Raw genomic sequence first — 57,229 nt, 5'->3', positions numbered from 1 at the left:
TCGCCGCGCCCGCGGCGCAGGTCGAGGACGACGACGAGGACGACGAGCAGACGTCCACCGACGACGCGACCACGGCCGAGGCGACCACGGCGCCCGAGCAGGACCAGGACGAGTCCGGCGAGGGCGGGGGAGGCGGCTCGAAGCGCCGTCGCCGCAGCCGTGGCGGACGCCGCCGGAACAAGAGCGACGAGCCGCGCGAGAGCCAGGGCCAGGACGGCACCGCCGCCGAGTCCCAGACCGACGACTCCGATGACCAGGCCGCTGCCGACTCCGACGACCAGGAGGGTGAGGGCCAGGGCGGCACCACGCGCCGTCGCCGTCGCCGTGCACGCGCCGGTGACAAGCCGTCCGCGTCGCCCGACGACCCCGAGAACACCGTCGTGCGGGTCCGTGAGGGCCGCAACCCCGAGGACGAGATCGCCGGTGTGTCCGGCTCGACCCGTCTGGAGGCCAAGAAGCAGCGCCGTCGCGAGGGTCGCGAGGCCGGTCGTCGTCGTGCGCCGATCGTCTCCGAGGCCGAGTTCCTGGCCCGCCGCGAGGCCGTCGACCGCCAGATGGTGGTGCGTCAGCACCGCGCGACCAGCCACGGCTCCACCGACAACTACACCCAGATCGCCGTCCTCGAGGACTCCGTGCTCGTCGAGCACTACGTGGCCCGCGAGAGCCAGACGTCGCTCATCGGCAACGTCTACCTCGGCAAGGTCCAGAACGTGCTGCCGAGCATGGAGGCCGCGTTCGTCGACATCGGCGCCGGTCGCAACGCCGTCATCTACGCCGGCGAGGTCGACTGGAGCGGCGTGCAGAACGGCAAGGCGCGCAAGATCGAGGAGGCGCTGAGCCCCGGCCAGCAGATCCTCGTGCAGGTCACGAAGGACCCCATCGGCCAGAAGGGCGCCCGGCTCACGAGCCAGATCAGCCTGCCCGGTCGCTTCCTCGTCTACGTGCCCGGCGGACAGTCCAACGGCATCTCCCGCAAGCTGCCCGACACCGAGCGCTCGCGGCTCAAGGCCCTCCTCAAGGAGGTGCTGCCCGAGGACGCCGGCGTCATCGTGCGCACGGCCGCCGAGGGGGCCACGGAGGACCAGCTCACCCGCGACGTCACGGCGCTGACGGCCCGCTGGGAGGACATCAAGGTCAAGGCCGGGCTCGACGACGACGCCTCGCCGAAGGCGAAGGCCCCGCAGCTGCTGTACGCCGAGCCCGACCTCGTCATCAAGGTCGTGCGCGACCTGTTCAACGAGGACTTCGCGTCGCTCGTGGTCGAGGGCTCCGACGCCTGGGACAACATCTCCGGCTACATCCGCCACGTCGCGCCCGACCTGGCGGAGCGGCTGCAGGAGTGGTCGCCCGCCGACCACGACGGCCGCGACTCCTTCGACGTGCTGCGCATCGACGAGCAGATCCAGAAGGCGCTGCAGCGCAAGGTCTGGCTACCGTCCGGCGGCTCGCTCGTCATCGACCGCACCGAGGCGATGACGGTCGTCGACGTCAACACCGGCAAGTTCACCGGCTCCGGGGGCAACCTCGAGGAGACGGTGACCAAGAACAACCTCGAGGCCGCCGAGGAGATCGTGCGCCAGCTGCGGCTGCGCGACATCGGCGGCATCATCGTCGTCGACTTCATCGACATGGTGCTCGAGAGCAACCGCGACCTGGTGCTGCGCCGCCTCGTGGAGTGCCTCGGTCGCGACCGCACCCGCCACCAGGTGGCCGAGGTGACGTCGCTCGGCCTGGTGCAGATGACCCGCAAGCGGATCGGCACGGGCTTGCTCGAGTCGTTCAGCACCGAGTGCGAGCACTGCGACGGTCGCGGCGTGGTCGTGACCGCCGAGCCGGTCGAGCCCAAGAAGGAGGAGCCGCGCGGCCGCTCCCGTCGTGGGCGTGGCAACGGTGGCAACGGCAACGGCAACGGCGGGAACGGCAACGGCGGGAACGGCAACGGCAACGGCAACCGCCGGGGCCGCGACGACGAGGCCGCCGCCGACACGACCACCGACGAGACGACGGCGGACGAGACGCCCGGTGCGGACACGAGCACCTCGAACGGCACCTCCGGCGGCTCGACCTCCGGGTCGTCGCGCGGTGGGCGCTCGCGTCGCGGCTCGTCGCGCGCGAAGGCCGACGCTGCCGCGAGCGAGTCCGCGACGAGCGACGACGCGTCCACGGGCACGTCGGAGGAGGCGCTGACGGAGTCGCCCGCCCCTGCGGTCGACGCCGTCCTCGAGCCGACGCCGACCGACGAGGCCCCGGCCGCGAGCCCGGCGGACGAGGCTGAGAGCCCCGCGAAGGAGGCCGCTGCCGACGCGGAGGAGGCCGCCCAGCCCGTCCCGTCCGACGTCCCCGAGCCGATCGTCGCCTCGGCGCCGCAGCCGGTGCAGGACGCCCTGCCGACGCCCGAGGCCGAGCAGGTCCCCGCGACCGTCGAGCCGGAGCCGAAGCTCGAGTCGGCGCCGGACGCCGGTGACGAGGGTGACGAGCCGACCGGCGAGACCCCCGCTTTGACCGAGCCGGGGGAGGGTCCGTAGTATGGATCCTCGGCGCGCCGTGCGCGCCGATCGTCCTGTCCGGGTGTGAGCCCGGCACCGGCCCGGTCCAGCGCAGCCGCTGAGCCCAGGCCCCGTCGGACCCGGACGCCCCCGGCCCCCGGCACACACAGCTTCCAGCAAGAACCGAGTGAGGAATCCCGTGGTCTACGCAATCGTGCGCAGTGGCGGCACGCAGCAGAAGGTCGCCGTCGGCGACGTCATCGAGATCGACCAGCTCGGCCTGGCCGAGGGCGAGTCCGTCTCGCTGCCGGCCGTCCTGTACGTCGACGGCGACGCCGTGACGGCCGACGCCGACAGCCTCTCGACGGTCTCCGTGACCGCCGAGGCGATCGGCGCGACCAAGGGTCCGAAGATCATCATCCAGAAGTACAAGAACAAGACCGGCTACAAGAAGCGCCAGGGTCACCGTCAGAAGTACACCCAGGTCAAGATCACCGGCATCGCGAAGTAGAGGACTGAACTCATGGCACACAAGAAGGGCGCAGCCTCCACCAAGAACGGCCGCGACTCCAACGCACAGCGCCTCGGCGTCAAGCGCTTCGGCGGCCAGCTCGTCAACGCCGGCGAGATCATCGTCCGCCAGCGCGGCACCCACTTCCACCCCGGCACCAACGTCGGCCGTGGCGGCGACGACACGCTCTTCGCGCTGTCGGCCGGCTCGGTCGAGTTCGGGACGCGTCGCGGCCGCAAGGTCGTGAACATCGTTCCGGGCGAGTAACCGGCAGAACATCCGTCGAAGGGGTGGTCCGCGCATGCGGGCCACCCCTTCGACGTCCCCACACCACCCCAGGAGCACCTGACATGGCCGTCCCCACCTTCGTCGACCGCGTGACCCTCCAGGTCGTCGCCGGCAACGGCGGCCACGGCGTCGCGTCGGTGCACCGCGAGAAGTTCAAGCCGCTCGGCGGCCCCGACGGCGGCAACGGCGGGCACGGCGGCGACGTCGTGCTCCGCGTGGCGGCCGACGTGACGACGCTCGTCGACTACCACCACGAGCCGCGCCGCAAGGCCGGCAACGGTGCGCCCGGCGGCGGCAGCAACAAGAGCGGCGCCCACGGCGAGGACCTCGTGCTCAAGGTGCCCGACGGCACGGTGGTGCGCTCGGGCGGCCCGCACGGCACCGGCGAGGTCCTGGCCGACCTCGTGGGCGTCGGAACGGAGGTCGTGATCGCCGCGGGCGGCCGCGGTGGCCTCGGCAACGCCGCGCTCGCGTCGAGCAAGCGCAAGGCCCCCGGCTTCGCGCTGAAGGGCGAGCCCGGCCAGGAGCGCACGATCGTGCTCGAGCTGAAGGTCGTGGCCGACATCGGTCTCGTCGGGTTCCCGAGCGCCGGCAAGTCGAGCCTCATCGCCGCGCTGTCGCGTGCCCGCCCGAAGATCGCCGACTACCCGTTCACCACCCTCGTGCCCAACCTCGGTGTCGTCACCGCGGGGTCCACGACCTTCACGGTCGCCGACGTGCCCGGTCTCATCGAGGGTGCGAGCGAGGGTCGGGGTCTCGGTCACGACTTCCTGCGCCACGTCGAGCGGTGCGCCGCGCTCGTGCACGTCGTCGACTGCGCGACGGTCGAGCCCGGGCGCGACCCGCTGACCGACCTCGACGTCATCGAGGCCGAGCTGCGCGCGTACGCCGAGGCGTTGCCCGAGGGTGCGACCGGAAAGGACCTGCTCGAGCGGCCGCGCCTGGTGGCCCTGAACAAGACCGACGTGCCCGACGCCGCGCAGATCGCCGAGTTCGTGCGGAGTGACCTCGAGGAGCGCGGCTACGACGTGTACGACGTGTCGGCGGCGAGCCACCAGGGACTGCGCGAGCTGTCCTTCGCCATGGCGCAGATCGTCGCGCGGCGTCGCGCGGAGACGCCCACGCAGGAGATCACCCGCATCGTGCTGCGTCCGCAGGCCGCGGCAGGGGTCGGCGCGGAGTTCACGGTCGACCAGCGTCGGGGCCCCGACGGCCAGCGCCAGTGGATCGTGCGCGGCGCGAAGCTCACCCGCTGGGTCGGCCAGACCGACTTCAGCAACGACGAGGCCGTCGGCTTCCTCGCCGACCGGCTCGCGCGGCTCGGCGTCGAGGAGGCGCTCGCCAAGCAGGGTGCCGAGCCGGGCGACGACGTCGTCATCGGTGGCACCGCCGACCAGGGCTGGGAGGACGCGGTCGTCTTCGACTTCGACCCGACCATCCAGGCCGGTGCCGAGATGCTCGGCCGTCGTGGCGAGGACCAGCGCCTCGACCGCGACGACCGTCGCACCAACGTCGAGCGACGCGAGCAGCTCGCGGCCAAGCGGGCCTACGAGGCCGAGGCGCGCGAGGCGCGTGCGCGGGGCGAGGAGCCCAGCGCGGCGCCCGACTGGACCTTCGAGGACGACGACGACCTGCTCGACCTCGACGACGGGCCGGAGTCCGGCGAGGACAGCCCCGCCGACGTCACGGCGGACGACCGGTCGTGAGTGCGCGGCGCGTCGTCGTCAAGGTCGGCTCGTCGTCGCTGACCTCGGCGGCGGGGCACCTCGACCCGGAGAAGGTCGGCCACGTCGTCGACGCCCTCGCCGCGGCACGCCGCCGTGGCGACGAGGTCGTGCTGGTGAGCTCGGGTGCGATCGCCGCGGGACTGGGCCCGCTCGGTCTGACGACGCGCCCGCGTGACCTGCCGACCCAGCAGGCGGCCGCCAGCGTCGGCCAGGGCGCGCTCGTGGCGCACTACTCCGAGCGGTTCGCGGCGCACGGGATCACCGTCGGGCAGGTGCTGCTGACCGTCGAGGACGTCACGCGGCGCAGCCACTACCGCAACGCGCACCAGACGTTCGCGCGCCTGCACGAGCTCGGCGTGCTGCCCGTCGTCAACGAGAACGACACCGTGGCCACGAGCGAGATCCGCTTCGGCGACAACGACCGGCTGGCCGCGCTCGTCGCCCACCTGGTGCACGCCGACCTGCTGGTGCTGCTGTCCGACGTCGACGGGCTCTACACGGGGCACCCGTCGCTGCCGGAGTCGCGGCCGATCACCGACGTGCACGGCCCGGACGACCTCGACGACGTCGACGTCGCGCGCGTGGGCTCGAAGGTGGGCACCGGCGGCATGGTGACGAAGGTCGAGGCGGCACGGATCGCGACGGGCGCCGGGATCCCCGTGGTGCTCGCCCGCGCCGACCACGCGCGCGCCGCCGTGCTGGGCGAGCAGGTGGGCACGCGGTTCCACCCGACCGGCCGGCGTCGGCCGACCCGTCTGCTGTGGCTCGAGCACGCCAGTGAGACCAAGGGCCGGCTGCTCGTCGACGACGGCGCGGTCCGGGCGCTCACCGTGCGCAAGGCGTCGCTCCTCGCGGCGGGCATCGTCGGCGTGGAGGGTGAGTTCGGAGCGGGGGAGCCGGTCGACGTCGTGGCGCCCGACGGCACCGTGGTCGCGCGCGGCCTCGTCACCTACGACAGTGCCGAGCTCCCGACGCTCCTCGGGCGCAGCACACCCGACCTCGCGGCCGACCTCGGCGCCGACTACGAGCGCGAGGTCGTCCACCGCGACGACCTCGTCGTCCTGCACCCCCACTGACCGCCCCCCACCCCGCTGAGTGTGACGTTCGCGGGGCTCAGCGGGCTCTTCCGGCCCGCAAACGTCACACTCAGCGGGGAGGGTGGCGCAGGTCGACCCAGACGAGCCGGTGGTCGGAGGCCGGGAACGGGTAGGTGCCGGTGAGGCGCGAGAGCGGATCGGCCTGCACCGGCCAGAAGACCCGCGCGTCGCGGATGTCCAGGTCGGCGCTCGGGAGCACGTAGTCGGCGCGGATGTTGCCCGGCGGCTCGGAGAAGTCGGCGGTGTCGAACTGCGGGTCGCCCCGGTGGGAGAGGTTGGCGCCGCCCTGCAGACGCGCCGCCTCTACCGCACCGTCGCTCGACGGGGTCAGCGACGTGTTCACCCGGCGCAGGTCGAGGAGCTGGTGGGTGGCACCCGGCAGCGAGTCGCCGTCGACGGGGTCGGAGTTCAGGTCGCCCGCGATCACGAACGACGCACCGCGCTGCAGTCCGCCGGGACGGCCGCGGTCGTCCCTGATCCACCGAGCCTCCCGGGCGGGGCCGGTGTAGTCGGCCCAGAAGCGGATCTCGTCGGCGTTGCGGCGACCGTTGCGGTCCTCGGGCCCGTCGAAGACCGGCGGGGTCGGGTGGCTGACGAGGAGGTGGACGGAGCGTCGCCCGACCTTCACGGGCACGTCCCAGTGCGACTTGCTCGAGAGGCGCAGGACGTCGACCGCCTCGGGGGAGTAGTAGCCCTCCGGCATGCGGTTGCCGGGCATGTCCTTCCACAGCAGCTTCTGGAAGGTGCGGACGTGCTTCTCGTCGATCGGGTAACGGCTGAGCACCGCCATGCCGTACTGGCCGGGGAACGCGCCGAAGCCGTAGGCGTCGTCGGGACCGTCGGTGCGACCGTCGCCGTTGAGGTCGAGGCCGGTGGGCACGCCCGTGTTGACCGGTGCCGTGAACGTGTACCGGTAGCGGATCGGGTCGGCGCCCTGCTGCCCGCGCTCGAGGTAGTTCCGCTGGAAGAGGCGCAGCGCCTCCGGGTCGTGATCGAGCTCCTGCAGCACGAGCACGTCGGGGCGGGTGCGCTGGACGATCTCCGCGACGGCGCGCGCCTGCGCGTTCGACGGTGTCGACAGGTCGCGGCGCAGGTCGCCCGCAGCCGGCCGGTTCAGCGACGCGTTGAACGTCGCGAACCGGACGGTCGGCTCCACGCGACCGCGCTCGTCGCGCGCGTCGGCGGGCGAGGAGGTGGTGGGCACGGCCAGGACCGTACCGACCAGGACGAGTGCGAGCGCGGCGACGAGCCGATTCCCCCGAATCATGGGATCAGTGTGCACGTTCCCGGTGAACGCCAGGTGACCCCCGAACCCCGCTGAGCGTGACTTTAGCGGGCTCCTTCCCGTAGAGACGGCCCGCGAACGTCACGCTCAGCGGGAGGGTGGGAGAGCACGCACTAGGCTTCAGCCGTGAAGGATCAGGTGCACGAGCTCGCCCGCCGGGCCCGCACGGCGGCACGGTCGCTGGCGCTGGCGTCGCGGGCGCAGAAGGATGCGGCCCTGCTGGCCACGGCCGACGCCCTGGAGGCGGCGACCGAGCGCGTCGTCGCGGCCAACGCGCTCGACGTCGAGGCCGCGCGTGCCGAGGGCACGCCCGAGAACGTCGTCGACCGGCTGCTGCTCGACCCCGACCGCGTGGCCGCGTTCGCCCAGGGCGTGCGCGACGTCGCCGCACTGCCCGACCCGGTCGGCGAGGTCGTCCGCGGCTCGACGCTGCCCAACGGCCTGCGCCTGGAGCAGGTCCGCGTGCCCATGGGCGTCATCGGCATGATCTACGAGGGGCGGCCCAACGTCACCGCCGACGCCGCCGCCATCTGCCTGAAGGCCGGGAGCGCGTCGCTGCTGCGCGGGTCGCGCTCGGCGGCGCGGTCCAACGCGGCCATCGTCGACGTCATGCGCGAGGCCATCGCCGCCGCCGGGCTCCCCGCCGACGTCGTGCAGGCCGTGCCCGCCGACGACCGCAGCAGCGCGACGCACCTGATGCAGGCTCGTGGTCTCGTCGACCTCGTGATCCCGCGCGGCGGCGAGGGCCTCATCCGCACGGTCGTGGAGCAGTCGACCGTGCCCGTCATCGAGACCGGCACGGGCAACGTGCACGTCTACGTCGACGCCGACGCCGACCTCGACATGGCGCTCGACGTCGTCCTCAACGCCAAGACCCACCGCACGAGCGTGTGCAACGCGGCGGAGTCGCTGCTCGTGCACCGCGACGTCGCCGAGGACTTCCTGCCGCGGGTGACGAAGGCGCTGCAGGCGGCCGGGGTCACGATCCACGGCGACGCCTCCTTCGCCGCGGTCGCCCCCGGCGTGCTCGAGGCCTCCGACCACGACTGGGCCACCGAGTACCTCTCGCTCGACATCGCCGCGAAGGTGGTGGACTCCCTCGAGGACGCCGTCGAGCACATCCGCACCTGGTCCTCGGGCCACACCGAGGCGATCGTCACCCGCTCGATCGACGCGGCGCGACGGTTCACGCTCGGCGTCGACTCGGCGGCCGTCATGGTGAACGCGTCGACGCGCTTCACCGACGGTGGGGAGTTCGGGTTCGGTGCGGAGATCGGCATCTCCACGCAGAAGCTGCACGCGCGCGGACCGATGGGGCTGCCGGAGATGACCACGACGACGTACGTGGTCACGGGCGACGGGCACGTGCGCTGACGCACGCCGGATCGTCGGGCTCGCGGGCACGCTGGTAGATTGCGGCCATGCTCGAGATCCTGGCCGCCATGGAGGAGTCCGGAGAAGAAGGAAGCTTCCTCTTCACGGCGATGCTCATCGGAGGTACCGCCCTGGGCATCCTCCTGGTCCTGCTCATCGCGCTGCTGGCCTTCGGCAAGGGCCGCGAGCACTCCTGAGCACGACCCACGGGCCCCAGGTCGTCGACGTGGCCCCCGAGCACGCACCGATCCGCCGACGTCGCGTCGGCGTCATGGGTGGCACGTTCGACCCCATCCACCACGGGCACCTCGTCGCCGCGAGCGAGGTGCAGTCGTGGTTCGACCTCGACGAGGTCGTCTTCGTCCCCACCGGGCGCCCGTGGCAGAAGGCCGACCGTGAGGTCTCGCCGGCCGAGCACCGCTACCTGATGACGGTGATCGCGACGGCGGCGAACCCGCGCTTCGAGGTGAGCCGGGTCGACATCGACCGCGACGGACTCACCTACACGATCGACACGCTGCGCGAGCTGGCCGCGGCCATGCCCGACGCCGACCTGTACTTCATCACCGGTGCCGACGCGATGGCCGCGATCCTGACGTGGCGCGACCACGACGAGCTGTTCGAGCTCGCCCACTTCGTCGGCTGTACGCGTCCCGGGCACGAGATGGACGAGCAGACGCTCGCCGGTCTGCCGGCCGAGCGGATCACGCTGGTCGAGATCCCGGCCCTCGCGATCTCCTCGACCGACTGCCGTGGACGCGTCGCGTCGGGTGAGCCGGTCTGGTACCTCGTCCCCGACGGCGTCGTGCAGTACATCGCGAAGCACCGTCTCTACTCCGCCTCCGACTCCGAGGACCCCTCATGACCGCAACCGACCGTGCCGTCGAGCTGACCCGGGTGGCTGCCGCTGCCGCGGACGAGAAGCTGGCGACGGAGATCATCGCCTTCGACGTCTCCGAGCAGCTGTTCATCACCGACGTGTTCCTGCTGTGCAGCGCCGCGAACCAGCCGCAGGCCCGTGCCATCAAGGACGCGGTCGAGGAGAAGCTGCTGGAGCAGGGCGCGAAGCCGGTGCGCCGCGAGGGCGACCGCGAGGGTCGTTGGATCCTGCTCGACTTCACCGACGTCGTGGTGCACGTGCAGCACACCGAGGAGCGCGCGTTCTACGCCCTCGAGCGGCTGTGGAGCGACTGCCCGACGATCGACCTCGAGCTCGCGTGACCCGCCGGGTCGTCCTGTGGCGCCACGGGCGCACGGAGTGGAACGTCGCCGGTCGGGTGCAGGGCCAGACGGACACGGCGCTCGACGAGGTCGGAGTCCGGCAGGCCGCGGCTGCGGCTGCACGCCTCGCGTCGCTGCGGCCGGTGCGGATCCTCAGCTCGGACCTGCAGCGTGCTCGGCACACGGCCGAGGAGCTGTCGCGGCTGACTGGGGTGCCGGTGGAGCTCGACGAGCGGCTGCGCGAGATGAACTTCGGCGAGCGCGAGGGCCTGACGTGGAAGGAGTCGTGGGAGCGCTTCCCCGACCTGATGAAGGCCATGCTGGAGGACCGCGAGGAGCGGTTCCCGGGCGCGGAGCTGCACGCGGAGGCGGGCGCCCGCCTGTCGGCCGCCGTGACGGAGGCGCTGGAGACGCTCGAGGACGAGCAGACGCTGGTGGTCGTGGCGCACGGCGCCGTGCTGCGCGTGGGCGTGTGCACGTTCCTGGGGTTCCCGGAGGCCACCTGGCGCACGTTCGCGGGATTGTCGAACTGCTCGTGGATCGCGTTGGAGCAGATCTCGCCGGAGCATGACACCCGGTGGCGGCTCACCGAGTGGAACGCGGGCACGCTGCCCGAGCCGGTGATGTCGGACGACGGGTGACCCCCGGTGTTTACCCGCCCAGGGGGAGGGTCTAGAGTTCTTACTCGGTGATCGACGAGTGCGAGAACCACCCGCGAGGGGCATTGGCGCAGTTGGTAGCGCGCTTCCATGGCATGGAAGAGGTCAGGAGTTCGAATCTCCTATGCTCCACTCGGACCAAGAAGAGCCCCCAGTCCATGAGACTGGGGGCCTTTCTCGTGGTGTCGGGAGCTTCCTCCGTCGGCGGTAGGTGAGACGCGCGATCTCGGCCCGGTGGGGCGGCTGACCTACCGCTGACCCAGGTTCCGCGCCGCACCTACCGCCCAGTCAGCGCACGCGGAACCCCACCGGCCGGCTCGTCGCCGTCGTGAACGAGGCGGGGTCGCGGGGGGTGAAGGTGGCACGGACGGCGTAGCCGCGGCGGGCGAGGCCCGCCGGGAGGCGGACCGTGGCGCGGCCGCCGCTGGTGCGTGCGGTCGCGACCTTGCGGCTGCCGAGCCGGACGGTGACGGTGCCGACGGGTGTCGTCCCGTTGGACGCGGTGAGCCGCACGCGGACCAGCGCCCGCCTCGACGCGGGGGCTCTCGACGTCTGCGACGCGCGCGAGAGCGACACATGCGCCGCCGTCCGGGCCGGAGCCACGTCGAGCCGGACGGCCCGGGAGACGACCGTGCCGCTCGCGTTGGCGACCCGTACCCGGAAGGTCGCACGCCGGTCGGCGGTGACCACGCGGTCGAGCGTGAGCGTCGGTCCGTCCGCGTCTGCGACGGCCAGCCAGCTCGAGCCGACCTTGCGCTGCCACTGGTACGACAGGTCCTCGCCCGATGCCGTCACCGCGAACCGGGCTTGACGGCCCACCGTGGCGGTCATGGGGCTCGGCTGGGTCAGGATCGTCGGCGGCTCCGCGACCGGCTCGGTGCCGTCGACCTCGAACGCGCCGACGGTGATCGGGGCGGGGGGCTTGTCCGGGTCGGCCGCGCCTCCCGAGCTGTACCAGTACGACGTCAGGCCGGTGCGGGCGTGGAAGTCGACGAACGGCTGGGGCCAGGAGCCCCACGCGTCACCCGTCCGCAGCTGCGCACTCGCACCCGCGGGGACGTCCACCTCGACGCCCGCGTAGTCGGGCTCGACCACGAAGCCGTCCGGGTCGACCTCGACGTCGCGGTAGGTGGCGACGACGACGTCCTCGACGGGCGCGATCGGGGTCTTCTCGCCGGGGTTCTCCTGGGAGGACCCGTAGCCCGAGAGGTCGGCGGTGAGGCGGCCGACGCCCTCGTCGTCGACGGTGAGCACCGGGTCGCTGAGGGTGAACGGCACGAGCCCGCCGTAGAAGTTCACGGTCCAGGCGCCCGACCACGCGATCGTCGCCGACCCGTCCTGCTCCACGCGCCCCCGGCCGTCGTCCAGCGTCACGACCTGACGGGTTCCGGGGTCGGCGTCGACGTGCGCCGCGCGCGTGGCCCAGGAAGCAGGGATGCGCTCCTCGCCGTCGAGCTGCAGCACCGACACGCTGCCGGCCTCGGCCTGGTAGGTGCCCTCGCTGCCGTCGGAGACACCGGCCGAGAAGTAGGACGACCCGCCGAACGGCGGTGCCTTCTGCAGCTCCTGCGAGCCCGACCACTCGAGCCTCGCGCCGCTCACCGTGCCTGCCTGCGACGCGGGCGCCTCGACGGTCAGCGTCGCGGTGCGGGAGTACGTCGTGCCCAGGCTGCTGGTGACCTTGAGCCGGAACTGCGACCCGGTCTGGTCGGCGCTGGTCTCGCGGACCGTGAGGGACGTGTCGCCGACGACGAGGTCGTCGTCGTCCGTGCCCACGGTCGTCCAGAACCCGTCCACGCGACGCTGCCAGGTGCTCGACGTGACCTCGGGGGAGGCGAGCACCTCGGCATCGAGGTTCGCGACGGTGCCCGGACGGGTGCGGACGTCCCGGGGCTGCACGGCGAACCGAGGCGGGTAGGTGACGGTCAGCTGCGCCTCGTCGGAGACGACCGTGCCGGCGTCGTTGACGACCGTGAGGCGGTAGGTGCTCCCGGCGGTGGTGGGTGACGCCGCCACCGTCAGCGAGGAGCCCGCGGCGCCCTCGACGTCGGTGAAGCGGGAGGCGCCGACGGCTCGTCGCTGCCACTGCACGCTCGAGGCGCCGGATACCTCGGCGCGGAAGGTGACGTCACGCGCGGTCTCGTCGGCGCCGAGCCGGACCGACACGTCCTGCGGCTGCGCGTCGACCGTCGGGGTGATTCCGCCGAACGCGAGCCGTGCGTAGCCGAAGCCGTCCTTCTTGAGCGGAACGTAGAGCGAGCCGTCGGGACCCACCTTGAGGAGGGCGCGTCCGAAGGAGTAGGTCGCGTAGTCGGGCACGCGGTAGCCCACGGTCGACCCGTCGCGACGCACGAGCTGGACGGCCTCGCCGTCGGTGTCGGCGTTGTCCGTCGCCCAGAGCAGGTCGCGGCCGGCGTCGTAGACCATCGATGCCGCGAACACCGAGTAGCCGTAGTCCGGGTAGACGTCGGGGCCGCGGAAGGGCTCGCGGGCCGTGGCGACGCCGTCGACGAGGTCGACGCGCACGTAGTCCTCGATCGACTGGCCCGACCCGTGCAGCAGCACCGAGCCGTCCGGGCCGGGCGTGGCCGACGTGTAGCCGTAGTAGGTGCCGAACACCGTGCTCGTGTGGCGCGTCCCCGGGACGGGCGTGACCGCGACGGTGTCGCCGGAGGGGCGCAGGTGCAGGGCCGGCAGGTAGCGGACCTCGTCGTCGACGTACCCGTACCCGGTCCCGGTGGCCAGCACGTAGGAGCCGTCGCCCAGCGCCGCGAGATCGGGGTCGGTGTCCATCTCGCCGCTCGTGAACGGTCCCGCGTACTCGATGGCGCCCGCGTACTCGCCGGTCGTGGGCAACGTCATCGTGCCCGCGGACCGGGTCCAGCCGTCGCCCGCACGGCTGAAGCGGAAGAGGGTGACCTTGCCGGCCAGGTCGGTCGCCTCCGGGTCGTCGGAGAGGACGGCGAGCTCCTGGGCCACCGGGTTCCACGCCAGCGAGCCGACGCCGGGGACCTGGGTGTTCCCCTCGTCGTCCGTGCGGCCGTCGTGCAGACGGCCGACGACGGCGGACGTGAACGTGCCGGTCCCGCGGTCGAACGTGAGGGACCGCACGGTCGTCCGGACGGCAGGGTCGCCGTCGCGGCTCGTCACGTAGAACAGCGTGTCGGTGGCGGGGTCGATCGCGGTGCGCAGGTAGCGACCCGTGTAGACCTCCTCCGGGGCGACGGGCTGCTCGAACGGCCGGCCCACCGGCGTCATCGTCTGGGCGTCGAGCGCACGGACGACGAGCGTGTCGCCGATCTCGGGCGCGATCTCGGCGACGTAGACGACGTCGCCGCGCGGGGAGACCTCCAAGGCCCGGCTGGCGGAGCCGAGGCCGGACGTCGTGCTCACCGACATCCAGCGGCCGTCCTCGCGCAGCGCCGGAACGCCGGGACGGTCGAAGCGCTCGGTGAGGTCGGGCTTGCCGCCGTCGCCGGCGTACTCGATCGAGACGGGGTCGAGGGTCGTGCCCTGGCCGTAGATGGAGAAGCCCGGGCCGGCGACGGCGGGGACGTCGGTCCAGGTGGTGGTGCCGGACGCGGTGGTCGGGGCGACGTCGGTCACGTCGAGCTGGGCCAGGACGACGTCGACGTCGTGGTGCAGCTCGCCCCCGGGGTCGTCGCGCGTGTAGCCGGTGTGGGTGCCGCGGATCTCCTGGACCGTGGGACTGATCGTCACGGTGAGATCGGAGTACGTCGTGTCGAGGGCCCACTTGCCCGGCTGGACCTGGCCGTACCAGCTGCGGAAGTGGACCGACCCGGCGAGGTCGAGCGTGGTGGTGCGGGTCTCGGGGTCGTAGCTGCCGGACTCGACCGGGAACCGGAAGGCGACGGGCGTGGTGCCCTTCCACGCGGTGACGGTCGCGCCGTCCCCGGCCTCGGACCCGTCGCCGATGTAGGAGCGCCAGGAGTCCTTCAGGCCCCAGACGACGGAGCCGGAGGTGATCGTGCTGGACGACCCCGCCGCGGCCGCGGGGGCCGTGGTCGGCAGCGCGACGAGCAGCCCGGCGAGGAGCGCCGTCAGGGCGACGTGGGGGAGGAGGCGGACGGGAGCCATGACGGTCCTTCGAGAGGGGGAGGGGGAGGGGGAGGGGAGGAGGGGCGAGCGCGACGGGGACGCGGACGTCGGTCCGCGCCCCCGTCCGGGGCTCACTGGAAGGTGATGTTGGCCTGCGCCTCGACGGTCGAGGACGTGCCGTTGTGCGAGGTGATCGTCACGGCGCACTGGTCGTTGGCCGCGCTGCCCTTGCAGGTGAACGACGCGGGCTGTCCCGCGCCGGCCACCGGGATGCCGTAGTGGGCGTTGGAGTTGACCTTCTTCGCGGTGTAGCTGACGGAGATGTTGCCGTTCGCGTCGGCCGTCGTCTCCACGCCGGACGAGCACGCGGGGACGCCGAGGATCCCGTACGACTTCGTCGAGCAGGTGCCGACCTTGTAGGTCCCGTTGGCGGTGTAGCCGGAGCCGGTGACGGTGACGACGGAGCCGCTGGCGCTCGACGACAGGCCCGTGCTCGGCGTGACGGAGATGGTGCCGGCCGCGTGCGCCACGGTCGGCGCGGCGAGGGTCACCGCCGCAGCGGCGAGACCCAGGGCGAGGGGGAGGCGGCGGGGGAGGGAGGTGCTCATCGTGCTCCTTCGGTAAGGTTAGGCTGTCCTAACGGCTCGTACCGTAGAGGCGTCGGGGCCGAGTGCGCAAGACCTGGTCCCTCGGCACCAGGGGGCGGCGATGCCGAGGTGGCGGTCGTCGGCCGAACGCGTGTCCCACGTCGCACCGCTGAGTGTTTCATAAAATTTGAACATCAACTAAGGTCCACCTGAGTGATCAGTGGCGCGTCGTGCCGCCCGTCGACCAGGAGGTCCCATGTCGTCCGTCCGTCCCGTGCTCACGAGCGTCGTGGGAGCGCTGTGCGCCGCCCTGCTGCTGTCCGCCTGCGGAGGGTCGTCCACGGCCGAGGACTCCGCCTCGAGCGACTTCGAGACCGTCCGGATCACGCACGCGCTGGGCACGGCCGAGATCACCGAGAAGCCGGAGCGGGTCGTCACCCTCGGCCAGGGGTCGGCCGAGACGGCCATCGCGCTCGGCGTCACCCCGGTCGGCATCGAGTCCTACCCCTGGGGTGCCGACGACACCGGCTACCTGCCGTGGATCCACGAGGCCGTCACCGAGCGCGGCGACGAGCTGCCGCAGCAGTTCACCGGAGGCACCGAGCTCGACATCGAGGCGATCCTCGAGCTCGAGCCCGACCTCATCCTGGCCCCGTGGTCGGGCGTGACGCAGGAGCAGTACGACCTGCTCAGCGACATCGCCCCCACCGTCGCCTACGAGAAGGAGCCGTGGGTCATCACCTGGGAGGACCAGATCGCGACGATCGGCCGCTCGCTGGGCGAGGAGAAGGCCGCCGCCGGACTCGTCGACGACATCGAGGAGCAGTTCGCCTCCGCCGCCGACCCGAGGTACGAGGGCCGCACGTTCTCCTTCATCTACACGAACGGACCGGGCACGCTCGGCGTGTTCTACCCCGGCGAGCAGCGGGTGACGTTCGTCTCGGCGCTCGGCCTCGAGCCCGCGCTGAGCGAGAAGGAGCTGAAGGACTGGGAGGAGCCGGGCACCGACTCCGCGCTCATCGGCCTCGAGAACGCCGACATGCTCGACGACTCCGACCTAGTCTTCACCTTCTACGCCGACGAGAAGAGCCGCAAGGAGACCGAGTCCCAGCCGCTGTACGCCGGGATCCCCGCGGTGGAGAAGGGTGCGCTCGTCGCGCCCACGGACCAGTCCTTCGTGACGGCGTCCTCGATCATCACGCCGCTGACCGTGCCCTGGGCGCTCGAGCGCTACCGGCCGATCATCGACCGAGCCCTGGCGCGGGCCGACGCGTGATGCGTCGAGGGGCTCTGCTCCTCGGCCTGGTCGTCGTCCTCGCGTGCACCGCGGCGCTCAGCGTCGTGCTCGGGGTGCGCGCCAACGAGGTGTCGGACGTCTGGGACGTGCTCACCGGTCGCGGCGACGAGTACCTGGGCCGGATCGTCGGGGCCCGGGTGCCGCGGACCGTGGTCGGCGCGGTGGTGGGAGCCGCGCTGGCCACGGCCGGGCTGCTGATCCAGGCGGTGACCCGCAACCCGCTCGCCGAGCCGGGACTGCTCGGCGTCAGCATGGGCGCGTCGGCCGCCATCGTGACCGCCACGGCGTTCCTCGGGCTCGGCACCGGCACGGCGATGGTGTGGGTCGCGATCCCGGGTGCCCTCCTCGCCGTGGCCGTCGTCTACGCCCTGGGGCGGCGTGCCGGCGGTGAGTCGGTCGTCCCGCTGATCCTCGCCGGCGCGGTCGTCAGCGCGGTGCTCGGCGCCTACGTGCAGGCGATGATCCTCACCCGGCCCGACGCGTTCGACTCCTACCGCTTCTGGGTGGTCGGGTCCCTCGCTGGGGTGCGGTGGGAGACGCTGGCCATGGTCGCCCCCGTCATGCTCGTCGGTCTGCTGCTGACGGTGCTGGTCGCGCCCGGCCTGAACACCGTGCAGCTCGGCGACGCCGTCGCGACCTCGCTCGGCGTGCGGGTCGCCTGGGTGCGGCTCGGGGCCCTCGCCGCGGCCACGCTGCTCGCGGCGGCGGCCACGGCGGCGGCCGGGCCGATCGTCTTCGTCGGCCTGGCGGTCCCGCACGTCGTGCGGGCGCTCGTCGCCTCCGACCTGCGGTGGCAGGTGCCCGTGGCCCTGCTGCTGGGGGCCACGCTGCTCGTGGGCTCCGACGTGCTGGCCAGGGTCGTGGCGCGACCCACCGAGCTCATGGTCGGTGTCGTCACCGCGTTCCTCGGCGCGCCGTTCCTGCTCGCGGCCGTGCGACGGACGAGGGTCGCCGCGTGAGCGCGACCGTGCGGCGGGTGGTCGTGCCCGTGCGTCGCCGCACCCTGACCGTCTGCCTGGGCATCGTGGCGGTGAGCGTGGTGCTCTCGCTGCTGACGCTGTCGCTCGGCCGGCTGGGCCTGTCCGTGGCGGACCTGCGCGACGCCGTCACCGGCGACCTCGACGCGAGGTCGCGGTTCGTGCTCGAGCGGCTGCGGGGTCCGCGTCTGCTGGTCGCGGTCGGGGTGGGGGTCGCCCTCGGTGTCGCGGGCGCGCTGTTCCAGACGGTGACCCGCAACCCGCTGGGCAGCCCCGACGTCATCGGCCTCGCCGCCGGCGCGGGGGCGGGCGTGGCCGTGACGGTGGTGCTCGGCTCCACCGTGCCCGCCCCTGTCGGAGCGGTGCTGGGAGCCGGCGCGGCGATCGGCGTCGTGTACCTGGCGAACGGCTCGGGCTTCGCGTCGCCGGCGCGGGTCATCGTCACCGGCATCGGCGTGGCAGCCATGTGCACCGCGGTGACGCAGTACGTGGTGGCCGTCGAGATGCGCGACAGCGCGCACGCCCTGGCCGCCTACACGGTCGGTTCGCTGTCGGCCCGCGACCTCGGGCACGCCGCGACCATCGCGGGGGGCCTGCTCCTGCTGCTGCCGTGCGTCGCCGCCCTGCACCACCGGCTGCTCGTCATGGACATGGGCGACGAGCTCTGCGACGCGCTCGGTGCCCGCGCGTCGGCGACCCGGACCTGGGCCATCGTGCTGTCGGTGCTGCTGGCCGCCGTCGCCGTCTCGGTGTCCGGGCCCATCTCGTTCGTCGCGCTGACCGCGCCGCACGTCGCCCGACGCCTCACCGGCGCCGTGGGCCCCAACCTCGTGGCCTCGGCGCTCGTCGGCGTGCTGATCGTGCTCTCCGCCGACGTGGTCGCCCAGCACGTCCCCGCCGCGGAGGGACTGCCCGTCGGGGTCGTCACGATCGGGGTCGGCGGCGCCTACCTCGGCTACCTGCTGCTCGTCCACTGGAGGAACGTCACGACATGAACGAGTCATCCCTGCGTGCCGACGGGATCACCGTGGGCTACGGCGGCGCCCCGGTGCTGCGCGACCTCGACTTCACGGTGAGCCGCGGCCACTTCACGGCCGTCATCGGGCCCAACGGCTGCGGCAAGTCGACGCTGGTCAAGACCCTCGCCCGGACGCTGCGGCCGACCGCGGGCCAGGTCGTGCTCGACGGCGTGCCCCTCGAGCGGCACCGCTCCAAGCACGTCGCCCGACGCATCGGCCTGCTGCCGCAGGAGCCCGTGGTGCCCGACGGCATCACCGTCGAGGAGCTGGTCGCGCGGGGCAGGCACCCGTACCACGCGCCGCTGCGGCAGTGGAGCGAGGGCGACGACGAGGCGATCGCCTCGGCACTGACGGCCACGGGCGTCGAGGCGCTGGCAGGTCGCCGGGTGGCGGACCTCTCAGGAGGGCAGCGCCAGCGCGCCTGGATCGCCATGGTCCTCGCGCAGCAGACCGAGTTCGTCCTGCTCGACGAGCCGACGTCGTTCCTCGACCTCGCGCACCAGCTCGACGTGCTGCACCTGTGCCAGGAGATCCGGGCCGCCGGACGCACCGTCGTGGCGGTGCTGCACGACCTGAACCAGGCGGCCCGCTACGCCGACCGCGTCGTGCTCATGCGCGACGGCGACGTCGTGGCCGAGGGGACGGCGCGCGAGGTCGTGACGAGCGCCCAGGTCGAGGAGGTCTTCGGGGTCCGATGCCGCCTGGTCGAGGACCCCGAGTCGGCTACTCCGCTGATGATCCCGCTGCAGGATCAGCGCGCCCGGCCTTGACCTCCTGCCAACGCTCGTCGAGGCGGACGTCGTCGAGCAGCCACGCCATGTAGTGGTGCATGTGGGTGAGCCGCTCGTGGGCGGGGCTGCCCTCGGGGACGTCGGGCAGCGCGCGGGCGGCGAGGTCGCGCTGGGCCTGCAGGTAGGGCCGCTCGTGCTGCAGGAAGCGGCCCCACACGTCGCGCGCCATGAAGTGGCGGGTCGCGCGCTCGCCGGGACGTCGCTCGTGGTGGAGGAAGCCGGCGTCGGCGAGGCTGCGCGTGGCGTTGGAGACCGACCCCGTGCTCACGTCGAGGTCGGCGGCGATCTGGGCGGCCGTGACGCCGTCGGACTCGTCGAGGAGCAGGTACGCGGCGATCCGTCCCTCGGTGCGCGAGGCGCCCCGCGACGTCCACGCGCGGGCGAAGGACTCGATGAACTCGGCTCGACGAGCGCCGCTGATCGTCATCGGACCAGGGTAGGTGCAGGCGGGGGCGTCGGCTCGTCCGCGCGGGCGAGGAACGGGGACGCGGGCAGCAGGTGAACACCGCGTGTCCTTTCTTGACTCGTTCAAGAAAGCCGGTAGAGTCGAGGTCATGCCGCACCTCGACGTCGCCGAGCTCCTCCGCGGGGTCGGTCTGCGTGTCACCCGTCCACGGGTGGCCGTGCTGGAGGCGCTCGAGCGGCTGCCGCACGCCGACACCGGCGACGTCATCGACGCCGCGCGGCGAGACGTCCCCGACGTCTCGCACCAGGCGGTCTACGACTCGCTGGCCGCGCTCACCGAGGCCGGTCTCGTGCGTCGTATCCAGCCGCACGGCCACACGGCCCGGTACGAGCGGCGCGTCGGCGACAACCACCACCACGTCGTGTGCCGCACCTGCGGCACCATCGCCGACGTCGACTGCGCGACGGGGGAGGCGCCCTGCCTCGTCCCGTCGCAGGACCACGGCTTCGTCATCGACGAGGCCGAGGTCATCTTCTGGGGCACCTGCCCCGCCTGTGCGCGCGCCGGGTCGGCCGAGACCCCGCGCGACCCCCAGACTCCCGCGCCCGCCTGAGGGCAGCGGTCCGCACCGTCCACCCACCTGAGAGGAACATCGTGAGCGAGCACGACAAGCCGAACGCCGAAGTCGGCGAGATGAACGACCCCCTGGAGGCCAAGGGTGCGCCGGAGGGCCAGTGCCCCGTCGCGCACGACAGCCTGCCGTACCCGACGCGCCAGGACGCCAACAAGGTGTGGTGGCCCGAGGGCCTGAACCTCAAGATCCTCGCGAAGAACCCGTCGGTCGCCAACCCGCTCGGCGACGACTTCGACTACGCCGCGGCGTTCGAGTCGCTCGACCTCGCCGAGGTCAAGCGCGACATCGAGCAGGTCCTCACGACCTCGCAGGACTGGTGGCCCGCCGACTTCGGGCACTACGGCGGTCTCATGATCCGCATGGCGTGGCACAGCGCCGGCACCTACCGCGTGCACGACGGCCGCGGCGGCGCGGGCGCCGGTCAGCAGCGCTTCGCCCCGCTGAACAGCTGGCCCGACAACGGCAACCTCGACAAGGCCCGCCGTCTGCTCTGGCCGGTCAAGAAGAAGTACGGCAAGAACCTCTCCTGGGCCGACCTCATCGTGCTCACCGGCAACGTGGCGCTGGAGTCCATGGGCTTTGAGACCTTCGGCTTCGCCGGCGGTCGTGAGGACGTGTGGGAGCCGGACGCCGACGTGTACTGGGGCCCGGAGACCGAGTGGCTCGGCGACGAGCGCTACTCCGGCGACCGTGAGCTCGAGCGCCCCCTCGCCGCCGTCCAGATGGGCCTCATCTACGTCAACCCCGAGGGCCCCAACGGCGAGCCCGACCCGCTGGCCGCGGCCCGCGACATCCGCGAGACGTTCGGCCGCATGGCCATGAACGACGAGGAGACCGTCGCCCTCATCGCCGGCGGCCACACGCTCGGCAAGACCCACGGTGCGGCCGACCCCGAGAAGTACGTCGGCGCCGAGCCCGAGGGCGCGTCGCTGGAGGAGCAGGGCCTGGGCTGGAAGAACTCCTTCGGCGCCGGCCACGGCAACGACACGATCACGTCGGGCCTGGAGGTCACCTGGACGCGCACGCCCGTCCAGTGGTCCAACGACTACTTCGAGCTGCTCTTCGGCTACGAGTGGGAGCTGACCAAGAGCCCCGCCGGCGCCTGGCAGTTCGAGGCCAAGGACGCCGAGGCGATCATCCCCGACGCCCACGGCGGCCCGAACCGCAAGCCGCGCATGCTCGTCACCGACGTGGCGCTGCGCGTCGACCCGGCCTACGAGCAGATCTCGCGCCGCTACAAGGACGACCCGGCCGCGTTCGCCGACGCGTTCGCGCGGGCCTGGTTCAAGCTCACGCACCGCGACATCGGCCCGAAGGACCGCTACCTCGGCCCCGAGGTCCCGGCGGAGACGCTGATCTGGCAGGACCCGCTGCCCGAGGCGACGGGCGCCCCGCTCGACGCCGCGGCGATCGCGGACCTCAAGCAGCGTGTCGCCGACTCCGGCCTGAGCGTGACCGACCTGGTCGGCACCGCGTGGGCGTCGGCCTCGACGTTCCGCAGCAGCGACAAGCGCGGTGGCGCCAACGGTGCACGGGTGCGCCTCGAGCCGCAGGTCGGCTGGGAGGTCAACAACCCGGGCGAGCTGCGTCGTGTCCTCGGCGTGCTCGAGGGCATCCAGGCGGAGTCGGGGACCGACGTCTCCCTCGCCGACCTCATCGTCCTCGCGGGCGGTGTCGGCATCGAGCTGGCCGCGAAGGCGGCCGGTCGCGAGCTGGAGGTGCCGTTCACGCCGGGCCGTGTCGACGCGACCCTCGAGCACACCGACGTCGAGTCCTTCGAGTGGCTCGAGCCGCGGGCCGACGGGTTCCGCAACTACCTCGGCAAGGGCAACCGGCTGCCGGCGGAGCACCTGCTGCTGGACCGCGCGAACCTGCTCGGGGTCAGCGCCCCGCAGCTGACCGCGCTGGTCGGCGGTCTGCGGGTGCTGGGCGCCACGTACGACCGGTCGACGCTCGGTGTCCTCACCGACGCCCCGGGCACGCTCACGAACGACTTCTTCGTGAACCTGCTCGACATGGACGTCACGTGGACCTCGGTCGACCCGGAGGCGGGGATCTACGAGGGCCGCGACGCCGCCGGCGCCGTCCGCTGGACGGGCAGCCGCGCCGACCTGGTCTTCGGCTCGAACTCCGAGCTGCGGGCCGTGGCCGAGGTGTACGCGAGCGACGACGGCGCCGACGCGTTCGTCGAGGAGTTCGTGGGCGCCTGGGTCCAGGTCATGGAGGCCGACCGCTTCGACCTGCACCGCTGACGCACCCTGCACGCACAGGAGGGCCCGGACCGCGACGGTCCGGGCCCTCCTGCGTCGTCAGTCGGAGGCGGAGCGGCGCAGCAGCGGGGAGAGGACGAGGGTGACCGCGAGCGACGCCGTCGCGAACACCGAGATCGCAGCCCCCGGGCCGACCAGCTCGGCCAGTGCTCCGGCAGCCAGGGCGCAGACGCCCTGGCCGGCCGTCCGCCCGGACGCCTCCAGGCCCTGGACCTGGCCGGCTCGCTCGTCGGGCGTGGCCTCGACCAGGCGTTCCTGCAGGTGGAGCGACGCCGAGAAGCCGAGGCTGGCGACGAAGGCCAGGACGGTCGCGAGCTGCCACGGGAGGACGAGCACGAAGAAGAGGTAGGGAACGGCGAGGAGCAGTCGTTGGGCGACGTTGATCCGACCCCGCCCGCGACGGGAGACGAAGCGACCCACGACCAGGTCGCCGACCATCATGCCCGCTGCCCCCGCCGCCAGCAGGAAGCCGGCGTGCGTGCCGGCGTAGGGGATGAACAGGCTCTCCGCACCGACGACCAGACCGTTCGGCACCCACAACGCGAGGAGGAGGACGCGCGTCCGTGGCTGGCGCAGGACCCAGGCGTTGACGGCGTGGGTGCTGCCGAGGGCCGAGCGGGTACCTCGTGCGCTCCGGGTGCCTGCGTCGGTGGGGGGCCGGCCCGCGGGGGACCGAGGGGGCAGCCTGCGGACGCAGAGGACCACCGCGACCGCGGCCAGGGCCATGAGCGCGGCCAGCGCGCAGAACACCGTGGGAGCGTTCGCGACGCGGACGAGGAGCGCACCGAACGCGTACCCGGTCACCTGGACCGCCCCGTTGGTGAGGTTGAGCAGGCTCCTCGCCGGCGCGTAGCCCGCCCGACCGACCGTCAGGCTCACCAGGCCGAGTCGGATGCCTGCACTCAGGGCGGTCAGGGCGCCGCTCAGGAGCAGCAGCGCGAACCGTGCCCAGAGAGGGACGGGCAGGGCCTGTGCCCCGATCGTGACCGCGATCCCGACCTGCAGCAGCGTCATCGTGCGACGCGGTGCCCGCGTGTCGGCGACCGACATGAGGCTCGCCGCGCTCACCAGGTTGGCCAGCGAGGGCGCGAAGATCGCGAACGACGTGAGGAACGGCGATCCCGTCTCCTCGTTCACGATGGTGCCGAGGTAGAGACCGCTCACGGACGTCGCCAGGACGGTGCACACCTGGGTGAGGAACAGACCCGCGAACTGGGGATCACGCAGCAGCGAGGTGTAGGACCGCGGCGGGACCTCGTCGGCGCGTGCTGGCTGCCGGTCGGCCGTGTCCGCTCCCGTCTCCGCGACGTCCGGTCGTCGGCGGTGTCCTCGTCGCGTCACCGGCGGTCCGTCTTTCGGGTTGTGTCGGCGCCGCGGGCGCGGCCGTCCGCCCTGTCCCGGCAGAACGAGCCGAAGGCCTCGGCGACCGCGGGGAGTGCAGACTCGACGCGGGCGCGAGGCGGCGGCCCGGAGCGCACCAGGCACTGGACCAAGGTGCTGCGCCCGCCCGCGACCGTCGCATCGGCCGTGTCGAGCACCCGCTCGAGATCGACCTCGTCGCCCGACACCAGCGCCGGACGGGTGTAGCCGGCGGCATCGGCCAGGTCCCTGATGCGGCGACGGCTCGAGGGGACCGCCTGGGAACCGGTGGACGCGTACGCAGCATCGTCGGCGACGAGGTGGAGGATCGGGCAGCCCGTGGTCTCTTGCTCCAGCAACAACCCGTGCAGACCCATGAGCACCGCACCGTCGCCGTCGAGCACCACCGGCGCGCGCTCCGGGTCCGACCACCGCGACGACACACCACGCGCGATCGCGGCCGCCATGCCCATGCTGCCGACCATGTAGAAGTGGTTCGGCGCACCGGGGCGCAGTCCGTAGGCGATGCGGGAGACGTAGCCCGTCGTGAGGACGATCGGCCGGTCCTCGTACCTCTCCACGACGTGCGCGACGAGCTCGTCCTTGGTCAGGCACGGCAGGTCGGGGCGGAGCGTCTCGCCGTCGCGGCTCACGGGCGCCATCCGAAGTAGCTGGGACCCACGAGCACCGCCCGAGGGCCGACCGGGTCGAGCCGGCGGAGCGGAGCCCGTGAGCCGGGCTCGTCGAGCGCGACGCACGGGACGCGCCACGCATCGAGGAGCGTCCGGGTCACAGCGCCCATGCCGCGGTTCTCGGCCGTGTGGTCGACCCCGGTGCCGCGCAGGCTCACGACGAGCGTCACTGGCAGCTCGAAGGCGCAGACCAGGGACGCCATGACGTTCACGCAGCTCCCGAAGCCCGAGTTCTGCATCAGCACGACCGGCCGTCCCCCGGCGAGCGCCTGGCCCGCGGCGAAGGCGAGCGCGGTGTCCTCCCGCGAGATCGTCGTCAGCGTCACCCGAGGATCGTTCTCCGCCTGGGTCCACAGCGGCGCGAGGATGCCGCAGGGCGTGCCGACGTGGGACGTCGCGCCGTCCGCGACGAGGTCCTCGTAGAGGGCTGCTGCCGAGGCTGCGAAGCCCGATGGCTCCGCGACGCCGGGCGGGCGGGGCGGCGTCGTCGGTGGTGCCGTGGTCGAGTTCATGGTGTCTCCTCGCGGGGTGCGATGGCGGTCTCGTAGGCGTTGAACCCTTCGCGGCTCACCACGCCGAAGGTGTCGTCAGGTCGGAAGCGGGCCCACCCGCTCCCGGCGCGACGACCGAACAGGAAGTAGCTGACGATGGGGCGCGTCCGCAGCAGCTCCACCTCGTCCTCCGCAGGCCCGTGGCTCATCCACACCTCCTGGAGCGACGGCTCGACGTACCGCTGCACCACGGAGTCGCGGTCACGGACCGCCGCCTCGACGGCGTCGGACCACCCCGCCGCTGTCGTGTCGCGGCCGACGGTGACCTGGAGGCCCTGCATGCCGATGCCCTTCTTCAGGACGAGGTCGTCCTGGTGAGCCAAGGCGTAGGCGCCGAGCGCGCCGCGGGAGCCGTCGGGCAGGGAGGTGTCCCGGTCCCCGGTCACCCGCGACCAGGGCACGTACCGGTCGACCAGCTCGCGTTCGCGCGCGGTCATCCAGGGCAGTCCTTCCGACAGCCAGGCGAGGGTCTTCTTGTTGGCGAGGAACGACGACGTCTGGGAGGTGAGCAGCCACGAGCCACGGTCGAGCCACTCCCGGACGGGCGTCAGGTCGATGCCGAGCTCGGCCCACTCGGGGACCGTGAACATCCTGAGGCTGAGTGGGTGCGAGACGGCGCCTGCCGGGAGCGACTCGAGCAGAGGCACGAGGCCCTCCGGCTCCGCGAAGTCGCCCTGCAGGCCGGCGCGGTCCAACGCGGCGACCTCCAGGTCGAAGATCTTGGTGCTGTCGGTGTGCTTGAGGTCGCGCACCGAGCCCAGCACCAGCACGCGTGGCTCGAGGCCGCATGCGCGGACCACGTCGGCGAAGGTGCGCGCGCGATCGTCGTACGGGTCGCTCCAGTCCCAGGTGACCCCCTCGTCCCGTGCGTAGACGTCGGAGAGCGCGCTCTGCAACGTGCTCAGCTCCGGCACACCACCGACGGCGCCGCTCACGTTGAACTCCAAGATCTGGGGGCCTGCGTCCGTGACCACGAAGTCCGGACGCGCGAAGACGTCGCAGAAGCGGTCCTCGAACTGCTGGTCCCGGCTGAACAACGGGTAGTCCTCCGCCGTGGTCCCGAAGGCCTCCATCCGCGCCTGCGTGCTGTCGCCGAGGTCGAGGACAGTGCGACGCGACAGGTCGAGGAGAGCGAGACCGGCCCGCTGGACCTCGCGCTCGGTCGCCCGCGGCAGGACGACGGGGGAGAGCGGGCATCCCTCGCGCGGCGGGATGCCGGTGTCCGCGGTGCCCTCCCGGACGGTCCCGCGGACGAGCTCCAGGGGTGCCGACGGTCGTGGGGGCGTGATCATGATGCTTCCTCTCCTCGGTCCGGGTCGAGAGCTCGTCCGGTGACGGCGGTGCACCGCAGCTCCGACGTGACGGGTCCGTCGCCCCAGTCCACCCACAGTCCTGCGCGGGACGGGAACATCTCCTGGACCACCACGTCCTCGCTCGTGTCGCGGCACAGCGCCGCGAAGGCCTTCACGAGGAGCGGGCTGTCGAGGTCCACGAACACGGGCTTCGGCTCGTCGGCGCTCTTCGCGTAGACGTGCGCGGGCATGCCGTGGTCGCGTCGGAGCTGCTGGACGGCGAGGAACTGGGTGGTGGGGGACCCGGGAGCCACCGTCCGCGGATCGACGGCCCACGTCTCCCGCTGCACGACGGCGGGCCCGAGCTCGAGTCGAGGGAGGTGGCGTTCCGTCCCGAGGGGAAGGAGCGGTGCCCCGTCGCGCTGCGGGAACCCGAACACGGCGAAGGGGTTGATCTCCACCCCGGACCACGCGAGGGGCAGCGTCACGAGCCGCAGGTCCTCCGGACGCCCCTGCTCGCGCAGGGCGAGTCCCCGGGGGGTGCGCACGACCAGCAGCTCGTCGAGGCGGAGGCGGGTCGAGGGTCGCGGGCTCGGGTCCTGCAGCTCGAGGTCGACGAGGTCCAGCGGCTGACGCAGGAACGTCTTGTTGCGGTGCGCGAGACACACGTCGACCAGTCGCTCCGACGGACCCACGAGCTGTCGGTACGCCGCCAGGACCGTGTCAGGGAGCTCGGGCGCGTGGCTGGCGAGGAAGGGCCCGAAGAGTCCGTGCGTGAGGTTGTCCTCGTCGGCGTGCAGGTCACCGACCACGAGACGGAACCGACCCGCGTCCAGGTCGCCGGCACTGCCGGCGTGGATCATCACGTCCGGGTTGCAGATCGCCGGCCCGCGCACGGGCGTCCCGGCGCTCGCCTCGTCCAGGAACCGGTGGATCACGCCCGGGTCGAGGACCTGTCGCGCGGCGAGCGGGTCCAGGTCGAGAACGGCGCGGAGGCGCTCGTCGGAGCGCAGCGCGCTGCTGCTGACCTCGTGCGCGATCGACTCCAGACCCGCCGCGTCGTCCAGGAGTGCACGGACGTACGTCTCGACGCTCACGCTGGACGAGGCGAAGGTGCGGTCGAACCACGCGGCGAAGGCGGCGACCTGGGCCTGGTGGGCCAGGTGCGCCCGGGCCATGAACAGCTCGAGGACCGGTTGCAGGGCGTCCTCGAGCAGCGCGTGGGCCCGAGCGCCGGTCCTGAGCTCCTCGAGCGGTCCGATGCACTCCTCGTGCACGAAGCTGCGGTCGCTGTAGAAGGTCGCCGCCCGAGCAGGTCGTCGGACCTGACGGACGATCGACCGCACTGCGTCGTTCACCGCCGTCAGCGCCGCGTCGTCGTCCGGTGCGGGGCGTACGCCGAAGGCACGCACCGCCGCGCCGCACTCGTGCAGCAGGCTCGACGCCGCATGGTCGGGTGGTACCGCTGCGAGGAGGTGGGGGAGCGGGTCGGGCTCGCCGTAGGGCACGTGCGGCCCGACCTCGAGCGCGCGATCGCGGTAGAGCGCGTCCAGGTCCGTCCCGCTGACACCTCGCCGACGCGCCATGCGCTCGACGTCGCGGACCGTCACCTCCCGCGCGTCCCGCGCACGTTGCAGCAGGTCGACCAGCAGGGCGTGCTGTCCGCCGGTCAGGTGCAGAGGTGTGACGGTCGCGACGTCGTGCAGTCTGCTCGCGCGGCGGGTGTGGTCCAGCTCCACCATCCACGTGCGCACCGAGTCGTCGCCGGGCGGCAGGTCGGACGGACGGACGACGGCGGGCGAGACGCGGACCGGCAGGTGGGGGCGGAGGGTGGCGTCGTCGCGGAGCGTCTCGCAGATCTCGTACGTCGCTCGACGCGACAGGAGAGGGAGGCGGTGGCGTTCTCCCGAGAGACGCAGCCCGGTGGCGCCACGGTGCACGCTCCCCGGGGCGAAGGGCCCGTGGTGGCTCGCCGTGTCGTTCTTGGCGCAGCAGCGTTGCAGGTACAGGGCGAGGGTGTCGACGTGCCGTCGATCCCGTCGAGTGAGGTCGTCCGGGGGCGTCCGGTCGAGCCACGGCCGGAGTCGGGCCCAGAGGTCCTCGTTCGACAGCATCACCGTGGCACGCAGCAGGGGGTCGTCGGCGAACTCCCGGTGCAGACGTGACCCGGTGGCGGCGCAGCTCGTCGCGTGCGCGTTCTCGTACTCCCGCTCGGCCTCGGTGACCAGACGGGCCGCCTGCTCGCCGCTGAGGGCACCACGCTCGCCGGCTCGTCGACCGCGAGCCGCGTCCTGGCGGGCACGACGCGCCTCGAGCACCGCCAGGGCAGCACTCGTCACGGCCGTGTCCTGCAGGACGTCGAGGCGGTCGAACGCGAACCCCGCCATGCGCACGACGCTGTGGGGAAGCAGCCGCCAGCGGAGGGACGTCTCGGTGGGCGGGTCCGAGGGTCGCCCTGCCCTGCCGTGGCGGCTCGTCACACGGTCCTCCTCGGCGCGATGCTCGCCGGAGCGGCGAGGAAGGTGTCGAGGTCGACCGTGAGCTCGGGCTCGAGCCCTCGCGCTGTCGTCGCCACGGGGTGCCCGGGCGAGAGGCCGGTGTCGACGAAGCGCAGCGGCCTCAGCGCGGCGTCGGCAGCCGGAGGTGACCCGTGCAGGGTCACGTCGCGCGGCATGCGGGCGAGGACGGGGTTCTCGACGAGGAAGCGTCGGACGCCCGGCCGGTCCCGGGTGACGCTCATCAGCAGCTGCTTGGAGCCGAAGTGGTTGGGAGCCTCCACCACGGCGGCACCGAGGCGTCGCTTCCACTGGTAGATGCCCTTCGAGCAGAAGGCCTCCGTGCCGAAGAGGTCCATGGTCTCCAGCCCGTCGGCGAGGGCGCAGTGCTGCATCATGAGGTGGTAGAGCGCCTTGAACGCGCCGCTGTCGTAGTGCTCGTCCGCTCCGTCACGCACTCCCAGCAGTCGCGTGGTGAAGACACCGCGACGCACCGTGTACAGGCACCCGGCGACGGGGCCGTCGGCGTCGTCGGAGAGGAAGAGCCCGCCGCGCGAGGCGAGGAGCACGGCTGCCTCGAGCGACTCCGTCCGGGACTTCTCGGCATGACGCGCCTGCATCGTGGGACGGTGCATCCGATGGAAGAAGTCGACGACCGAGGCCTCGTCGCGGACGATCCGTGGTCGGAAGCGCTCGTGGCGCAGGGACTCGTTGAAGCGAGGCCGCTCCCGCTTCGACACGTGGGCGCGGACCGTCGCCAGGTCGGGCGTCCGCACCACGAGGTGGACGCGGAAGGGCAGGACGACGGTCGCTTCTCCCGGCGACGACAGGACCGTCCCGCTCGGCGCGCCGACGAGCTCGATGTCGGCGGTCTCCTGCCGGGAGGCGCGGCGTGCCGACCGCGACGGGGCCTCGGTGGTCCACTCGACCCGGCCCGGGAACGACCGCGCGCGCAGCACGTCGGTCAGCTGGAGCACGTTGGCGAGGCCCTGGTGGAAGCCGCGGTACCCGACGGTGGGCGCCGCGGGGTCGTCGACGACGCGGCTGACGACGTGGGGGACGCCGCGGACGACGTCCCACTGGGTGTGGGCTCGGCCGACCACCGGATTCGCCGTGTTGTCCCAGGCGTGGCGGACTCGCGCTCGCAGGATCCGGTCGGCCCTCACGGGTGGGCTCCCTGCGCGAGCGTGCCGTGGAGCGAGGCGATGGTCCTCGTGGCCCACGCTCGAAGGCCGGCGGCGTCGAGGATCGTGCTCGACGGCGCCCACGCGCCCATGCCCTCCGCCGCCTGCGCCGAGAGCTCGAGCCGACCCTCGTCGAACGTCCACCCCTCCGACGCGCTCGCTGCTCGGTGACGCGCGCGGGCGAGCGTCGCGTCCTCCGGGCGCAGGAGGACGTCGGCCTCCGCCGAGGCGGCGGCTCCGGACCCGAGAGAGAGGGAGACCGGCACCGCGCCGCCGAACGTGCCGACGCCGGGGAGGAGGTCCGTGCAGGTCCCCGACGCCGCCAGCGTCGCTACGAGGTCTCCGGCTGCCGTCGCCCCGAACGCGTTGCGCTGCTCCCGCGGCAGTGCGCGGCGACGGGCGATGCGGTCCAGCTCGGATCGGGAGGGTTCGTGGACGGTCCGCAGGTCCGTCGCCGCCACGAGAGGAGCGGCGACGTCACCCGAGCCGAGGTGGGCGTGATGGCCGAGGACTCGTGTCGCCTCGTCCGCGCGCTCGCTCCAGTTGAGGGTCTGGGCGTTGCCAAGACCGGCGTGGAACGGCAGCTCGAGCATCGAGCACACGGTGTTCACCAGCTCGGGGTAGCAGGCGTTGAGCAGCAGCGGTGGCCGGGAGCGGGTGTGGGCCACCTCGGCCACCGTGAGGGCGACGGGCAGCTGTTGCGCCAGCGAGGAGCCGAACGGGACACCCCCGACGCCCCCCGCGTAGGGCGAGTAGTGCGACGTCGCGACCACGACGACCGACGGTCCCCACCGCTCGAGCAGAGCCTGCAGGTCCTCGCGGCCCCGGGGCCCGGACAGGGTCGGGGTCCGGGCGTAGGTGTGCTGCACGAGGTCGTCGGCGTGGACCTCCTCCTGTGACGTCCGGTGCCCGCGACCGCACTGCACGACGTGCAGCGGGACGTCGACGACGGTGGTGAGTCGCCGGACGAGCTGCGTCGCGAAGCGGCCGGTCCCGATGACCATGACCGTCCTGGCGTGCGCGCTGATGGCGTGACCTCAGCCCTGGACGCCGGCGAGGACGCCGGCCGGTCGGATCTGCAGACGACGCAGGTGGCGCTGCGGGTCGGAGAAGGCGTTGCGTGCGTGCAGGACGCGCCAGTTGTCCCACAGCAGGACGTCGTTGCGGTGGTAACGGATCCAGACGGCCTCGTCGGCGTAGCGGCGCTGCCACTCGGCCTGCAGACGCACGGCGACGTCGTCGTCCTCGTGCAGCAGGTTGTTGCAGGAGAAGCGGACGGTGGGGGTCGGCGCGCCCATGTCCTCGAGCACAGGGTGCTCGGTGTGCAGGTCGAGCCCCTTGCGCGCGATGCCGTCGGTCGTCTTCCAGTGGAAGACGGTGGAGTAGAGGTGCTCGCGGTCGCTGTCGTCGAGCGCCTCGATCCAGGGCTTGGTGTCACCGATGGTCGTCTCACCGCCCTCGCCGGAGGCGGGCGTGACGCACCAGAGCATGAGGTAGCGCGGAGGTGGCGTCGTGAAGTCGTACCCCTCGGTGTGCGGGGTCAGCGGCCTGGTGTTCCCCGCGTGGTAGACGTCCTCCATCCCCGGCTCCGGCCGCACGTCGCCGACGACGGGACCGCCGTAGTTGGGCACGAAGTCGCCGAACTCCGAGGCGAAGTCGACGTAGTGGAAGTCGTCGGGGACGTTGACCAGCTGGACGTACCCGTGCTCGTCGAGCATCTCGCGCGCCGTCCGGACCAGGTCGTCGCGCGGGATCACCTCGTCGTTGAAGTCGACGGCGGACAGGATGCTGATGGGGCAGTGCGTCATGGTGCTTCTCCTTCTGCTGGTGGGTCGTGCGGACGTGCTGGTGGAGGTGCGGGCCTGCGTCGTCCGGACCACGTCGGCCAGCTCCTGCGCGGAGCCGACCGTCGCGGTGACGTGCGCCGGCACGGGGACGTAGTCGCCGACCGCGTAGGAGCCGCTGGCGTGGACCACGAGCGACTCGACGTCGTCGAGCAGTCCCCGCCGTGCCGCCAGGAGGCTGCCGGTCATCGCCATGGACAACGACCACTCGCGGAGGTCGCGAGGGTCCGCGGGCAGGGGCACGAGGTCGCGGAGGAGTCCCCGCACGACGTCGTAGGTCTCGAGGCACTCCTGCAGCGACACCACGATCCCGTCGCCGCCGCGCTCCTCGATGAGTCGCTGCATGCGCTCCTGGGTCGGCGGCGCGTGGGTGTAGAAGGTGGGCTCGAGGACCTCGTCGAGGGACTGCGTCACCCCGGGGAAGTGCGGGTCACCCTGCTGCGCGAACCCCCTCGGCGTGAGGTCGTAGCGGGGGAGGCCGGCTCGGTCGAAGGACCCGGTGCGCAGGTGCAGGACCATGTCCGGCGTCGCCAGGTGCTGGACCAGGAGGTACCCCGGGTGGGGACCGGTCGAGGGAGTCCCCCGCGCGTGACCCAGGAGGCCGAAGGCGCTGGACACGGCGTGGGAGTGCCAGCGGCGCCCGTCCGTCGGGAGGAGGTCGGTCTCGAACCAGGCCCGCAGGCGATCCGCGAACGTGTAGTTGTCGAGCTGCATCGTGAACCACCAGGTGGCGTCGTCCTGGTGGTCCGCACCCTGCTGGTGGTGGACCCGGAGGGCCTCGACGACCTGCTTGACCGACGAGCGCGCGCCCTCGTCCAGGACCAGCACCGGGTTCCGGCGAGCCCACTCCGGGTGGGTGGCGAGCGGCGACGACCAGATCTTCTCCACCGAGGAGGGCGGCACCAGACAGACGACGTTGAGCTCCTCGGGCGAGACGAGACCACACTCGTAGGCGCGGAGGACGGCGTCGCGCAGGGCGGTCGCCTTGTTCGCTGACGACGGGGTGACGATCGTGAGGGGCCGCCCCGTCGAGGTGACGTGGACGACGGCGCGGGCCACCATGAGCAGCGACGGGTTCGTCTTCGTGGTGCGCGTCCGCGGATTGCCCATGAGGTCGAGCAGCACCACGTCCAGCCCGTCGAACGCCGATGGCGCGTGCAGCGGGGCGGCGGCGATGCTCGAGACGGCGAAGAACTCCCGCCAGCGCTCGTCGAGGTCGGGCAGCTCGAACGAGGGTCCCTCGGTCGGGCCCGCTCCCTCGGTCGGGCCAGGTCGTAGGCGGTCGTAGTAGTGGACGATGGCGTTGTCGATCCCTGGCATGCATCCCCCCGAATGCTGGCGTGTGTGACGGGAGCCATACCCGAGGTGCAGAACGCCAAACATCGCGATCCCGTTCAGCGCCTCGAATGGGTCGTCCGTCCCATCCGACGTGGTCTCGGACCCCTCTGGCCCCGACGATCCGGGTCGATTCAGGAACGGGTGCGTACCCGCGACGCACACCCCGCGCGGGCCCCCGACGCCCTGCCGACCCGCGGCCGGTGCGGCGGAGCGGGGGTGCTCAGAGCAGGCCGACGGCCAGCGCGACGACGCCGAGCAGCGGCAGCGTGCCCTGCGCGACGGCGGCGCGCGCCTTGTCGGGGCTCGACACGAGGAGGACGAGGGCGGCGGCGACCATCGAGCCCGCGCCCGTGAACGCCAGGGTGGCGCCGACGGTGGTGACGTCGAGCGCCACGAGCACGGCTCCTGCGCCGGCCGTCACGGCCAGGAAGAGGTTGTAGAAGCCCTGGTTGAAGGCGAGCTCGCGCGTGGCCTCGGCCTCCTCGGGGCGCAGGCCGAAGGTGCGGCGTCCCCGCGGGGTCGTCCACGCGAAGGACTCGAGCCAGAAGATGTACACGTGCAGCAGTGCTGCGAGGGCGACGAGGGCGACTCCGAGCGCGGTCATGGGCCCATCATGGCCGACGCAGGGACGAGGTGGCCGAGGTCACGCCAGGCTTGGTTGCAGTCGACAACCATCGGAGTATGGTTGTCGTCGTCAACCAGTCCAGCCGAGCAGAGAGAGCAGCCGTGCCAGAACCCACCACCGCCACCGCACCACCGTCGTCCGAGGACAGCGGGGAGATGACCCATCGCCAGGTGCTCGAGGCGCTGAGCGGCCTCCTCCTCGCGATGTTCGTCGCCATGGTGTCCAGCACCGTCGTCACGAACGCCCTGCCGCGGATCGTCACCGATCTGAAGGGCAGCCAGACCGGGTACACCTGGGTCGTCGTCGCGACGCTGCTCACCATGACGGCCACCACGCCCATCTGGGGCAAGCTCGCCGACCTGTTCAGCAAGAAGCTGCTCGTGCAGGTGGCGCTCATCATCTTCACGATCGGCTCGCTCATCGCCGCCTCCGCCCAGAGCATGGGCGTGCTCATCGGCGCCCGTGCCGTGCAGGGTCTCGGCGTCGGCGGTCTGACCGCCCTCGTGCAGGTCGTCATCGCCTCGATGGTCAGCCCGCGCGAGCGCGGCCGCTACTCCGGCTACATCGGCGCCGTCTTCGCCCTCGCGACCGTCAGCGGACCGCTCATCGGTGGCGTGATCGTCGACAGCCCGCTCGGCTGGCGCGGCTGCTTCTTCGTCGGCCTGCCGTTCGCCGTCGCCGCCTTCGTCCTGCTGCAGCGCACGCTGCACCTGCCCGTCGTGCGCCGCGAGGTCTCGATCGACTACCTCGGCGCCACGCTCATCATGGGCGGCGTCAGCCTCCTGCTCGTCTGGATCTCCCTCGCCGGTGCGCACTTCGCGTGGGTCTCCGCCACGTCGGCCCTGCTCGTGGTCGGTGGCGTGCTGCTCATCGCGCTCGCCCTCGTCGTCGAGGCCCGGTTCGCCCGCGAGCCGATCATCCCGCTGCGACTCTTCCGCGACCGCACGACGTCGCTGGCCACCCTCGCCTCCGTCATGATCGGCGTCGCGATGTTCGGTGCCACGGTCTACCTGAGCCAGTACTTCCAGTACTCGCGCGGCATGACGCCGACGGAGGCCGGCCTGATGTCGATCGCCATGGTCGGCGGCCTGCTCGTCTCGAGCATCACCTCCGGGCGGATCATCAGCCGCACCGGTGTCTGGAAACGCTGGCTGGTCGGCGGCATGCTCCTCGTCGTGATCGGCTTCGGCCTGCTCGGCACGATCGACGCGAGCACCCCGCTGTACGTCGTCGGCCTCTACATGGCGCTCGTCGGTCTGGGCCTCGGCGCCACCATGCAGAACCTGGTGCTCGCCGTCCAGAACAACACGCGGCTCGAGGACATGGGCGCCGCCAGCTCCGTCGTCGCCTTCTTCCGCTCGCTCGGCGGGTCCGCCGGCGTGGCAGTGCTCGGCACGATCCTGAGCCACGACGTCAAGGGCAACGTCTCCGACGGCGTCCGCGAGCTCGCCGCCTCCGGTCAGCTCGACCGCGCCGACCTCGAGCGGCTGAGCCACTCGACCGGCCAGATCCCCGACCTGTCCACGCTCCCGGGGCCGTTCCGGACGCTGTACGAGACCGCCTTCGGCGACGCGTTCGGGCACATCTTCCTCGTGGCCACGCCGTTCGCGGTCGCCGCGCTCGTGTGCATCCTGTTCATCAAGGAGGTCCCGCTGCGCACCACGATCCAGAAGGACGTGGACGTGCTCGAGACCGAGGGACAGCCGGCCGACACGGTGGCGAGCCTGCGATGACCGCCGGCACGGTGCCCCCCGCCGCCTCGTCGCTCGACGCGCTCCGGCTCGTCGAGCACGAGGTGGGGGTGCTGATGCGACGGGCCCGCCGCGCGCTCACCGAGCGCGCGCGGCTCGTGCACCCCGACCTCCAGGCCATCGGCTACCTCGTCCTCGTGCAGGTCGAGGCAGACGGCCCGGTCCGGGGGAGCGGGCTGTGCGACGTCCTCCACCTCGACAAGGGCGCGGTGAGCCGCTCCGTGCAGCACCTGCTCGACCTCGGGCTCGTCGACCGGACGCCCGACCCGGACGACGGCCGCGCGACGCTCCTGTCGGTCAGCGACGAGGGACGTCGCCGGGTCCGCGCCGTCGACGTCGCCCGTCGGGAGATGCTCGGCGAGAGGTTCGCGGACTGGAGCCGCGAGGACCTCTGCGACGTCGCGCAGACCCTGCGCCGCTACAACGCCAGCTTCGGCCCCGAGGCCTGAGCGGTCGCGTCGGCCCCGAGGTCGAGCGTCATGAAGACGCTGAGCGGGTCCGGTCCGTATCCGGCGAACGGCCCGCACTCGACGAACCCCCGTCGAGCGTAGAGCCGCCGGGCGGGTGCGAAGTGGTCCTCGGCGCCGGTCTCGAGGGAGACCCGCTGGAGCCCGGCGGCCTTGGCGACGTCGATCAGGTGCTCCAGGACGGCGGCCGCGACACCCCGACCCCGGGCGGCGTGCGTCGTCCGCATGGCCTTGAGCTCCCCGAGCAGTCCGGCGTGCGTCCTCAGCGCGCCGACCCCGAGCAGCACGGGCGGCTCGTCGTCGCTCCAGGCGGCGACCATGCGGACGTCGGGTCGGGCCAGCGCGTCGTGGGGGAGGGCGTGCACGCTCTCCGGCGGTGACGTCGCCCGCATCTCGGCGAGGTGCTCGTCGAGCAGCGCCGCGACGTCGGGGTCGTGGGGCGAGACGGTCCGTACGTGCATGTGGCCATCCTCGCGCGGGTCCGGCGAGTACCGTGACCGGGTGCAGCACGAGTCGGTCGACGCGCCTTCGCGTCCCTCCCGGTGGCGTGTCGCGGTCGTCGGCGTGGTCGTCGCGCTCGGTGCCGCGCACCTGCTCGCCGTCACCGCGGCCGCCCTGCCGCCGAACGCGTACTCCGACGCCGCCCGACCTGCGACGTCCTACCTCGGTGCCTACTTCTCGCAGAACTGGCGGCTGTTCGCCCCGAACCCCATCGCGTCCGACCGGGTCGTGCGCTTCCAGGGGGCCTACGAGAAGGACGGCCGGACCGAGGTCACGCCATGGCTGGACTGGACCGACGTCGAGCTCGACCTCGTGCGTCACCGCCTCGTCGGCGGTCGCGCCGGCTACGTCACCAACAAGCTCTACGGTCCACTGGCCAACCGCTACGCGGCGCTCGACGAGCCCCAGCGCAAGGTCGCCGACGTCGTCGACCCCGCCAAGGTCCTGACCTGGAGGCGGCTCGACCGTGAGCTGCGCGCGGGCTCGAACGACCGCTTCGACGACGCGCAGGTGGCCCTCTACCTCGCCTACGACCGCGCGACGACCGAGCTGGCCACCGACGCGCTGGAGGCCGCCCACCCCGGACGCCGCCTCGTGGCCGTCCGGTACGCGACGCGCAGCCAGGACGTCACGCCGTGGGCGGCGCGGCACGGCTCGGCCGCGGAGCGGCAGACCGCGCGTCCCACACCCGTCCAGCGGATCAACGGCTGGCGCACCCCGCTGCGCGGCGACGCCGCCGAGCGCGCCGTGGTCGCCGACTTCCTGCGGAGGCACCGGTGAACGGCGTCGGCGACCGGGTCTGGACCTGGCTGACCGCCCGCAAGCACGCCACCCGCGGCCTCGCCATCACGCGGATCGTGCTCGGTCTGATCGTCTGGACGCAGCTGCTCGCCAACTGGTCCGACCGCCACTACACGTGGGGCGACGGCGCGACGTGGACGCAGGGCGTGCGCGACGTGAAGTCCTGGCCGGGATTCCTCGGCATCTTCCAGCAGGCCCACGGCGCGAGCTTCGACGCGCTGTACCTGCTCACCGTGGCGGCGGGCGTGCTGCTCATGGTGGGCCTCTGGACCCGCGCGTCGGCGCTGCTGACGCTGTTCCTGTGGATGTCGCTGTACGTCTGCAACCCGTTCGTCGGCTCCGGCGGCGACGCGGTACTGCGCATGGTGCTGCTGTACGCCTGCTTCACCGACTCCGGCCGGCACCTCTCCGTCGACGCCTGGCTGCGCGCCCGACGCGGGGAGCTGCGGCCGGTGCTGCCCGGCTGGCTCTCGACCACGCTCCACAACGTGGCCGTGGTCCTGATCATCCACCAGGTCGTCATGGTCTACGTGGGCTCGGCGCTGTGGAAGGTGCAGAGCGACCTCTGGCTCGACGGCACGGCCGTCTACTACCCGCTGCAGACCGAGGCGTACTCGCCCTGGCGCGACCTGCTGCACCCGCTCTCGAGCGCGTCACCCGTCGTCATGGCCGCCACCTGGACCGCCATCGTCGTCCAGCTGCTGTTCCCCGTGCTGCTGCTGTACCGCAGCACCCGGGCCGTGTCCCTCGTGGTCGTCACCGGCATGCACCTCGGGATCGGCGTGTTCATGGGGATCATGTACTTCTCGCTCGTCATGATCGCGGTCGACATGATGCTCGTCAGCGACGCCTCGTGGCAGCGGGGCGGGCGGTGGTGCCGGGCATGGTGGGCGCGACGTCGCGGCCGGCCCGACGACGCGCACGTGGTTGATCTGCGCAACGCTGTGTGATGTGTCTCAGGTGACAGTCGATGCGCACGCTGACCTGAGATCTGCGTAAGATGTGCGGCAACGACCGCTGAGGCGGGCGTTGCACCGGCCCGCGGTCCGCAGCTCTTCCCCCAAGAAGCGCACCGCAAGACACAGCGACATGGGAGTCACTCCACGATGAACAAGCTCGGCAGGAACACCCTCGCCCTCGGGTTGAGCACCCTGCTCATCACCTCAGCGGCGGCCTTCTCCGCCAACGCGGCCGACGAGACGGAGTCGCACGCGACCAGCCGTTTCCTCAGCGGCACGATCGGCGGCACCAACCTCGACGCCATCGCGGAGCTGGAGGGCACCTCGGCCGACAACCCCGGCGACCCGGGTCCGAACACCAACCCGCTGTCGCTGACGGTGCTGCAGGCCATCCCGATCAACATCCCCGGCGGGATCGACCTCAACCTGGCCGACTTCCTGAGCCCGGGCAACGGCTCGGCCGGCGTCGCGAACCACTACGCCGCCGCCCCGCAGACCAACTCCGCCGCCGCGGCCAGCGGTGCCGTGAACAACACCGGCGCGATCCTGGCCCCCGGCAACGGCGAGTTCCCCTCGAACGCCAAGATCTCGCTCGACGGCGGCCTGCTGAACGGCATCAACGACGAGCTCGCCGGTGTCGACCTGTCCCTCGGCGCGCTGTCCGGCTCCGCGGTCATCGACAAGGGCGACCTGACGCGCGACTACCAGATCGGCAGCGCCACGCTGGACGTCAAGGTCCCGCTGCTCGCCGACCTGATCCCCGACCTCTCCACCGCGCTCGGCGGTCTGGACAAGGCGAACGACATCACCATCAGCCCGGCCTCGCTGTGCCCGGTGATCGGCAACACGCTGAACGTCACGACCAGCACCCTCCTGGCGCAGCTCGACAGCCTCGGCCTCGGCGCCGTCGGCGACGCGCTCGAGCCGGTCCTGACGCTGCTCGGCGTCTCGAACGTCAACCTCTGCAACCTGCCGCCCCAGATCGGCGCGATCCTGACGAACGAGACGCTCGCCCAGCTGGTGACCGTCCAGGTCAAGGGTCTGGCGGACGTCACGAACGGCCTCAAGAGCTTCTCCAGCGACGGCGTGGCCGTCGACCTGGCGAACGGCACGATCTCGCTCGACCTCGCCAAGATCCTGCAGGCGGCCGGCATCGACATCAACAACCTCCCGCCGAACACGGACCTCGTGCAGTACATCACCAGCGACCTGATCGCCGGCAAGATCACGAACGTCCTGAACAACGCGATCGACGACATCGTCACCAACATCGGCAAGGTCAGCCTGCAGGTCACGGTGGCCGGCACGACGGTCATCCCGGAGTCCGACCTCGGTGCGCTCACCGACCCGCTGACGGCGATCCTCAAGCAGGTCACCGACGCGGTGCAGCAGATCGGCGCGCCGATCGACGACCTGCTCGGCGACCTCGCGCCCGACCTGGCCAAGATCGTGAAGCTGACGGCCAACACGCAGTCGACGTCCACGACGCCCACGCTGTCCGCGGGCGGCGAGAGCGCCGGCGTCCTGGCCGCCGCCGCGACCGGCACGTACTACCGTCAGGGCGCGCTGCGCGTCGACCTGCTCGGTGGTCAGCTCGCCAGCGTCGACCTCGCCAACGCTGAGGTCGCGCTGACCGCGGCGGACAACACCGACGCGCAGGCCGACACGCAGACCGACGCTGACGCGCAGGCTGACGCCCAGGCCGATGCCCAGGCTGACGCCCAGGCCGACGCCGACGCGATCGCGGACGCTGCCTCCGACGCCCAGGCCGACGCGGTCGCGGACGCCGATGCGCAGGCCGACGCCGACGTGACCACCACGCTGCCCAGCACGGGCGCCCCGAACCTGCTGCCCTTCTGGCTGCTGGGTCTGGGCCTGGTGCTCTTCGGCGCCGCGGTGCTCATCAACGAGCGTCGTCGCATGTCGCTCTGACGCTGCAATCCACGACGCCTGCCCGGTGACCGCTCGCGGTCGCCGGGCAGGCGTCTGTCCGGACCTACGATGGAGGCATGGCGGTGGCGGGAGGTGACGGCGACGGTGCACGCCAGGCCGAGGAGGACCGGCACGACTGGCGCGCGACGCTGATCGTGGCCCTCGCGGTGCTGGCCCTGGTGCATTCGCTGCTGGTCGCACTCTGGCTCGCCCCGCGCGGACCCGTGCGCGACGTCGCCGGCGGTTCGTTGCTCGCCACCTACGTCGACCCCTACTTCCGTCAGTCGTGGGACCTGCTCGAGCCGAGCGCCCAACGGGTCGACGAGGCGCTCTGGGTGCGTGCGCGGGTGCGCACCGGACCGCAGACGCTGGCGCTCACGCCCTGGCTCGACGTCACGAAGGCCGACCTGACCCGGACCCGCGACGACGTCGCGCCGGCCCGCGTCCACCTCGCCGGCCGCCGGCTCGCCACCAACCTCAACAACGCGATGTTCGCGCTCGGCCGCTCGGGCCGCCAGGTCGTGCTCGAGTCGACGGTCGGACGTCCGCCGGAGACGCTGCGCGGCGCGCTGGCGTCGGCCGGCGTGCGCCCCGCCGACGTCGCCGCCTACGCCGACCTCGACACGATGGCGACGCGCTTCGCGTCGCTGTACACGCAGGCCTACACCGACCGCCGGGTCGTGCAGGTGCAGTACCGCGTGGCCCGCCGGACCGTCCCGCCGCACGCCGACCGCGACGCCCAGCGGGTGTCGTCGGTGCCGTTCGAGTGGTTCGACGCCGGATGGCGTGCCGCCGTGCGGGGCTCGGCGGAGGCACAGTCCGCGTTCGACGGATACCTGGGGGTCGACCGATGAGCACGCTGTGGCGTCTGAGGGACGCGCTGGCACGCACCCGCCGCTCCGCCGAGCGGTGGCTGACGGGGGAGCGGCACGCCCTCCACGCGGTCGCGCTCGCGCGCATCCTCGTGGGTCTGTCCGTGCTCGGCCTGCTCGTCACCAACTACTCGACCCGTCAGGTGTGGGTCGGCGACGCCTCGGCGTGGGCCGAGCCGGCGCGGGCCGTCAGCCGCTTCCCCGAGGTGTCGCTGCTCGACGGGGTCAGCGGCGACCTCCTCACCGTCGTGTACGTGGTCGTCATGCTCGCGGCCGTGGGCCTCGTCCTCGGCTGGCGGGCCAAGGCCATGACCATCGTCGTGCTGCTCGGCTTCATCGCGGTGACGGCGCAGAACCCGGTGCTCGGGTCGATCGGCGACAACCTCGTGCGGCTCACGCTGCTGTGGATGCTGCTCATGCGCACCGCCGACGTCTGGTCGCTCGACGCCAACCGGCTCGAGCCGCGCGAGAGCGACGACGTCGCACCGGACTGGCTGCGCACGGGGCTGCACAACGTCGGTCTCGTCGGCCTCGGTGCGCAGACGGTGCTGGCCTACCTGGCGGGCGGTCTCGACAAGGCCTCCCAGCCGGTGTGGCAGCAGGGCACCGCCCTGTACACGACGCTGCAGCTGCCCGAGTTCCGTCCGTTCCCGTGGCTCTCGGACCTGCTCTCGAACGCGACCGTGCTGCTCGCGCTGCTCACCTGGACGGTGCTGGCGGTGCAGCTGTTCTTCGCCCCGATGCTGCTGCGTCGCGAGACGCGCAACCTCGTCGCCGGGGTCGCGATCGGCGTGAACGTCCTCTTCGCCGTCGTCCTCGCGACCCCGTGGTCGTCGCTGGCCGTCATCGCCGTGACCGGCCTGTTCGTCAGCGACGACCGCTGGGCGGCGCTCGGCGAGCGGGTGGCCGACCTCGCGTGGCCCGTGCTCGACCGCACCGCCGACGTGCGCTACGCGGTGGCCGACCGCGTCGCGGACTGGTGGTACGACCGCGTGCTGGGCCTGTGGGACCGCGTCCGGTTCAGCGTGTTCCGACGCTGACCTGAGTCGCCGCACGGCGACCGGCCACGACCAGCAGCACCACGGGCACGACGAGGGTGCCGGCGACGGCGTTCAGCGTCCCGAACCCCTGCCACGCGACGAGGACGCCGGCGAGCAGGCCACCGGCCGCCCCCGACAGGTTCATCGTCAGGTCGCCCAGCCCCTGGACCAGCGGACGCACGTCGGGCGGCGTCGAGGCGGTGAGCAGCGCGGCACCGGCGATCACGGCGGCCGACCAGCCGAGGCCGAGCAGCACCAGTCCGACGGTGATCTGCACCTGCGAGTCGCCCGACGTGCCCGAGACGACCACGGCGAGCAGCAGGACGAGCTGACCGGCGAGGATCGTGCGGGCCGGTCCCCAGCGGTCGGCGAGCCAGCCCATCACCGGCGACAGCGCGTACATGCCCGCGATGTGCAGGCTGATGGTCAGGCCGATCACCTCGACCGCGGCGCCGTGGTCCTGCATGTGCACGGGCGTCAGTGCCATGACGGAGACCATCACGGCGTGCGCGAGCGCGATCGTGACGACGGCCGTGCGGGTCTCGCCGCGGACGTGGGGGAGCGCGGACCGCACCCGCGGCACTGCGACCTCCATGCCGTCGCGTCGGGTGGGCGGCAGCGGGTCGGGCCGCAGGAGCAGGAGGTTCATCAGGCCGGCCAGGAGGAACGCCACGCAGGCGAAGACCATGGTCCCGGCCAGGTCGGGAACGCCGAGCGCACGGGCGGTCGACGTGCCCGGGCCGGTGAGGTTCGGGCCGAGGACGGCGCCGACCGTCGTCGCCCAGGTGACGAGCGAGAGCGAGCGGCCGACCTGGTGGCTGGCCGCGAGGTCGGTGGCCGCGAAGCGCGACTGCAGCGTCGCCGCGGTGCTGACGCCGCACAGCAGCAGGCCGACCAGCACGAGCACGAGGCTGTCGGCGGTGGCCCCCAGCACCACGATCGCCGCGCCGGCCGCGCCGAGGAACCAGCCCGCCGTCAGGGCGGGCCGGCGGCCGGCCCGGACGGCGAGGGTCGCGAGCGGCACGGTCGCGAGCGCCGCACCGAGCGTCAGCATGACGGTGGCCATGCCGGCCCAGCCCGACGACCCCGACACCTCGCGCAGCAGCAGCACGCCGACCGCGAGGCCGGCGCCGCTGCCGATGCCGCCGACCACCTGCACGACCACCAGCACCCGCAGGACGCGGCGCTGCGCGACCTCCGCGGCGCTCACGAGGCCCAGATGGTGACGCGGTCCTCCGGGTCGAGCCACAGGGCGTCGGCCGAGGTGGTGCCGAACGCCTCGTGGAAGGCGTCGATGTTGCGCACCACCTGGTTGCACCGGAACTCCGGCGGGGAGTGCGGGTCGACGGTGAGCCGGCGGACCGTCTCGGCCGGGCGGACCTTCGACTGCCAGGCCTGCGCCCAGGAGATGAAGAAGCGCTGGTCGCCGGTGAGGCCGTCGATCGTCGGCGCCTCGCCGCCCGTGGCGATCCGGTACGCCTGGTAGGCGATGCCGAGTCCGCCGAGGTCGCCGATGTTCTCGCCGATCGTCAGCTCGCCGTTGACCTTCTGGCCGTCGGCGCCGTCGGGCGACAGCGCGCCGTACTGCTCCACGAGCGCCGCGGTGAGGCTCTCGAACGCGGCACGGTCGTCGTCGCTCCACCAGTTCCGCAGGGCGCCCGTGCCGTCGTAGTGGCTGCCCTGGTCGTCGAAGCCGTGACCGATCTCGTGACCGATCACCGCGCCGATCGCCCCGTAGTTGACGGCGTCGTCAGCGTCGGGGTGGAAGAACGGGGGCTGCAGGATGGCGGCGGGGAACACGATCTCGTTCATCGTGGGGTTGTAGTAGGCGTTGACCGTCTGCGGCGTCATGTACCACTCGTCGCGGTCGATGGGCCGGCCGATCTTCGCCAGCTCGCGGTCCATCGAGACCGTCAGCGACCGACGGGCGTTGCCCAGGAGGTCGGTCGGGTCGGTCTCGAGCGCGGTGTAGTCCTTGAAGCGTTCCGGGTGGCCCACCTTGGGGGTGAACGCGTCGAGCTTGGCCAGCGCTTCGGTCTGCGTCGCCTCGCTCATCCAGGGCAGGGCGGAGATGCTGCGACGGTAGGCCTCGACGAGGTGCGCGATGAGGTCGTCCATCCGCTCCTTCGCGGTCGGCGGGTACTCGGTGCGCACGTAGATGCGGCCGATCGCCTCGCCCATCGCGGACTCCACGAAGCCCACGCCACGCTTCCAGCGCGGGCGCAGCTCGTCGGTGCCGCTCAACGTGCGGCCGTAGAAGGCGAAGTTCTCCTCCACGAACGCGGCCGGCAGGTAGGGCGCGGCGGCGTGCAGCACCTGCCAGCGCAGCCAGTCGCGCCACGCGGGGAGGTGCTCGACCGTCAGCAGCCCGGCGAGGCCCTCGAGGAACGACGGCTGCGACACGACAGCCTCCTCGAGCACCGACGCCGGGATGTCGGCGGCCGTGCTCCACGTGGTCAGGTCGAGCGGACCGAGCAGGGCCTGCAGGCCGTCGCGGTCGAGGAGGTTGTAGGTGCGCTGCGCGTCGCGGCACGCGACCCGGTCCCAGTGGTGCGCGGCGACCTGGGTCTCGAGGTCGAGGACGCGCGCCGCGCGGTCGGCGGGCGACTCGAAGCCGCCGAGGGTGAACATCCGCTCGAGGTGGTCGCGGTAGGCGGCCCGGACCTCGGCGGTCTCGTCGGTGCGGTAGTACGACTCGTCGGGCAGGCCCAGGCCGCTCTGCACGACGTGGGTCACGTACCGCTCGGGGTTGCCGCGGTCGGGCGCGATGTACAGGCCGACGACGCTCGCCGCGCCGGAGCGCTCCAGGTGGCCCAGCACCTCGACGAAGGTGGGCACGTCGGCGACGCCGTCGATGCGGTGCAGGTCGTCCTGCAGCGGCTCGGTGCCGAGCGCGTCGATGCGGTCGGTGTCCATGAAGCTGGCGTAGAGCTCGCCGATCTTGCGCTCGTCGGCGTCGAGGTCGGCGGCCGGGTCGTCGAGTGCGTCGCGGCAGGACTCGACGATGCCGCGCACGACCCGCTCGGCCTCGTCGACCAGCGTCACGAACGCGCCGGCCGTGGCGCGGTCGGGCTGGATGGGCGCGTCGCGCAGCCAGGGTCCGTTCACGTGCCGGAAGAGGTCGTCCTGAGGGCGGGTCGCGGGATCGAACGCAGAGGTGTCGATGGCCGGACCAGCCGGCGCGGAGGGGGACTCGGTGGACGGGGCGCTGGCATCGGTCACCTGGATAGGCTACCTGCGTGTCCGTGTCGCACCCCGCCCATCTGACCGTGCTCGACGTGCAGGACGTGGGGCCGCACCTGCGCCGCCTCGTCCTCGGCGACGGCGACGTCGCGCGCGGCTTCGACGCGCTCGCCGCCCGGTGGTCCGGATGGGCCGACTCCTACGTCAAGCTCGTGTTCCTGGCCGACGGGGTCACCTACCCCGACCCGCTCGACCTCGACGAGGTGCGGACGAGCCTTCCGAGCGACGTCTGGCCGGTGCTGCGGACCTACACCGTCCGTCGGCTCGACCTCGAGGCCCGCGAGCTCTGGGTCGACGTGGTGCTGCACGGCGACGAGGGCGTGGCCGGCCCGTGGGCGGCGCAGGTGCGTCCCGGCGCGACCATCCACGTCCGCGGTCCCGGCGGCGCCTACGCGCCTGACCCGGCCGCCGACCACCACCTCCTCGTCGGCGACGAGTCGGCCCTGCCCGCCATCGCCGCGACCCTGGAGGCGCTGCCCGCCGGAGCCCGCGCCACCGTGTTCTGCGAGGTCGACGGCCCCGACGACGAGCTCGACGTGCACACCGTCGCCGACGTCGACCTGCGCTGGCTGCACCGCGGTGAGGCCGCAGCCGGCACGACGACGCTGCTCGACGACGCCGTCCGGGCGTGGCCGTGGCCTGAGGGACGGGTCCAGGCCTTCGTGCACGGTGAGTCGCGGCTGCTGAAGACCGTGCGCCCCTACGTCCGCGAGCGCGTCGCCCGAGGCGACCTGTCGGTGTCCGCCTACTGGCGGCTCGGCGCGACGGAGGAGGGGTTCCGGCGCTGGAAGGCGGAGCAGCGCGCCGTCGAGCCCGGCTGAGTCGTCGGTCTCACCCCAGGGGGCGGTGCTCCCGCCACCAGCGCCGGACCGGCTTCTGCACCGCGGGCGGCACCCACTCGAACCCGACGTGGACGGCGGCGCCCTTGGCCAGTCCGTGCGTGCGGGTGCGGCGCTCCCAGGCCGTCGGGGGTGCGGGTCGTCCGCCGTCGCGCTGCTCGCGGTGCAGCGCGAGGGCGCTGCGCAGGTAGGCGGAGCGCAGCGCGTCGCGCGAGGGTCGCTCGCCCGTGGCGAGCAGCTCCTCCACCCGGTCCACCACGGCCACGGCCGGCGCGACGTCGCGTCCGCCGAACCAGCTGTCGACCCAGTCGGGGTCGGGCGTGCCGAGGTCGTCGGCGTCGACCTGGTCGAAGGTGCGCAGCAGGCCGGAGTCGAGGAGCACGTGGTTGCCCAGCCGCTCGTGCACGCCGAGGTCGAGCACCAGCGCGACACGACGTCCGCGGTCCACCGCCTCGAGGCAGGCCGTCGACGACACCGTCACGAGCAGGTCGGCCTCCTCCAGCAGCTCCGGCACCGGCCGGTACGTGACGGCGAAGTTCGGCGGCAGGTCGTCGTGGGCGAGCAGGTCCTCCGGGTGGTGGTGCATCCGGTGGAAGGTGCCCTCGCCGCGGCGGTGACGCGGCTTGAGCAGGACCTGGCGGTCCGGGTGCCGGCGGGCGTGCTCGGCGAGGCGTCGGTACAGGTGCAACCGGTCGACCGGGCTGGCCGGGACCGTCGGCTGGTCGGCGAACAGCACCGTGCGCACCGGTCCGGTCTGCTGCGGTGCGGGCGAGGTGCTGAGGATGGGCAGCCCCGTGAGCAGCAGGTTGCCGGGCGCGATGTCGAGCCGTGACGCCACGTGCAGGAAGTGCTCGAGCTCGTGGCGCGCGTTGACCGCCACGACGTCGGCCGCGCACCGGTCGAGGTAGCCGGCGGTGATCTTCTCGATGATCACGCCCACCCAGCCCGCGACCACGACCGGGCGCGGTCCGTCGCCCGCGGCCTCGGCGAGGTCGAGCGTGAACCGGTGCACGGAGGGGCCGGAGAGCGCGAAGACCACCACGTCGTGCGCCTGCGCCAGCGCGACCAGGTCGTCGTCGGGGACGACGTCGACGGTGTCGACCCCCGTCGCCGCGATCTGCGCGGGTGACAGCGTGGCCATGCTGCGCGGCGCCACGACCCGGACCTGGAAGCCTCGGTCGCGCAGCTGCGTCCAGAGCGCCGCGGCCCACTTGAGCTGGGAGTCGAACGCCGCGACGACGAGCGCGGTGGGGGAGTCTGTGGTGTCGTGCACGTAGGCACGCTAGCCCCGGCGACGGCGCTGCTCCGAGGCCGAGCGGCCGCCTGCGGGCACTGTTGTCCGGGGGTTCGTCGGTGCTTCACCGGATGTCCACCGCCTCGTCCCACAACCCTCTTGACGGGGTCGGGACGCCACGCGACGTTCGCCGAACCTGCCCTGTTCGTTCACCTGCGCGTCGGGCCGGCTCCCTAACGTCTCGTCCTATGACCCTCCACCACCCCCTGCCCGTGCGCCGTCGTGCGGACCCGGGCGACGCCAGCGTGTGCGCCATCGTCCCGGCACGTGGTGGGTCCCGGGGCGTCCCGCGCAAGAACCTGCGCCCGGTCGGCGGCGAGCCGCTCGTCGTGCGGGCCGTCCGCACCCTGCGCGCGGTCGACGGCATCGACCACGTGGTCGTCACGACCGACGACGCCGAGATCGCCTACGCGTCGCGCTCGGCGGGTGCCCGCACGGTCGACCGCCCCCAGCAGATCGCCGGCGACACGGCGAGCTCGGAGTCGGCGGTGGCCCACGCGCTCGACCACCTCGAGTCGATCGGCCGGCTGCCCGACGTCGTCGTGTTCGCCCAGGCCACGAGCCCCTTCGTCGACCCGGCGCGCGTGGCGGAGGCCGTGGCCCTGGTCCGCGACGGCGACCACGACGTCGCGTTCAGCGTGGTCCGCACCCACGCGCACCTGTGGCGCCACGGCGAGCACGGCCCCGAGGGCGTCAACCACGACATGCACCGTCGGCAGCGCCGCCAGGACATGGAGCCGCAGTTCCAGGAGACCGGCGCCTTCTACGTCATGCGGACCGAGGGCTTCCGCCGGCACGGCCACCGCTTCTTCGGCCGGGTCGCGATGGTCGAGGTCGACCAGGCCGACGCGCTCGAGATCGACACCGAGCAGGACCTGCGCCTCGCCGAGGAGCTGCTGCAGCACCGACGCGCGGTCGGCTCGGACCCGTCGGCGTCGCCCGTCGCGGCACACGTCGTCGTCACGGCCTTCGACGGCGTGCACACCGACGGCCGGGTGGCGCTCGACGCCCACGGTCGCGAGACGGCCCTCGTGCACCGCGCCGACGGCGAGGGCGTCGAGCGGCTGCTGCGCTCGGACCGACCCGTCGTGGTGCTGACCGACGGACCCGACGCGGTCGCGGCACGCCGCGCCCAGGCCCTCGGTGCCGTGCACCTCGAGGGCACCCCCGACAAGCTCACGGCCCTGCGCACGTGGGCGCGCGAGCACGACGTCGCGCTGCAGGACATCGCCTACCTGGGCCACGACGTCACCGACGTCGAGGTCCTGGCTGCCGTGGGCTGGCCGGTCGCACCGGCCGATGCCCACCCGGCCTGCCGGGTCGCCGCACGCCACGTGCTGCGTCGACCCGGGGGGCAGGGCGCGGTGCGCGAGCTCGCGGACCGCGTGCTCGCGGCGAAGGACTCGTCCGTCACGGACACGACACAGGAGGGACCGGATCATGGCTGAATGGGTGAAGATCGGCGACGCGATCGTCGGACGGAGGCGTCCCACGTACGTCATCGGCGAGATCGGCATCAACCACAACGGTGACGTCGAGGTGGCGAAGGAGCTCATCGACGTCGCCGCCCGCGCGGGAGCGCAGGCCGTCAAGTTCCAGAAGCGGACCCCGCACATCTCCACGCCCGAGGACATGCGTCACGTCGTGCGGCAGACGCCGTGGGGCGAGATGACCTACCTCGACTACCGCTACCGCGTGGAGTTCGAGGCCGAGCAGTACGCGCAGATCGCGGCGCACGCCGCCGACCGCGGCGTCGACTGGTTCGCGTCGCCGTGGGACGTGCCCGCCGTGGAGTTCCTGGAGGAGCTCGGCGTCTCGTGCCACAAGGTGGCCTCGGCGTCGGTGACCGACCTGGAGATGCTGGCCGCCCTGCACGAGACGGGCAAGCCGATCATCCTGTCGACCGGCATGAGCACGCTCGAGCAGATCGACCGTGCGGTCGAGGTGCTCGACACCGACCAGCTCGTCATCCTGCACGCGACGTCGACGTACCCGCTGCCGGCCGAGGAGGCCAACCTGCGGACCATCCACACGCTGCAGGAGCGCTACGGCGTCCCGGTCGGGTACTCCGGCCACGAGACCGGCCTCGAGATCTCCGTCGCGGCCGTCGCCCTCGGCGCGGTCGCGGTCGAGCGGCACATCACGCTCGACAACGCGATGTGGGGCTCGGACCAGGCGGCCAGCCTGGAGCCGCAGCCGTTCGTCGACCTCGTCCGCGACATCCGCACCGTCGAGCTCGCGCTCGGCGACGGCGTCAAGCGCGTCATGCCGGGCGAGCACAAGCCGATGGCCCGCCTGCGGCGCCACACGGACGCGGTCATCGCCGCCTCGTGAGCCAGGCCGACGTCGTCCGGGTGCTGGTCCTCTGCGACACCGACTCCTACGTCAAGTGGGGTGCGGCGCTGGGGGACCGGTTCCCGGACGACTGGCGCGTGGACCTGGTGGTCGCCCGCAGCACGGCGGCGCCGAGCGCCTCGCAGCTGGCCGACGCGCTGGCCGGGACCGCTGCCGCCGGCAGCAGGCCCGACGTGGTCGGACTCGCCGACCTACGGCGACGTCTGCAGTCCGAGCGCCCTGACGTGCTCGTGCTGTCGGCGCGTGGCTGGACCGTGCAGGCGGCCACGTCGGTCGTCGACAACGTGCCCGGCCGCCCGGTGATCGTCACCGGGCTGCCGGGCGTCGGCGTGCCCGTGCTGCCCTACGGGCTCGGCTTCCGGCGGGCCGCCGACGTGTTCGTCGTGCACAGCCGCCGTGAGCTGCGCGAGTTCCGCCACGCGAGCCGGCGCCTCGAGCTGCCCGACCGCTTCGAGCTCGGCCACCTGCCCTACCTGGGGCGCTCGACGTTGGACGAGCCCGTGCCGCCGCGCGCCGACGGGCCGGTGGTCTTCGCCGCGCAGGCTCTCGTGCCCGCCTCGGCCGCGGAGCGCACGCACCTCGTCTCCCGGCTCGCCGACGCCGCCCGCGCCCACCCCGACCGCGAGGTCGTGGTCAAGGTGCGGGCCCGCCGCGGCGAGGCGCAGACCCACCACGAGCAGGTGCCGTTGGAGGACCTCGTCGAGTCGCTCGACGACCGACCGGCGAACCTCGTCGTCCGCACGGGTCCCATGCACGAGCACCTGGAGCGCGCCGGGGCGTTCGTCACCGTCAGCTCCACCGCGCTGCTCGAGGCCGTCGCGTGCGGGGTGCCCGCCGTGGCCCTCGACGACTTCGGCGTCGGGGTCGAGCAGATCAACCTGGCCCTGCAGGGCAGCGGGCTGCTGGGCTCGCTCGACGACGTGGTGGCGGGGCGCTTCGCCCACGCCGACCCGGCCTGGTGCGTCGACAACTACTTCCACGACCCGTCCGAGGACACCTGGGTCGAGCGGGTCCGCGGGCTCGTCGAGCAGCGACGGTCCGACGGGCTGCCGGCCTACCCCGAGCTGCCCGGGTCGTGGCGCGACGGGTTCCGGCGGATCCTCTACCGGCACTTCGCGTTCACGGACGGCACCGAGCGCACCACGCTGCTCGCGACCGTCGAGCACCGGGTCGCCGGCGCCGCGCTGTGGCTCACGCAGCGTCGCGGCCGGCTCCTGCGCCTCGTGCGCCCCGACGTGCGCGGGGGAGCGGCGCAGACGTTCGCCGCCGAGAACAGCGCCACCGCGCCGCAGGCCGAGGACGTGCGCACGCCCACGTCCTGACCGTCGGTCCCGGGGCAGGCTGCCGGCCCGGGTCAGACGTGGCCGAGCTCGCGGTAGCGGGCCTCGGTGGCCTCCTTCTGCGGCCGCCACCACGCCTCGTTCTCGCGGTACCAGTCGATCGTCGCCGCCAGCCCCTGCTCGAAGTCGGTGTACCGCGGCGTCCAGCCGAGCTCGGTGCGCAGCTTCGTGGAGTCGATCGCGTAGCGCAGGTCGTGCCCGGCGCGGTCGGTCACGTGGTCGTAGGCGTCCGAGGGCAGACCCATCAGCGTGAGGATGAGCTCGACGACCTCGCGGTTGCTGCGCTCGCCGTCGGCCCCCACCAGGTAGGTCTCGCCGATCCGGCCGTGCTGCACGATCTCCAGGACCGCGCTGCTGTGGTCGTCGGCGTGGATCCAGTCGCGCACGTTCAGGCCACGGCCGTAGAGCTTGGCCCGGCCGCCGTCGAGCAGGTTCGTCACCTGCCGCGGGATGAACTTCTCGACGTGCTGGCGCGGACCGTAGTTGTTGGAGCAGTTGCTGAGCGTCGCCCGGACGCCGAACGAGCGCACCCACGCCCGCACCAGGAGGTCCGAGCCCGCCTTCGTGGCCGAGTACGGGCTCGAGGGGTTGTACGGGGTGGACTCGGTGAACCGCTCGGGGTCGTCGAGCTCGAGGTCGCCGTACACCTCGTCGGTCGAGATGTGGTGCAGCCGGACGTCGTGACGACGTGCGGCCTCGAGCAGCGTGAACGTGCCGACGAGGTTCGTCGTGACGAACGGGCTCGGGTCGGACAGCGAGTTGTCGTTGTGCGACTCGGCCGCGAAGTGCACCACCGCGTCGGCCTGGGCGACGAGCCGGTCGACCAGCTCGGCGTCGGCGACGTCGCCCACGACGAGCCCGACCCGCGCCTCGGGGAGCCCGGCGAGGGACTCCCGGTGACCGGCGTAGCCGAGGTGGTCGAGCACCGTCACCGAGAGGTCGGTGTGGGCCACGACGTGGTGGACGAAGTTGGAGCCGATGAAACCCGCACCGCCGGTGACGAGGAGCTGCCGCATGGGCCGAGCGTACCGACTGGCGTCCCCGGGGAGGGCCCGGTCGGGGCGGCCGGTCGAGCCACGGCGTCGGGACCCGCACGCTACGATGCCGAGGGCGGAGGCTCCGCCCGTTCCCGAGTCGAAGGACCGCCCACCCCCGTGACCACGCTTGACCTGAGCGAGTTCCGCACCCCCGGCCGGGGCCGCGGGATCCTCGACGTCTTCACCTGGCGCTACCTGCTCCGTCTCCTCGTCCGCAAGGGCACGCAGACCCGGTACCGCAACTCCGTCCTCGGGTGGACCTGGTCCTACGTCAAGCCCGCGTTCCAGTTCGGCGTGTTCTTCGTGGTCATGGGCCTGTTCCTCGGGCTCAACCGCGGCGTCGACAACTTCGCCGTGTACCTCTTCAGCGGCATCGTCGTCATCAACTTCTTCAACGAGGGCTTCGGCAACGCCACGCGATCGATCCTGGAGAACGGCGCCCTGGTGCAGAAGATCTACCTGCCGCGCGAGCTGTTCCCGATCGCCGCGATCATCGTGGCCTTCGTGCACTTCGTGCCCCAGGCCGTGATCCTGCTCATCGCTTGCCTCTTCCTCGGTTGGACGCCGTCGGTCAGCGGCGTGCTGGCCATCGCGCTCGGGCTGGTCATCATCGCCGCGCTGTCGCTCGGGCTCGGGATGCTGTTCGGCGCCGTCAACGTGTCCTTCCGTGACGCGCAGAACGTGGTCGAGCTGATCCAGATGCTCTCCACCTGGGCCGCGCCGGTGCTCTACACGTGGCAGTTCGTGCGCGACGCCGTGCCGCGCTGGCTCTTCGACCTCTACATGGCCAACCCGCTGACGGCCGCCGTCGAGCTGTTCCACGCCGGCATGTGGTTCCCGACCTCCGACGGGAAGATCCCGCACCCCGAGCACCTCTGGACCAACGCGTTCATCGCGCTCGGCATCTGCGTCGTCTTCCTCGTCATCGGCCAGATGGTCTTCCGCCGCTTCGAGCGCCGATTCGCCCAGGAGCTGTGATGTCCCAGGAGACGACGTCGTCCATGCCCGGCGACACCGCCGTGCAGGCCCGCCCCAGCATCATCGTCGACCACGTCAGCAAGCAGTTCCTGCTGCGTCGGGCGCACGCCTTCAAGGAGGCGTTCGTCGGCTGGGTGCGTGGCAAGGACGTCTCGAGCGAGAAGTTCCTCGCCCTCGACGACGTCTCGTTCACCATCCACGAGGGCGAGTCCGTCGCGCTGCTCGGCTTCAACGGCTCGGGCAAGTCGACCATGCTCAAGCTCATCTCCGGCGTCATGGAGCCCGACGACGGGTCGGTGCTGGTGCGCGGACGCCTCGCCGGGCTCATCGAGGTCGGCGCGGGCTTCCACCCCGACCTCACCGGGCGCGAGAACGTGTACCTGAACGCCGCGATCCTCGGCATGCAGAAGGACGAGATCGACGCCCGCTACGACGACATCATCGCGTTCAGCGAGGTCGAGCGGTTCATCGACCAGGAGGTCAAGCACTACTCCTCAGGCATGTTCATGCGCCTGGCGTTCTCGGTGGCCATCCACTGCGAGCTCGACATTCTGCTCGTCGACGAGGTCCTGTCGGTCGGTGACGCACCGTTCCAGGCCAAGTGCCGCGCCAAGATCGAGGAGCTCTCGCGCGAGGGCAAGACGATGGTCATCGTCAGCCACGACCAGGAGATGGTGCGCCAGGTGTGCGACCGCGGCATCGTCATCCGCCAGGGCAAGCAGGTCTACGACGGGCCGATCGAGCCCGCCATCGACGCCATGATGGCCTGACCTGCCGCTGGGCGGGCCGGTGCTCGGGCGTGGCCCGAGCGGCGCTCAGTCGTGGTGCAGCCCGCGCGGGCTGACGTGCACCTCGTCGGGACGGTGCGGGTCGAGCAGCCGCTCGTCGGCGTACTGCACCAGCTTGATGCGCTCCATGGCGTCCTCGAGCAGCACCCGGTTCGTCCGCAGCATGTCGGAGATGACCAGCAGTGCCACGCACAGCAGGGCGGCGACGAGCATGCCGACGCCGAACACCAGCGACTGGATGTTGCCGGAGCCCGCACCCTGGAGGTACAGGACCAGGAACCGCACGAACGGGATCGCCGCGGCGAGGGAGAACACGAGCGCGAGCGTCGTGAACACCGCGTACGGCTTGAACATGATGTAGCTGCGGATGATGGCCTGACCGGAGCGGGCCATGTGCTGGAAGATGTTGGAGAACAGCCGCGACTCGCGGGTCTTCGGGTTCGTCCGGATCGGCACGCTCGCGATGCGCAGCCGCTTGTTGCCGGCCTGGATGATCGTCTCCATGCAGTAGCTGAACTGCGTGACGACGTTGAGCCGGATCAGCGACTCGCGCGAGTAGGCGCGGAAGCCGCTGGCGGCGTCGGGCAGGTCGGTCTCGGCCGCGTAGTTGACCACCTTGCTGCCGAAGGACTGCATGACCTTCTTGAACGGCGAGAAGTGCTCGATGGTCTTGGTCTGGCGGTCGCCGATCGCGATGTCGGCCTCGCCGCGCAGCAGCGGCTGCACCAGCTCGGCGATGCTCTGCTGCGGGTACTGGTTGTCGCCGTCGGTGTTCACGACGATGTCGGCGCCGTGCTGCAGTGCGTAGTCGACGCCGTCGCGGAAGGAGCGGGCCAGCCCCATGTTGCGGGTGTGGAACACGAAGTGCTGGACACCGTGCTCGCGGGCGACCTCGACCGTGCGGTCGCTGGAGCCGTCGTCGATGACGAGGACGAAGATCTCGTCGATGCCGTCGATCTGCTGCGGGATCGACGAGAGGACGAGGGGGAGGGTCGCCTCCTCGTTGAGGCAGGGGACCTGCACGAACAGTCGCATGAGTTCCTTCCAGGAGGCCGTGGGACGGCCCGGACGATCCTACCGGCCGGAGCACGCCGGTCCAGCCTGCGGGGCGCTGGGCGCGGCGCGTCACGCGGGTCGGACGACGTCGGGCGCCGGGTAGACTGCAGCGTCCCTCGCCACCAACGCAAGGAGTGCACATGGACGCCGACCTCGTGGTCGTCGGATCGGGATTCTTCGGACTGACCATCGCCGAGCGGGTCGCCCGTGAGCTGGGTCGCAAGGTCGTCGTCATCGACCGACGCGACCACGTCGGCGGCAACGCCTACTCCGAGGACGACCCGGAGACCGGGATCGAGGTGCACCGCTACGGCGCCCACCTCTTCCACACCTCGAACGAGACGGTGTGGGAGTACGTCAACCGGTTCACGACCTTCACCGGCTACCAGCACCGCGTGTACACGAACCACGCCGGCGTCGTGTACCCGCTGCCCATCAATTTGGGCACCATCAACCAGTTCTTCTCGGCCGCCTACTCGCCCGACGAGGCGCGCGCCGTGATCGCGGAGCAGGCCGGGGAGTTCGACACCGCGTCGGCGGCCAACCTCGAGGAGAAGGCCATCTCGCTGATCGGCCGCCCGCTGTACGAGGCGTTCATCCGCGACTACACGGCCAAGCAGTGGCAGACCGACCCCACGCAGCTGCCCGCGGAGATCATCACGCGCCTGCCCGTGCGGTACACGTACGACAACCGCTACTTCAACGACACCCACGAGGGTCTGCCCACGCAGGGGTACACGCGCTGGCTCGAGAACATGGCCGACCACCCCAACATCGAGGTGCGGCTCGGCGTCGACTTCTTCGACGCCGACCAGCCGGTCAGCAAGGCCTCGACCGTCGGGCAGGTGCCGGTCGTCTACACCGGCGCCGTCGACCGCTACTTCGACTACGCCGAGGGCGAGCTGTCGTGGCGCACGCTCGACTTCGAGCGCGAGGTGCTGCCCACGGGCGACTTCCAGGGCACGTCGGTCATGAACTACCCGGACTCGCAGTATCCGTACACGCGCATCCACGAGTTCCGCCACTTCCACCCCGAGCGGACGTCCTACCCCGACGACAAGACCGTGATCATGCGGGAGTTCTCGCGGTTCGCCGAGCGCACGGACGAGCCGTACTACCCGGTCAACACCGACGCCGACCGCGAGCGTCTGCTGGCCTACCGCACCCTCACGGAGGGGGAGCAGGACGTGTTCTTCGGTGGCCGGCTCGGCACCTACCAGTACCTCGACATGCACATGGCCATCGGCTCGGCGCTGTCGATGTTCCGCAACCAGGTCGGGCCGCTGCTCGGCGCCTGAGGCCGCGAGCAGCACCGACGACGACGCCCTCGTCGCGACCACGGTCGCGGCGAGGGCGTCGTCGTGCTGTGCCTCGGCCGGAGGTTAGGGCTGGGAGGTCAGCTCGACCCCGCGCTCGCGCAGGCGCTCCGCGACCGTCGGGTCGAGGACGTACAGCGAGTAGCCGTAGTTGTCCGAGCCGGCGATGCGCGGTGCGTCGGTGGGGTTCGTCCAGCCGTTGCACGCCACGACGGCCGGCTCGTCGCCGGTGAGCTCGTCGGTCGCGTCGACCAGGTCGACGTCGCGGTCGGCGAACCAGAACCCGACCCAGTTGGTGGCGACGTTGCGCTGGCTCGAGACCGGGCAGTCGATCAGCATCGAGACGGGCGTGTCGCCACCGTCGACGGTGTCGATCTTCTCCAGGGCCTGCTCGATCCGGTAGGGCGCGTCACGCGTCTGGTAGGGGTTGCCGTACCAGGACAGCGCCACGGCGCCGACGGCGAGGACGACGAAGAGCACGCGGGGTCGCGACGCCAGCAGCAGGATCACGACGAGCGAGACCACGACCAGCAGCGAGCCCCAGGCCCAGATCTGGTTGTCGTTCGTGAACGTCGGGAAGAGCGGCAGCCGG

At 72.2% G+C, this 57,229-nt stretch carries 49 protein-coding genes, 1 tRNA gene and 1 pseudogene (2 of these 51 only partly in view); 31 read left to right on the top strand and 20 right to left on the bottom strand.

Going from position 1 to position 57,229, the window contains the following annotated elements; genetic code table 11:
- The 5 genes and pseudogenes from Aeryth_RS11990 to proB form a co-directional block, all read left to right on the top strand.
- Window positions 1-1,841: pseudogene (locus tag Aeryth_RS11990) on the top strand (Rne/Rng family ribonuclease) (its annotated part extends 580 nt beyond the left edge of the window); the annotation flags it as partial.
- An 844-nt stretch (window positions 1,842-2,685) separates the two neighbouring features.
- Complete coding sequence (gene rplU, locus Aeryth_RS11985; RefSeq protein WP_067858960.1) at window positions 2,686-2,997, top strand: 50S ribosomal protein L21; 312 nt, start codon at window positions 2,686-2,688, stop codon at window positions 2,995-2,997.
- 12 nt (window positions 2,998-3,009) lie between these two features.
- A complete protein-coding gene (gene rpmA / locus Aeryth_RS11980; protein WP_067858958.1) occupies window positions 3,010-3,264 on the top strand; it encodes a 50S ribosomal protein L27 in 255 nt (84 codons plus the stop codon).
- A gap of 83 nt (window positions 3,265-3,347) precedes the next feature.
- Complete coding sequence (gene obgE, locus Aeryth_RS11975) at window positions 3,348-4,991, top strand: GTPase ObgE (RefSeq protein WP_083516421.1); 1,644 nt, start codon at window positions 3,348-3,350, stop codon at window positions 4,989-4,991.
- A complete protein-coding gene (gene proB / locus Aeryth_RS11970; RefSeq protein ID WP_067858955.1) occupies window positions 4,988-6,088 on the top strand; it encodes a glutamate 5-kinase in 1,101 nt (366 codons plus the stop codon). Before obgE ends, proB begins: the two co-directional genes overlap by 4 nt.
- 70 nt (window positions 6,089-6,158) lie before the next feature.
- Here the strand turns inward: proB and Aeryth_RS11965 are convergent, their stop codons facing one another.
- On the bottom strand, window positions 6,159-7,376 hold the full coding sequence (locus tag Aeryth_RS11965; protein ID WP_067858953.1) for an endonuclease/exonuclease/phosphatase family protein: 1,218 nt from the start codon (window positions 7,374-7,376) through the stop codon (window positions 6,159-6,161).
- A gap of 144 nt (window positions 7,377-7,520) precedes the next feature.
- Between Aeryth_RS11965 and Aeryth_RS11960 the strand changes: the two genes are divergently transcribed.
- From Aeryth_RS11960 to Aeryth_RS11940, 6 genes are all read left to right on the top strand, one after another.
- Window positions 7,521-8,768 (top strand): glutamate-5-semialdehyde dehydrogenase, encoded by a 1,248-nt coding sequence (locus tag Aeryth_RS11960; RefSeq protein WP_202967667.1) that lies wholly within the window; start codon window positions 7,521-7,523, stop codon window positions 8,766-8,768.
- Between the two features lie 47 nt (window positions 8,769-8,815).
- Complete coding sequence (locus Aeryth_RS18340) at window positions 8,816-8,965, top strand: hypothetical protein (RefSeq protein ID WP_236749731.1); 150 nt, start codon at window positions 8,816-8,818, stop codon at window positions 8,963-8,965.
- Between the two features lie 29 nt (window positions 8,966-8,994).
- A complete protein-coding gene (gene nadD, locus Aeryth_RS11955; RefSeq protein ID WP_257721377.1) occupies window positions 8,995-9,633 on the top strand; it encodes a nicotinate-nucleotide adenylyltransferase in 639 nt (212 codons plus the stop codon).
- Complete coding sequence (gene rsfS, locus Aeryth_RS11950) at window positions 9,630-9,989, top strand: ribosome silencing factor (RefSeq protein WP_067858947.1); 360 nt, start codon at window positions 9,630-9,632, stop codon at window positions 9,987-9,989. The genes nadD and rsfS overlap by 4 nt, the downstream gene beginning before the upstream one ends.
- Window positions 9,986-10,630, top strand: a complete 645-nt coding sequence (locus Aeryth_RS11945) for a histidine phosphatase family protein (protein ID WP_067858944.1) — start codon at window positions 9,986-9,988, stop codon at window positions 10,628-10,630. The genes rsfS and Aeryth_RS11945 overlap by 4 nt, the downstream gene beginning before the upstream one ends.
- 77 nt (window positions 10,631-10,707) lie before the next feature.
- Window positions 10,708-10,780: transfer RNA gene (locus Aeryth_RS11940), tRNA-Ala, on the top strand.
- A 156-nt stretch (window positions 10,781-10,936) separates the two neighbouring features.
- On the opposite strand, the gene Aeryth_RS11935 is transcribed toward Aeryth_RS11940, so the two are convergent.
- Complete coding sequence (locus Aeryth_RS11935; RefSeq protein WP_067858942.1) at window positions 10,937-14,746, bottom strand: HtaA domain-containing protein; 3,810 nt, start codon at window positions 14,744-14,746, stop codon at window positions 10,937-10,939.
- A 92-nt stretch (window positions 14,747-14,838) separates the two neighbouring features.
- Entirely contained in the window at window positions 14,839-15,315 is a 477-nt protein-coding gene (locus tag Aeryth_RS11930) for a neocarzinostatin apoprotein domain-containing protein (protein WP_067858939.1), read from the bottom strand.
- Between the two features lie 235 nt (window positions 15,316-15,550).
- On the opposite strand from Aeryth_RS11930, the gene Aeryth_RS11925 reads away from it, so the two are divergent.
- From Aeryth_RS11925 to Aeryth_RS11910, 4 genes are read left to right on the top strand one after another with little or no spacing between them, the layout of a single operon-like run.
- Window positions 15,551-16,570 carry an iron-siderophore ABC transporter substrate-binding protein gene (locus Aeryth_RS11925; protein WP_067858935.1) on the top strand — a complete coding sequence of 340 codons (1,020 nt, stop codon included), beginning with the start codon at window positions 15,551-15,553 and terminating at the stop codon, window positions 16,568-16,570.
- Complete coding sequence (locus Aeryth_RS11920; protein ID WP_067858932.1) at window positions 16,570-17,550, top strand: FecCD family ABC transporter permease; 981 nt, start codon at window positions 16,570-16,572, stop codon at window positions 17,548-17,550. Before Aeryth_RS11925 ends, Aeryth_RS11920 begins: the two co-directional genes overlap by 1 nt.
- Window positions 17,547-18,563 (top strand): FecCD family ABC transporter permease, encoded by a 1,017-nt coding sequence (locus Aeryth_RS11915; RefSeq protein WP_193786267.1) that lies wholly within the window; start codon window positions 17,547-17,549, stop codon window positions 18,561-18,563. Before Aeryth_RS11920 ends, Aeryth_RS11915 begins: the two co-directional genes overlap by 4 nt.
- On the top strand, window positions 18,560-19,357 hold the full coding sequence (locus Aeryth_RS11910) for an ABC transporter ATP-binding protein (protein WP_067858929.1): 798 nt from the start codon (window positions 18,560-18,562) through the stop codon (window positions 19,355-19,357). Before Aeryth_RS11915 ends, Aeryth_RS11910 begins: the two co-directional genes overlap by 4 nt.
- Here Aeryth_RS11910 and Aeryth_RS11905 read toward each other — a convergent pair.
- On the bottom strand, window positions 19,311-19,805 hold the full coding sequence (locus tag Aeryth_RS11905; RefSeq protein ID WP_067858926.1) for a GbsR/MarR family transcriptional regulator: 495 nt from the start codon (window positions 19,803-19,805) through the stop codon (window positions 19,311-19,313). The two genes, Aeryth_RS11910 and Aeryth_RS11905, sit on opposite strands and share 47 nt — an antisense overlap.
- A gap of 127 nt (window positions 19,806-19,932) precedes the next feature.
- On the opposite strand from Aeryth_RS11905, the gene Aeryth_RS11900 reads away from it, so the two are divergent.
- Together Aeryth_RS11900 and katG are read left to right on the top strand one after the other, a co-directional pair.
- The gene (locus Aeryth_RS11900; protein ID WP_067858923.1) at window positions 19,933-20,397 is read left to right on the top strand and encodes a Fur family transcriptional regulator; all 465 of its coding nucleotides are present in this window, start codon (window positions 19,933-19,935) and stop codon (window positions 20,395-20,397) included.
- A gap of 80 nt (window positions 20,398-20,477) precedes the next feature.
- Entirely contained in the window at window positions 20,478-22,670 is a 2,193-nt protein-coding gene (gene katG, locus Aeryth_RS11895) for a catalase/peroxidase HPI (protein WP_067861705.1), read from the top strand.
- Window positions 22,671-22,727: 57 nt separating this feature from the next.
- Here katG and Aeryth_RS11890 read toward each other — a convergent pair whose 3' ends face one another.
- From Aeryth_RS11890 to Aeryth_RS11850, 9 genes are all read right to left on the bottom strand, one after another.
- Window positions 22,728-24,029, bottom strand: a complete 1,302-nt coding sequence (locus Aeryth_RS11890; RefSeq protein ID WP_067858920.1) for an MFS transporter — start codon at window positions 24,027-24,029, stop codon at window positions 22,728-22,730.
- Complete coding sequence (locus tag Aeryth_RS11885) at window positions 24,026-24,700, bottom strand: thiamine pyrophosphate-dependent enzyme (RefSeq protein ID WP_158509208.1); 675 nt, start codon at window positions 24,698-24,700, stop codon at window positions 24,026-24,028. The genes Aeryth_RS11890 and Aeryth_RS11885 overlap by 4 nt, the downstream gene beginning before the upstream one ends.
- The gene (locus Aeryth_RS11880) at window positions 24,697-25,251 is read right to left on the bottom strand and encodes a thiamine pyrophosphate-binding protein (protein WP_067858914.1); all 555 of its coding nucleotides are present in this window, start codon (window positions 25,249-25,251) and stop codon (window positions 24,697-24,699) included. Before Aeryth_RS11880 ends, Aeryth_RS11885 begins: the two co-directional genes overlap by 4 nt.
- On the bottom strand, window positions 25,248-26,582 hold the full coding sequence (locus Aeryth_RS11875) for a hypothetical protein (RefSeq protein WP_067858911.1): 1,335 nt from the start codon (window positions 26,580-26,582) through the stop codon (window positions 25,248-25,250). Before Aeryth_RS11875 ends, Aeryth_RS11880 begins: the two co-directional genes overlap by 4 nt.
- The gene (locus Aeryth_RS11870) at window positions 26,579-28,969 is read right to left on the bottom strand and encodes a lantibiotic dehydratase (RefSeq protein ID WP_144433764.1); all 2,391 of its coding nucleotides are present in this window, start codon (window positions 28,967-28,969) and stop codon (window positions 26,579-26,581) included. The genes Aeryth_RS11875 and Aeryth_RS11870 overlap by 4 nt, the downstream gene beginning before the upstream one ends.
- Window positions 28,970-29,058: 89 nt before the next feature.
- Window positions 29,059-30,243, bottom strand: coding sequence for a hypothetical protein (locus Aeryth_RS11865; protein WP_144433763.1), 1,185 nt, complete (start codon window positions 30,241-30,243; stop codon window positions 29,059-29,061).
- Window positions 30,240-31,265 (bottom strand): hypothetical protein, encoded by a 1,026-nt coding sequence (locus tag Aeryth_RS11860; protein WP_067858902.1) that lies wholly within the window; start codon window positions 31,263-31,265, stop codon window positions 30,240-30,242. The genes Aeryth_RS11865 and Aeryth_RS11860 overlap by 4 nt, the downstream gene beginning before the upstream one ends.
- A 33-nt stretch (window positions 31,266-31,298) precedes the next feature.
- Window positions 31,299-33,425 (bottom strand): DUF6002 family protein, encoded by a 2,127-nt coding sequence (locus Aeryth_RS18190; RefSeq protein WP_202967666.1) that lies wholly within the window; start codon window positions 33,423-33,425, stop codon window positions 31,299-31,301.
- 238 nt (window positions 33,426-33,663) lie between these two features.
- A complete protein-coding gene (locus Aeryth_RS11850) occupies window positions 33,664-34,047 on the bottom strand; it encodes a DUF1304 domain-containing protein (protein ID WP_067858899.1) in 384 nt (127 codons plus the stop codon).
- A gap of 176 nt (window positions 34,048-34,223) precedes the next feature.
- Between Aeryth_RS11850 and Aeryth_RS11845 the strand changes: the two genes are divergently transcribed.
- Window positions 34,224-35,801 carry an MDR family MFS transporter gene (locus tag Aeryth_RS11845; protein ID WP_067858896.1) on the top strand — a complete coding sequence of 526 codons (1,578 nt, stop codon included), beginning with the start codon at window positions 34,224-34,226 and terminating at the stop codon, window positions 35,799-35,801.
- Window positions 35,798-36,268 (top strand): MarR family winged helix-turn-helix transcriptional regulator, encoded by a 471-nt coding sequence (locus Aeryth_RS11840; protein ID WP_067858892.1) that lies wholly within the window; start codon window positions 35,798-35,800, stop codon window positions 36,266-36,268. The genes Aeryth_RS11845 and Aeryth_RS11840 overlap by 4 nt, the downstream gene beginning before the upstream one ends.
- Here Aeryth_RS11840 and Aeryth_RS11835 read toward each other — a convergent pair.
- Window positions 36,238-36,747, bottom strand: a complete 510-nt coding sequence (locus tag Aeryth_RS11835; protein ID WP_067858889.1) for a GNAT family N-acetyltransferase — start codon at window positions 36,745-36,747, stop codon at window positions 36,238-36,240. The genes Aeryth_RS11840 and Aeryth_RS11835 overlap by 31 nt on opposite strands.
- A gap of 40 nt (window positions 36,748-36,787) precedes the next feature.
- On the opposite strand from Aeryth_RS11835, the gene Aeryth_RS17970 reads away from it, so the two are divergent.
- From Aeryth_RS17970 to Aeryth_RS11810, 5 genes are all read left to right on the top strand, one after another.
- A complete protein-coding gene (locus Aeryth_RS17970) occupies window positions 36,788-37,567 on the top strand; it encodes a DUF5819 family protein (RefSeq protein WP_158509207.1) in 780 nt (259 codons plus the stop codon).
- On the top strand, window positions 37,564-38,538 hold the full coding sequence (locus tag Aeryth_RS11825; RefSeq protein WP_067858883.1) for an HTTM domain-containing protein: 975 nt from the start codon (window positions 37,564-37,566) through the stop codon (window positions 38,536-38,538). The genes Aeryth_RS17970 and Aeryth_RS11825 overlap by 4 nt, the downstream gene beginning before the upstream one ends.
- Window positions 38,539-38,694: 156 nt before the next feature.
- On the top strand, window positions 38,695-40,479 hold the full coding sequence (locus Aeryth_RS11820; protein WP_067858880.1) for a choice-of-anchor G family protein: 1,785 nt from the start codon (window positions 38,695-38,697) through the stop codon (window positions 40,477-40,479).
- A gap of 77 nt (window positions 40,480-40,556) precedes the next feature.
- The gene (locus Aeryth_RS11815) at window positions 40,557-41,333 is read left to right on the top strand and encodes a DUF5819 family protein (protein WP_067858877.1); all 777 of its coding nucleotides are present in this window, start codon (window positions 40,557-40,559) and stop codon (window positions 41,331-41,333) included.
- Window positions 41,330-42,391: an HTTM domain-containing protein gene (locus Aeryth_RS11810; RefSeq protein ID WP_067858874.1), complete on the top strand. Its 1,062-nt coding sequence runs from the start codon at window positions 41,330-41,332 to the stop codon at window positions 42,389-42,391. Before Aeryth_RS11815 ends, Aeryth_RS11810 begins: the two co-directional genes overlap by 4 nt.
- Here the strand turns inward: Aeryth_RS11810 and Aeryth_RS11805 are convergent.
- Window positions 42,372-43,601, bottom strand: coding sequence for an MFS transporter (locus Aeryth_RS11805; protein ID WP_144433762.1), 1,230 nt, complete (start codon window positions 43,599-43,601; stop codon window positions 42,372-42,374). The two genes, Aeryth_RS11810 and Aeryth_RS11805, sit on opposite strands and share 20 nt — an antisense overlap.
- Entirely contained in the window at window positions 43,598-45,613 is a 2,016-nt protein-coding gene (locus Aeryth_RS11800) for a M13 family metallopeptidase (protein WP_067858872.1), read from the bottom strand. The genes Aeryth_RS11805 and Aeryth_RS11800 overlap by 4 nt, the downstream gene beginning before the upstream one ends.
- 17 nt (window positions 45,614-45,630) lie before the next feature.
- Between Aeryth_RS11800 and Aeryth_RS11795 the strand changes: the two genes are divergently transcribed.
- Window positions 45,631-46,455, top strand: coding sequence for a siderophore-interacting protein (locus Aeryth_RS11795; protein WP_202967665.1), 825 nt, complete (start codon window positions 45,631-45,633; stop codon window positions 46,453-46,455).
- A gap of 10 nt (window positions 46,456-46,465) precedes the next feature.
- On the opposite strand, the gene Aeryth_RS11790 is transcribed toward Aeryth_RS11795, so the two are convergent.
- The gene (locus Aeryth_RS11790; RefSeq protein ID WP_202967664.1) at window positions 46,466-47,746 is read right to left on the bottom strand and encodes a DUF6716 putative glycosyltransferase; all 1,281 of its coding nucleotides are present in this window, start codon (window positions 47,744-47,746) and stop codon (window positions 46,466-46,468) included.
- 209 nt (window positions 47,747-47,955) lie between these two features.
- Here Aeryth_RS11790 and Aeryth_RS11785 point away from each other — a divergent pair, with 209 nt between their 5' ends.
- Genes Aeryth_RS11785 through Aeryth_RS11775 form a run of 3 tightly spaced genes read left to right on the top strand, consistent with a single transcriptional unit; the run spans window position 47,956 to window position 51,444 of the window.
- Complete coding sequence (locus Aeryth_RS11785; protein ID WP_083516416.1) at window positions 47,956-49,215, top strand: acylneuraminate cytidylyltransferase; 1,260 nt, start codon at window positions 47,956-47,958, stop codon at window positions 49,213-49,215.
- Window positions 49,208-50,101 carry an N-acetylneuraminate synthase family protein gene (locus tag Aeryth_RS11780; protein WP_067858869.1) on the top strand — a complete coding sequence of 298 codons (894 nt, stop codon included), beginning with the start codon at window positions 49,208-49,210 and terminating at the stop codon, window positions 50,099-50,101. Before Aeryth_RS11785 ends, Aeryth_RS11780 begins: the two co-directional genes overlap by 8 nt.
- Complete coding sequence (locus tag Aeryth_RS11775) at window positions 50,098-51,444, top strand: DUF6716 putative glycosyltransferase (RefSeq protein ID WP_067858866.1); 1,347 nt, start codon at window positions 50,098-50,100, stop codon at window positions 51,442-51,444. Before Aeryth_RS11780 ends, Aeryth_RS11775 begins: the two co-directional genes overlap by 4 nt.
- A 32-nt stretch (window positions 51,445-51,476) precedes the next feature.
- Here the strand turns inward: Aeryth_RS11775 and rfbB are convergent, their stop codons facing one another.
- On the bottom strand, window positions 51,477-52,478 hold the full coding sequence (gene rfbB / locus Aeryth_RS11770) for a dTDP-glucose 4,6-dehydratase (protein WP_067858863.1): 1,002 nt from the start codon (window positions 52,476-52,478) through the stop codon (window positions 51,477-51,479).
- Window positions 52,479-52,616: 138 nt separating this feature from the next.
- Between rfbB and Aeryth_RS11765 the strand changes: the two genes are divergently transcribed.
- Together Aeryth_RS11765 and Aeryth_RS11760 are read left to right on the top strand one after the other, a co-directional pair.
- Window positions 52,617-53,477, top strand: coding sequence for an ABC transporter permease (locus Aeryth_RS11765; RefSeq protein WP_067858860.1), 861 nt, complete (start codon window positions 52,617-52,619; stop codon window positions 53,475-53,477).
- Window positions 53,477-54,247 carry an ABC transporter ATP-binding protein gene (locus Aeryth_RS11760; RefSeq protein WP_236749730.1) on the top strand — a complete coding sequence of 257 codons (771 nt, stop codon included), beginning with the start codon at window positions 53,477-53,479 and terminating at the stop codon, window positions 54,245-54,247. The genes Aeryth_RS11765 and Aeryth_RS11760 overlap by 1 nt, the downstream gene beginning before the upstream one ends.
- A 45-nt stretch (window positions 54,248-54,292) precedes the next feature.
- On the opposite strand, the gene Aeryth_RS11755 is transcribed toward Aeryth_RS11760, so the two are convergent.
- Window positions 54,293-55,300, bottom strand: a complete 1,008-nt coding sequence (locus tag Aeryth_RS11755) for a glycosyltransferase family 2 protein (RefSeq protein ID WP_083516415.1) — start codon at window positions 55,298-55,300, stop codon at window positions 54,293-54,295.
- A 161-nt stretch (window positions 55,301-55,461) separates the two neighbouring features.
- Here Aeryth_RS11755 and glf point away from each other — a divergent pair, with 161 nt between their 5' ends.
- A complete protein-coding gene (glf, locus tag Aeryth_RS11750) occupies window positions 55,462-56,619 on the top strand; it encodes a UDP-galactopyranose mutase (protein ID WP_067858856.1) in 1,158 nt (385 codons plus the stop codon).
- An 84-nt stretch (window positions 56,620-56,703) separates the two neighbouring features.
- On the opposite strand, the gene Aeryth_RS11745 is transcribed toward glf, so the two are convergent.
- Window positions 56,704-57,229, bottom strand: partial view of a hypothetical protein gene (locus tag Aeryth_RS11745; RefSeq protein ID WP_067858853.1) — the end only. It continues 1,301 nt past the right edge of the window; 526 of the gene's 1,827 nt are visible here — the last part of the coding sequence; its start codon lies off the right edge, out of view; its stop codon occupies window positions 56,704-56,706.

This window comes from Aeromicrobium erythreum (genome assembly GCF_001509405.1).
Classification (GTDB): domain Bacteria; phylum Actinomycetota; class Actinomycetes; order Propionibacteriales; family Nocardioidaceae; genus Aeromicrobium; species Aeromicrobium erythreum.
This window is presented reverse-complemented; position numbering and strand designations above follow the sequence as displayed.

Bases quoted from the DNA above. Each gene is read 5' to 3' on its own strand.
- Aeryth_RS11785 (WP_083516416.1), top strand. From the start codon at position 47,956: ATGACCCTCCACCACCCCCTGCCCGTGCGCCGTCGTGCGGACCCGGGC.
- Aeryth_RS11755 (WP_083516415.1), bottom strand. From the start codon at position 55,300: ATGCGACTGTTCGTGCAGGTCCCCTGCCTCAACGAGGAGGCGACCCTC.
- Aeryth_RS11835 (WP_067858889.1), bottom strand. From the start codon at position 36,747: ATGCACGTACGGACCGTCTCGCCCCACGACCCCGACGTCGCGGCGCTG.
- Aeryth_RS11845 (WP_067858896.1), top strand. From the start codon at position 34,224: ATGACCCATCGCCAGGTGCTCGAGGCGCTGAGCGGCCTCCTCCTCGCG.
- Aeryth_RS11860 (WP_067858902.1), bottom strand. From the start codon at position 31,265: ATGGTCATCGGGACCGGCCGCTTCGCGACGCAGCTCGTCCGGCGACTC.
- Aeryth_RS11905 (WP_067858926.1), bottom strand. From the start codon at position 19,805: ATGACGATCAGCGGCGCTCGTCGAGCCGAGTTCATCGAGTCCTTCGCC.
- rfbB (WP_067858863.1), bottom strand. From the start codon at position 52,478: ATGCGGCAGCTCCTCGTCACCGGCGGTGCGGGTTTCATCGGCTCCAAC.
- Aeryth_RS18340 (WP_236749731.1), top strand. From the start codon at position 8,816: ATGCTCGAGATCCTGGCCGCCATGGAGGAGTCCGGAGAAGAAGGAAGC.
- Aeryth_RS11760 (WP_236749730.1), top strand. From the start codon at position 53,477: ATGTCCCAGGAGACGACGTCGTCCATGCCCGGCGACACCGCCGTGCAG.
- Aeryth_RS11965 (WP_067858953.1), bottom strand. From the start codon at position 7,376: ATGATTCGGGGGAATCGGCTCGTCGCCGCGCTCGCACTCGTCCTGGTC.
- Aeryth_RS11870 (WP_144433764.1), bottom strand. From the start codon at position 28,969: ATGGCGGGGTTCGCGTTCGACCGCCTCGACGTCCTGCAGGACACGGCC.
- Aeryth_RS18190 (WP_202967666.1), bottom strand. From the start codon at position 33,425: ATGCCAGGGATCGACAACGCCATCGTCCACTACTACGACCGCCTACGA.
- Aeryth_RS11850 (WP_067858899.1), bottom strand. From the start codon at position 34,047: ATGACCGCGCTCGGAGTCGCCCTCGTCGCCCTCGCAGCACTGCTGCAC.
- Aeryth_RS11815 (WP_067858877.1), top strand. From the start codon at position 40,557: ATGGCGGTGGCGGGAGGTGACGGCGACGGTGCACGCCAGGCCGAGGAG.
- Aeryth_RS11875 (WP_067858911.1), bottom strand. From the start codon at position 26,582: ATGATCACGCCCCCACGACCGTCGGCACCCCTGGAGCTCGTCCGCGGG.
- Aeryth_RS11920 (WP_067858932.1), top strand. From the start codon at position 16,570: ATGCGTCGAGGGGCTCTGCTCCTCGGCCTGGTCGTCGTCCTCGCGTGC.
- rpmA (WP_067858958.1), top strand. From the start codon at position 3,010: ATGGCACACAAGAAGGGCGCAGCCTCCACCAAGAACGGCCGCGACTCC.
- Aeryth_RS11930 (WP_067858939.1), bottom strand. From the start codon at position 15,315: ATGAGCACCTCCCTCCCCCGCCGCCTCCCCCTCGCCCTGGGTCTCGCC.
- Aeryth_RS11780 (WP_067858869.1), top strand. From the start codon at position 49,208: ATGGCTGAATGGGTGAAGATCGGCGACGCGATCGTCGGACGGAGGCGT.
- Aeryth_RS11840 (WP_067858892.1), top strand. From the start codon at position 35,798: ATGACCGCCGGCACGGTGCCCCCCGCCGCCTCGTCGCTCGACGCGCTC.
- Aeryth_RS11935 (WP_067858942.1), bottom strand. From the start codon at position 14,746: ATGGCTCCCGTCCGCCTCCTCCCCCACGTCGCCCTGACGGCGCTCCTC.
- glf (WP_067858856.1), top strand. From the start codon at position 55,462: ATGGACGCCGACCTCGTGGTCGTCGGATCGGGATTCTTCGGACTGACC.
- Aeryth_RS11810 (WP_067858874.1), top strand. From the start codon at position 41,330: ATGAGCACGCTGTGGCGTCTGAGGGACGCGCTGGCACGCACCCGCCGC.
- Aeryth_RS11880 (WP_067858914.1), bottom strand. From the start codon at position 25,251: ATGAACTCGACCACGGCACCACCGACGACGCCGCCCCGCCCGCCCGGC.
- Aeryth_RS11820 (WP_067858880.1), top strand. From the start codon at position 38,695: ATGAACAAGCTCGGCAGGAACACCCTCGCCCTCGGGTTGAGCACCCTG.
- Aeryth_RS11925 (WP_067858935.1), top strand. From the start codon at position 15,551: ATGTCGTCCGTCCGTCCCGTGCTCACGAGCGTCGTGGGAGCGCTGTGC.
- rsfS (WP_067858947.1), top strand. From the start codon at position 9,630: ATGACCGCAACCGACCGTGCCGTCGAGCTGACCCGGGTGGCTGCCGCT.
- katG (WP_067861705.1), top strand. From the start codon at position 20,478: ATGAACGACCCCCTGGAGGCCAAGGGTGCGCCGGAGGGCCAGTGCCCC.
- obgE (WP_083516421.1), top strand. From the start codon at position 3,348: ATGGCCGTCCCCACCTTCGTCGACCGCGTGACCCTCCAGGTCGTCGCC.
- Aeryth_RS11910 (WP_067858929.1), top strand. From the start codon at position 18,560: ATGAACGAGTCATCCCTGCGTGCCGACGGGATCACCGTGGGCTACGGC.
- Aeryth_RS11900 (WP_067858923.1), top strand. From the start codon at position 19,933: ATGCCGCACCTCGACGTCGCCGAGCTCCTCCGCGGGGTCGGTCTGCGT.